This is a genomic window from Corynebacterium suedekumii (assembly GCF_030252185.1).
In the GTDB taxonomy this organism is placed as follows: Bacteria; Actinomycetota; Actinomycetes; order Mycobacteriales; family Mycobacteriaceae; genus Corynebacterium; species Corynebacterium suedekumii.
The window spans coordinates 2,560,255-2,617,741 of record NZ_CP126970.1 but is presented as its reverse complement, the minus strand read 5'-3'; the positions used below and the strand labels follow the sequence as shown (position 1 = coordinate 2,617,741).

Annotated in this window: 52 protein-coding genes and 2 pseudogenes (1 of these 54 cut by a window edge); 38 read left to right on the top strand and 16 right to left on the bottom strand. The window is 69.0% G+C overall.

Annotated features, from left to right (window positions below):
* From murC to QP029_RS13025, 11 genes are all read left to right on the top strand, one after another.
* Positions 1–291 carry the 3' end of a UDP-N-acetylmuramate--L-alanine ligase gene (gene murC, locus QP029_RS13075; protein WP_284876260.1) on the top strand. It extends 1,086 nt beyond the left edge of the window, so 291 of the gene's 1,377 nt are visible here — the last part of the coding sequence; its start codon lies off the left edge, out of view; the stop codon is at positions 289–291.
* A gap of 11 nt (positions 292–302) precedes the next feature.
* Complete coding sequence (locus tag QP029_RS13070) at positions 303–962, top strand: cell division protein FtsQ/DivIB (protein WP_284874690.1); 660 nt, start codon at positions 303–305, stop codon at positions 960–962.
* A gap of 164 nt (positions 963–1,126) precedes the next feature.
* Complete coding sequence (ftsZ, locus tag QP029_RS13065; protein ID WP_284874689.1) at positions 1,127–2,368, top strand: cell division protein FtsZ; 1,242 nt, start codon at positions 1,127–1,129, stop codon at positions 2,366–2,368.
* A 23-nt stretch (positions 2,369–2,391) separates the two neighbouring features.
* On the top strand, positions 2,392–3,135 hold the full coding sequence (pgeF, locus tag QP029_RS13060; RefSeq protein WP_284874688.1) for a peptidoglycan editing factor PgeF: 744 nt from the start codon (positions 2,392–2,394) through the stop codon (positions 3,133–3,135).
* Complete coding sequence (locus QP029_RS13055; RefSeq protein WP_284874687.1) at positions 3,132–3,842, top strand: YggS family pyridoxal phosphate-dependent enzyme; 711 nt, start codon at positions 3,132–3,134, stop codon at positions 3,840–3,842. Before pgeF ends, QP029_RS13055 begins: the two co-directional genes overlap by 4 nt.
* Positions 3,843–3,913: 71 nt before the next feature.
* Positions 3,914–4,393: a cell division protein SepF gene (locus QP029_RS13050; protein ID WP_284874686.1), complete on the top strand. Its 480-nt coding sequence runs from the start codon at positions 3,914–3,916 to the stop codon at positions 4,391–4,393.
* 36 nt (positions 4,394–4,429) lie between these two features.
* A complete protein-coding gene (locus QP029_RS13045) occupies positions 4,430–4,717 on the top strand; it encodes a YggT family protein (protein ID WP_284874685.1) in 288 nt (95 codons plus the stop codon).
* A gap of 194 nt (positions 4,718–4,911) precedes the next feature.
* Complete coding sequence (locus QP029_RS13040; RefSeq protein ID WP_284874684.1) at positions 4,912–5,904, top strand: DivIVA domain-containing protein; 993 nt, start codon at positions 4,912–4,914, stop codon at positions 5,902–5,904.
* Between the two features lie 416 nt (positions 5,905–6,320).
* A complete protein-coding gene (gene ileS, locus QP029_RS13035) occupies positions 6,321–9,491 on the top strand; it encodes an isoleucine--tRNA ligase (RefSeq protein WP_284876259.1) in 3,171 nt (1,056 codons plus the stop codon).
* Between the two features lie 13 nt (positions 9,492–9,504).
* Complete coding sequence (locus tag QP029_RS13030) at positions 9,505–10,368, top strand: EamA family transporter (protein ID WP_284874683.1); 864 nt, start codon at positions 9,505–9,507, stop codon at positions 10,366–10,368.
* Between the two features lie 261 nt (positions 10,369–10,629).
* Complete coding sequence (locus QP029_RS13025; protein WP_284874682.1) at positions 10,630–12,039, top strand: DNA polymerase IV; 1,410 nt, start codon at positions 10,630–10,632, stop codon at positions 12,037–12,039.
* Here QP029_RS13025 and QP029_RS13020 read toward each other — a convergent pair.
* Entirely contained in the window at positions 12,023–12,943 is a 921-nt protein-coding gene (locus QP029_RS13020) for an asparaginase (RefSeq protein ID WP_284874681.1), read from the bottom strand. The two genes, QP029_RS13025 and QP029_RS13020, sit on opposite strands and share 17 nt — an antisense overlap.
* 72 nt (positions 12,944–13,015) lie before the next feature.
* On the opposite strand from QP029_RS13020, the gene QP029_RS13015 reads away from it, so the two are divergent.
* Entirely contained in the window at positions 13,016–13,621 is a 606-nt protein-coding gene (locus QP029_RS13015; RefSeq protein WP_284874680.1) for a WKL family lipoprotein, read from the top strand.
* A 130-nt stretch (positions 13,622–13,751) separates the two neighbouring features.
* Here the strand turns inward: QP029_RS13015 and QP029_RS13010 are convergent.
* Together QP029_RS13010 and QP029_RS13005 are read right to left on the bottom strand one after the other, a co-directional pair.
* Positions 13,752–15,424 (bottom strand): annotated as a pseudogene (locus QP029_RS13010) (ABC-F family ATP-binding cassette domain-containing protein).
* Positions 15,425–15,526: 102 nt separating this feature from the next.
* On the bottom strand, positions 15,527–16,519 hold the full coding sequence (locus tag QP029_RS13005) for a DUF6263 family protein (RefSeq protein WP_284874679.1): 993 nt from the start codon (positions 16,517–16,519) through the stop codon (positions 15,527–15,529).
* Between the two features lie 60 nt (positions 16,520–16,579).
* Here QP029_RS13005 and lspA point away from each other — a divergent pair, with 60 nt between their 5' ends.
* The 3 genes from lspA to QP029_RS12990 are packed head-to-tail and all read left to right on the top strand — an operon-like array spanning position 16,580 to position 18,590.
* Entirely contained in the window at positions 16,580–17,104 is a 525-nt protein-coding gene (gene lspA, locus QP029_RS13000) for a signal peptidase II (RefSeq protein ID WP_432418734.1), read from the top strand.
* Positions 17,101–18,024, top strand: a complete 924-nt coding sequence (locus QP029_RS12995) for an RluA family pseudouridine synthase (protein WP_284874678.1) — start codon at positions 17,101–17,103, stop codon at positions 18,022–18,024. The genes lspA and QP029_RS12995 overlap by 4 nt, the downstream gene beginning before the upstream one ends.
* Positions 18,021–18,590, top strand: coding sequence for a hypothetical protein (locus QP029_RS12990; protein ID WP_284874677.1), 570 nt, complete (start codon positions 18,021–18,023; stop codon positions 18,588–18,590). Before QP029_RS12995 ends, QP029_RS12990 begins: the two co-directional genes overlap by 4 nt.
* On the opposite strand, the gene rarD is transcribed toward QP029_RS12990, so the two are convergent.
* Entirely contained in the window at positions 18,587–19,447 is an 861-nt protein-coding gene (rarD, locus tag QP029_RS12985; protein ID WP_284874676.1) for an EamA family transporter RarD, read from the bottom strand. The genes QP029_RS12990 and rarD overlap by 4 nt on opposite strands.
* Before the next feature lie 257 nt (positions 19,448–19,704).
* Between rarD and dnaE the strand changes: the two genes are divergently transcribed.
* Positions 19,705–23,268, top strand: coding sequence for a DNA polymerase III subunit alpha (dnaE, locus tag QP029_RS12980; RefSeq protein ID WP_284874675.1), 3,564 nt, complete (start codon positions 19,705–19,707; stop codon positions 23,266–23,268).
* 100 nt (positions 23,269–23,368) lie between these two features.
* A complete protein-coding gene (locus QP029_RS12975) occupies positions 23,369–24,574 on the top strand; it encodes a cobalamin-independent methionine synthase II family protein (protein WP_284874674.1) in 1,206 nt (401 codons plus the stop codon).
* A 63-nt stretch (positions 24,575–24,637) separates the two neighbouring features.
* Here the strand turns inward: QP029_RS12975 and QP029_RS12970 are convergent, their stop codons facing one another.
* The gene (locus QP029_RS12970) at positions 24,638–25,039 is read right to left on the bottom strand and encodes a hypothetical protein (protein ID WP_284874673.1); all 402 of its coding nucleotides are present in this window, start codon (positions 25,037–25,039) and stop codon (positions 24,638–24,640) included.
* 52 nt (positions 25,040–25,091) lie between these two features.
* A complete protein-coding gene (locus QP029_RS12965) occupies positions 25,092–26,819 on the bottom strand; it encodes a choice-of-anchor I family protein (RefSeq protein ID WP_284874672.1) in 1,728 nt (575 codons plus the stop codon).
* Positions 26,820–26,977: 158 nt separating this feature from the next.
* Between QP029_RS12965 and ilvA the strand changes: the two genes are divergently transcribed.
* Positions 26,978–28,285 (top strand): threonine ammonia-lyase IlvA, encoded by a 1,308-nt coding sequence (gene ilvA / locus QP029_RS12960; protein WP_284874671.1) that lies wholly within the window; start codon positions 26,978–26,980, stop codon positions 28,283–28,285.
* 365 nt (positions 28,286–28,650) lie between these two features.
* On the opposite strand, the gene treZ is transcribed toward ilvA, so the two are convergent.
* Positions 28,651–30,381 (bottom strand): malto-oligosyltrehalose trehalohydrolase, encoded by a 1,731-nt coding sequence (gene treZ / locus QP029_RS12955; RefSeq protein ID WP_284874670.1) that lies wholly within the window; start codon positions 30,379–30,381, stop codon positions 28,651–28,653.
* A gap of 52 nt (positions 30,382–30,433) precedes the next feature.
* Here treZ and QP029_RS12950 point away from each other — a divergent pair, with 52 nt between their 5' ends.
* The 3 genes from QP029_RS12950 to QP029_RS12940 are packed head-to-tail and all read left to right on the top strand — an operon-like array spanning position 30,434 to position 31,723.
* Positions 30,434–31,069 (top strand): IMPACT family protein, encoded by a 636-nt coding sequence (locus QP029_RS12950; RefSeq protein ID WP_284874669.1) that lies wholly within the window; start codon positions 30,434–30,436, stop codon positions 31,067–31,069.
* Positions 31,070–31,101: 32 nt separating this feature from the next.
* Positions 31,102–31,335, top strand: coding sequence for a hypothetical protein (locus QP029_RS12945; protein ID WP_284874668.1), 234 nt, complete (start codon positions 31,102–31,104; stop codon positions 31,333–31,335).
* 4 nt (positions 31,336–31,339) lie between these two features.
* Positions 31,340–31,723: an RNA-binding S4 domain-containing protein gene (locus QP029_RS12940; RefSeq protein WP_284874667.1), complete on the top strand. Its 384-nt coding sequence runs from the start codon at positions 31,340–31,342 to the stop codon at positions 31,721–31,723.
* Here the strand turns inward: QP029_RS12940 and QP029_RS12935 are convergent.
* From QP029_RS12935 to QP029_RS12895, 8 genes and pseudogenes are all read right to left on the bottom strand, one after another.
* Complete coding sequence (locus QP029_RS12935; RefSeq protein WP_284874666.1) at positions 31,720–32,775, bottom strand: Atu2307/SP_0267 family LLM class monooxygenase; 1,056 nt, start codon at positions 32,773–32,775, stop codon at positions 31,720–31,722. The two genes, QP029_RS12940 and QP029_RS12935, sit on opposite strands and share 4 nt — an antisense overlap.
* A gap of 45 nt (positions 32,776–32,820) precedes the next feature.
* A complete protein-coding gene (locus QP029_RS12930; protein ID WP_284874665.1) occupies positions 32,821–32,949 on the bottom strand; it encodes a hypothetical protein in 129 nt (42 codons plus the stop codon).
* Between the two features lie 45 nt (positions 32,950–32,994).
* On the bottom strand, positions 32,995–34,020 hold the full coding sequence (locus QP029_RS12925; RefSeq protein WP_284874664.1) for a GTP pyrophosphokinase: 1,026 nt from the start codon (positions 34,018–34,020) through the stop codon (positions 32,995–32,997).
* A complete protein-coding gene (treY, locus tag QP029_RS12920; RefSeq protein ID WP_284874663.1) occupies positions 34,013–36,493 on the bottom strand; it encodes a malto-oligosyltrehalose synthase in 2,481 nt (826 codons plus the stop codon). The genes QP029_RS12925 and treY overlap by 8 nt, the downstream gene beginning before the upstream one ends.
* Before the next feature lie 41 nt (positions 36,494–36,534).
* Positions 36,535–37,143: a hypothetical protein gene (locus tag QP029_RS12915; protein ID WP_284874662.1), complete on the bottom strand. Its 609-nt coding sequence runs from the start codon at positions 37,141–37,143 to the stop codon at positions 36,535–36,537.
* 106 nt (positions 37,144–37,249) lie between these two features.
* A pseudogene (locus tag QP029_RS12905) lies at positions 37,250–38,610 on the bottom strand (3'-5' exonuclease).
* A 113-nt stretch (positions 38,611–38,723) separates the two neighbouring features.
* Complete coding sequence (glgX, locus tag QP029_RS12900) at positions 38,724–41,237, bottom strand: glycogen debranching protein GlgX (RefSeq protein ID WP_284874659.1); 2,514 nt, start codon at positions 41,235–41,237, stop codon at positions 38,724–38,726.
* Between the two features lie 79 nt (positions 41,238–41,316).
* Entirely contained in the window at positions 41,317–41,868 is a 552-nt protein-coding gene (locus QP029_RS12895) for a TetR family transcriptional regulator (protein ID WP_284874658.1), read from the bottom strand.
* Between the two features lie 117 nt (positions 41,869–41,985).
* Between QP029_RS12895 and QP029_RS12890 the strand changes: the two genes are divergently transcribed.
* Genes QP029_RS12890 through nadC form a run of 3 tightly spaced genes read left to right on the top strand, consistent with a single transcriptional unit; the run spans position 41,986 to position 44,064 of the window.
* Entirely contained in the window at positions 41,986–42,657 is a 672-nt protein-coding gene (locus QP029_RS12890; protein WP_284874657.1) for a hypothetical protein, read from the top strand.
* Positions 42,658–42,662: 5 nt separating this feature from the next.
* Positions 42,663–43,172 (top strand): hypothetical protein, encoded by a 510-nt coding sequence (locus QP029_RS12885; protein ID WP_284874656.1) that lies wholly within the window; start codon positions 42,663–42,665, stop codon positions 43,170–43,172.
* Positions 43,173–43,176: 4 nt separating this feature from the next.
* Entirely contained in the window at positions 43,177–44,064 is an 888-nt protein-coding gene (nadC, locus tag QP029_RS12880) for a carboxylating nicotinate-nucleotide diphosphorylase (protein ID WP_284874655.1), read from the top strand.
* Positions 44,065–44,079: 15 nt separating this feature from the next.
* On the opposite strand, the gene QP029_RS12875 is transcribed toward nadC, so the two are convergent.
* Entirely contained in the window at positions 44,080–45,186 is a 1,107-nt protein-coding gene (locus QP029_RS12875; RefSeq protein ID WP_284874654.1) for a YbjN domain-containing protein, read from the bottom strand.
* Positions 45,187–45,313: 127 nt separating this feature from the next.
* On the opposite strand from QP029_RS12875, the gene hisD reads away from it, so the two are divergent.
* The 14 genes from hisD (at position 45,314) to pyk (ending at position 57,410) form a co-directional block, all read left to right on the top strand.
* Positions 45,314–46,651: a histidinol dehydrogenase gene (gene hisD / locus QP029_RS12870; protein ID WP_284874653.1), complete on the top strand. Its 1,338-nt coding sequence runs from the start codon at positions 45,314–45,316 to the stop codon at positions 46,649–46,651.
* Positions 46,652–47,749 (top strand): histidinol-phosphate transaminase, encoded by a 1,098-nt coding sequence (locus tag QP029_RS12865; RefSeq protein ID WP_284874652.1) that lies wholly within the window; start codon positions 46,652–46,654, stop codon positions 47,747–47,749.
* Positions 47,750–48,352 (top strand): imidazoleglycerol-phosphate dehydratase HisB, encoded by a 603-nt coding sequence (gene hisB, locus QP029_RS12860; RefSeq protein ID WP_284874651.1) that lies wholly within the window; start codon positions 47,750–47,752, stop codon positions 48,350–48,352. It begins immediately after the preceding gene.
* Between the two features lie 3 nt (positions 48,353–48,355).
* Entirely contained in the window at positions 48,356–48,577 is a 222-nt protein-coding gene (locus QP029_RS12855; RefSeq protein ID WP_284874650.1) for a hypothetical protein, read from the top strand.
* 48 nt (positions 48,578–48,625) lie between these two features.
* Positions 48,626–50,026 (top strand): MFS transporter, encoded by a 1,401-nt coding sequence (locus QP029_RS12850; protein WP_284876257.1) that lies wholly within the window; start codon positions 48,626–48,628, stop codon positions 50,024–50,026.
* A gap of 29 nt (positions 50,027–50,055) precedes the next feature.
* Positions 50,056–50,694 carry an imidazole glycerol phosphate synthase subunit HisH gene (hisH, locus tag QP029_RS12845; protein ID WP_284874649.1) on the top strand — a complete coding sequence of 213 codons (639 nt, stop codon included), beginning with the start codon at positions 50,056–50,058 and terminating at the stop codon, positions 50,692–50,694.
* Positions 50,691–51,440: a bifunctional 1-(5-phosphoribosyl)-5-((5-phosphoribosylamino)methylideneamino)imidazole-4-carboxamide isomerase/phosphoribosylanthranilate isomerase PriA gene (priA, locus tag QP029_RS12840; RefSeq protein ID WP_284874648.1), complete on the top strand. Its 750-nt coding sequence runs from the start codon at positions 50,691–50,693 to the stop codon at positions 51,438–51,440. The genes hisH and priA overlap by 4 nt, the downstream gene beginning before the upstream one ends.
* Positions 51,441–51,501: 61 nt before the next feature.
* Positions 51,502–52,233 (top strand): inositol monophosphatase family protein, encoded by a 732-nt coding sequence (locus tag QP029_RS12835; RefSeq protein ID WP_284876256.1) that lies wholly within the window; start codon positions 51,502–51,504, stop codon positions 52,231–52,233.
* Between the two features lie 18 nt (positions 52,234–52,251).
* Entirely contained in the window at positions 52,252–53,028 is a 777-nt protein-coding gene (gene hisF, locus QP029_RS12830; protein WP_284874647.1) for an imidazole glycerol phosphate synthase subunit HisF, read from the top strand.
* The gene (gene hisI / locus QP029_RS12825) at positions 53,025–53,387 is read left to right on the top strand and encodes a phosphoribosyl-AMP cyclohydrolase (RefSeq protein WP_284874646.1); all 363 of its coding nucleotides are present in this window, start codon (positions 53,025–53,027) and stop codon (positions 53,385–53,387) included. The genes hisF and hisI overlap by 4 nt, the downstream gene beginning before the upstream one ends.
* On the top strand, positions 53,384–54,010 hold the full coding sequence (locus tag QP029_RS12820) for a TIGR02234 family membrane protein (protein WP_284874645.1): 627 nt from the start codon (positions 53,384–53,386) through the stop codon (positions 54,008–54,010). The genes hisI and QP029_RS12820 overlap by 4 nt, the downstream gene beginning before the upstream one ends.
* A 68-nt stretch (positions 54,011–54,078) precedes the next feature.
* Positions 54,079–54,903 (top strand): indole-3-glycerol phosphate synthase TrpC, encoded by an 825-nt coding sequence (locus QP029_RS12815; RefSeq protein ID WP_284874644.1) that lies wholly within the window; start codon positions 54,079–54,081, stop codon positions 54,901–54,903.
* A 30-nt stretch (positions 54,904–54,933) separates the two neighbouring features.
* Positions 54,934–55,917 carry a prolipoprotein diacylglyceryl transferase gene (lgt, locus tag QP029_RS12810; RefSeq protein WP_284874643.1) on the top strand — a complete coding sequence of 328 codons (984 nt, stop codon included), beginning with the start codon at positions 54,934–54,936 and terminating at the stop codon, positions 55,915–55,917.
* 74 nt (positions 55,918–55,991) lie between these two features.
* A complete protein-coding gene (gene pyk / locus QP029_RS12805) occupies positions 55,992–57,410 on the top strand; it encodes a pyruvate kinase (protein ID WP_284874642.1) in 1,419 nt (472 codons plus the stop codon).
* Positions 57,411–57,487 lie beyond the last annotated feature (77 nt).

Below are 57,487 nucleotides of genomic sequence, written 5' to 3'. Positions count from 1 at the left end.
TCGCGCACCATCGAGTTCGCCGAGGAGTTCGCCGCCGCCCTGTCGCTTGCGGACGCCGCCGTGGTCCTCGAGATCTTCGGCGCCCGGGAAAAGCCCGTCGAAGGTGTGACCTCACGCATCATCACCGACTCCATGACCTGCCCGGTCGTCCACCAGCCGGATTTCTCGGCTGCCGTGGACACCCTGCGCACCCAGGTCCGCCCCGGCGACCTCGTGCTCACCATGGGTGCCGGCGACGTCACGCTCCTGGCCGGTGAGATTCTCACCCAGCTCGACGAGAACCCCCTGTAGGTTCAGTGGCCATGTCGAGAAAGCGTTTAGCGGTCGCCGTCGCCGGCGTCCTGGTGGCGGTGCTCGTCGCCGTCGGCGTCCTCTGGGCGTTCCCCGTGCTCACGGTGCGCACCTACGAGGTCACCGGTGCCGGGTACACCTCCCAGGAGGACATCGTCGCGGCGACCGGCGTGCCCGAGGGTGCCAACCTCGTCCGGGTCGACGCCTCGTCGGCGGCCGCGGGTGTGGTGTCGCTGCCGTGGGTGCGGACCGCGACCGTCGACCGCGGCTGGCCGGACACGCTCGAGGTGACCGTCACCGAACGTCAGGCGGTGCTCTACTCCGTCGAGGACGACGGGGACCACCTCATCGACGAGTCCGGCACGCCCTTCCTCATCGACGTCCCGCCGGAGACCGCCGTGGAGGTCACCGGCGACCAGCGGCAGGAGCCCGCGGTCCTGACCTCGGTGGCCGCCGTCGTCGCGTCGCTGCCGGAGGAGCTGCGGGCCCAGGTGGTGCGGGTGGACATCCCGAGCGCCTACGACATCACCTTCCACCTCCACGACGGCCGGACGGTCTACTGGGGAGCGAACGAGAACAACCACGACAAGGCGCTCGCGATGCAGGCCGTGCTCACCCGCGAGGGGCAGCATTGGAACATCGCCAACCCGGCGATGGTCACCGTCCGCTGAGCCTCGGGTGTGGAGACAAAACCCCAGTTCAACAACCCTAAAGTTGAGGTTGAGGGTGCCGACACGCCCCGAAATGTGCGCTGAAACCGAGACCGGTTCACCCATGATGGAGGAAACCTCGTTACCCACGAATCCCCTCACCCCGAAAGGCGAGACCAGAACTCATGACCTCACCTAACAACTACCTCGCCGTCATCAAGGTCGTCGGTGTCGGCGGCGGTGGCGTCAACGCCGTCAACCGCATGATCGAGGAGGGTCTGAAGGGTGTCGAATTCGTCGCGATCAACACCGATTCCCAGGCCCTGCTGTTCTCCGACGCCGACACCAAGCTCGACATCGGCCGCGAGGCCACCCGTGGCCTCGGCGCCGGCGCCAACCCGGAGGTCGGCCGCACCTCCGCCGAGGACCACAAGTCGGAGATCGAGGAGACCCTCAAGGGTGCCGACATGGTCTTCGTCACCGCCGGCGAGGGCGGTGGCACCGGCACCGGTGCCGCCCCGGTCGTCGCCGGGATCGCCAAGAAGCTCGGCGCACTGACCGTCGGTGTGGTGACCAAGCCGTTCAAGTTCGAGGGCCCGGCCCGAAACCGCAAGGCGGAGGCGGGTATCGAGGAACTCCGCGCCGTGTGTGACACCCTCATCGTCATCCCGAACGACCGCCTCCTGCAGCTCGGCGACGCCTCCCTGTCCATGATGGAGGCCTTCCGCGCCGCCGATGAGGTCCTGCACAACGGTGTCCAGGGCATCACCAACCTCATCGTCACCCCGGGTGTGATCAACGTCGACTTCGCCGACGTCCGCTCCGTCATGACCGACGCCGGCTCCGCCCTCATGGGTGTGGGCTCCGCGCGTGGCGACGACCGCGTCATGTCCGCCACCCTGCAGGCCATCAACTCCCCGCTGCTCGAATCCACCATGGAAGGCGCGAAGGGCCTGCTGCTCTCCGTCGCCGGCGCCTCCGACCTCGGCCTCCTCGAGGTCAACGAGGCCATGTCCACCGTCCAGGAGCAGGCCGACGAGGACGCGAACATCATCTTCGGCACCATCATCGACGACAACCTCGGCGACGAGGTGCGCGTCACCATCGTGGCCACCGGTTTCGACGCCGCGAACAACAACCCGCCGGCCGCCGCCACCCCGGCACCGGCCTCGAGCGCCACCCCGGCGCCGGCCCAGGACGAGCAGCGCGGCCGCCTCTTCGACGACCGTGACTCAGTGTCTGTCACCCCGACCCGCTCCTCCGAGGACGGCGGCCGTCACCACTACCGAGGTTCCTCCTCCGGCAACGGTGGCCTGTTCACCTCCCGCGACGAGCGTCCGGCCGTCGACCGTCGCGAGTCGGATCGCCGGGACTCCCGGGACACCCGGGACAGTGATGATCTGGATGTGCCGGACTTCCTCCGCTGACACAACGGGCTACCCTCTAAGGCATGTCCCAGAGTGCACCGCCCGTCACCACCCGCCCCGTCCGCATGGTGTTCACCACCCGTGCCGGCGGGGCGTCGTCGTCCCCCTACGACTCCTTCAACCTCGGCGACCACGTCGGCGATGACCCGGCCGATGTCGCCGCGAACCGTGCCCGGCTGGCGGACACGGTGGGGCTGGCGCCGGCCGAGATCGTGTGGATGGAGCAGGTCCACTCCAACACCGTCACCGTGGTCGACAGGCCGCAGTCCGGGCCCGTCGAGACCACCGACGCCCTGGTGACCACCACCCCGGGCCTGGCGCTCGCGGTGCTCGTCGCCGACTGCGTGCCGGTCCTGCTCGCCGACCACACCGCCGGGGTCGTCGCGGCGGCCCACGCCGGGCGGATGGGGGCGCGCAACGGCATCATCACCCGCACCGTCGAGAGGATGGTCGAGCTCGGTGCCACCCCGGCCGGCATCCAGGTTCTGCTCGGTCCGGCAGCCTCCGGCCGTCACTATGAGGTACCGGCGGCGATGGCCGCGGACGTCGAGAAGCATCTGCCCGGGTCCCGTACCCGCACCACGCAGGGAACGTGGGGGATCGACGTGCGGGCGGGCCTGATCCGCCAGCTCATGGGCCTCGGCGTCACCGCCATCGAGGCGGACCCGCGCTGCACCATCGAGGACGAGGACTTCTTCTCCTACCGCCGCGAGGGCACCACCGGCCGCCAGGCGGGCCTGGTCTGGCTGACGGGGGCGCGACGATGAGCGACACCCGCACCGACGAGCTCCGCGCCAACCTCGCCGCCGTCCGGGAGCGTATCGACGCCGCCGCACGCGCCGCCCGCCGCGAGGAGAACCAGGTCCGGCTCCTGCCGGTGACCAAGTTCCACCCGGCAGAAGACCTCGCCCACCTCCTCGAGCTCGGCGTGACCGACGTGGCGGAGAACCGCGAGCAGGAGGCGAGGGGTAAGGCCGCCGTGGTGCCCGGCATCCGCATCCACATGATCGGCCAGATCCAGTCGAAGAAGGCCAACTCCGTCGCCCGCTGGGCCGCCGGCGTGCAATCCCTCGATTCCGTCGCGCTCGCGCACGGCCTCGACCGGGGTATGGCGCTGGCCCTCGAACGCGGGGACCGCACCTCCGAGGTGCTGCCGTGCCACCTCCAGCTCTCCGCCGACGGTGACCCGGAGCGTGGGGGAGTGATTGAGAAGGACCTCGACGAGCTCGCCGACGTCGTCGAGGCGGCCGAGCACCTCCACCTCGCGGGCCTCATGGTCGTGCCGCCGCTGGACTCCCGACCGGCCGACATCTTCGCCCGGGCGCGGGAGCTGTGCGAGCACCTGGAGGAGCGTTTCGGGCGCCGGATGGAGCTGTCCGCGGGCATGTCCGGAGACCTCGAACACGCCGTTGCCGCGGGCTCGGACATCGTGCGTGTCGGAACCGGTGTGCTGGGTTCGCGCCCAGTAGCGTAACGGTCAGATTACTGAAGCGAAAAGCACGTGCCAGCTGCATGAACGGTAGACAATCCGGGAGGAACAACGATATGTCCATCATCAAGAACGCCAAGGAGTTCTTCGGCCTTGCTCCGGTCGACATGGAGCACGACGACGCCTACTACGACGACGAGCCGCGCTACGCCTCACACGGCTCCGCCGCCTACGCTCCGGCACGGGACTACGGCTACGAGTACGACCGCTACACCCCGGCCCCGGTGACCCCCGTCCGCGAGGACCGCTCCTACGCGCCGACCATCGTCGCCGTCGAGGTCAGCTCCTACAGCGAGGCCACCGAGATCGGTGAGCCCTTCCGCGACGGCGACGCCGTCGTCTTCGACCTCACCCGCATGGAGGCCGGCGAGAACAAGCGCATCGTCGATTTCGCCGCGGGCCTGTGCTTCGCCCTGCGTGGTCGGATGGTCAACGTCTCCAAGGGCCTGGACACCCCGCGCCGCGTGTTCGCCATCATCCCGGAGTCCGCCGACATCTCGCAGTCCGAGCTGGAGCGCGCCGCCTCCCTGCGATGAGCGCCATGAACCAGGCATGAACTAGGCTCGGTAACCGTGAGTCTGCTTGGTACCGTCCTCTTCCTCATCCTCCGACTGTTCGTGCTGGTCCTCATCGCACGGATAGTCATCGAGATGATTCAGTCCTTCTCCCGGAACTTCCAGCCCCCGCGCTGGTTCTACTACATCGCGGAGCCTCTGTTCGTGATCACGGACCCGCCGGTGAAGGCGCTGCGCCGGGTCATCCCGCCGCTCAAACTGGGCGGTGTGTCCCTGGATGTGTCCGTCATCGTTCTCTTCATCATCGTCATGATCCTGCAGGTCATCGTGCAGGTCGTGTTCTGATCGCCGACCTCCGGCGGGGTGACCCGGCTGGCTCCGGGAGTCAACCTGCGGTAAAGATTTAAGGTGTCTGGTGGTCCGGTCACCCCCGTGGGGCGCTACACTTGGGCCAGCACACAATACAATTGATGAAAATGGATGTGTGGGTCTCCCCGCACCCGCCCCACGGGGCACACTGACACTCGAAGGGAACGCCAATGCCGCTGACACCAGCTGACGTGCACAATGTCGCTTTCAGTAAGCCGCCGATCGGCAAGCGGGGCTACAACGAGGACGAGGTCGACCAGTTCCTGGATCTGGTCGAGGACACCCTGTCCCAGCTGCAGGACGACAATGACGAGCTCCGCGCTGAGGTCGAGGAGCTGCGTTCCGGCAAGGGTGCCGCTGCTCCGGCCGCTGGGGCTGCCGGCACCAGCACCGTCGACGAGTCCGCGATCCGCAAGGAACTCGAGGCGAAGCTGCGCAGCGAGTACGAGACCAAGCTGAGCGACGCCCGCAAGGCCACCGAGAAGGCCGAGGCCGAGGTCAAGACCGCCAAGGCCGACGCCGAGAAGGCCCGCTCCGAGGCCGCCGAGGCGAAGCGCACCCGCCCGGCAGCCGCAGCCGCCCCGGCAGCCGCCGCCGCTCCGGTTGCCGCCGGTGAGTCCGCCTCCGCGGACACCCACATGCAGGCCGCCAAGGTCCTGGGCCTGGCCCAGGAGATGGCCGACCGCCTCACCTCCGAGGCCCAGGCCGAGTCCCGCTCCATGCTCGACGAGGCCCGCGCCGCCGCCGAGAAGCAGCTCGCCGACGCCGACGACCGCTCCAAGAACCAGCTGGCCGACGCCTCCAAGCGCGCCGAGACCCAGCTGACCGAGGCCGACGCCCGCGCCAAGACCCTCGTCTACGACGCGGAGAAGAAGGCCCAGGAGACCACCAACCAGGCCAACTCCCGCGCCGAGGCCCAGATCCGCCAGGCCGAGGAGAAGGCGAACGCCCTCCAGGCTGACGCCGAGCGCAAGCACACCGAGATCATGGCCACCGTCAAGCAGCAGCAGACCGCCCTGGAGACCCGCATCTCCGAGCTGCGCACCTTCGAGCGCGAGTACCGCACCCGCCTGAAGACCCTGCTGCAGTCCCAGCTCGAGGACCTGGAGGCCCGCGGCTCCGCCGCCCCGACCACCGGTCCGAACGACGTCAAGGGCAACTAGCCTCCCGACGTCACCGCAGCACCCGCACTCCCCGCCAGTCACCCGGCGGGGAGTGTTCTGTTGTCAGGTTGGCTCCTGGTTAGCTGTGGTGCCGGGGACGGGGGTATACTTCCCGGCGTACGACAACTTTGAGAGTCACCGCGAGGATCCGGCCATCACCGGGGAGCGTCTCCGGAAGAACAGTCCGCGCACGCGGGCCCAGTAGAACCGGACGGGTGGGACCGTGACAGACCTTCTCCACGGAATGAAGCGGGGCGTCGACAAGCGCCCAAGCAGGGTGGTACCGCGCAGCGAGGCTGCGTCCCTGTGACAGCAGATGTCATTTCGTGAGGAAGGAAACCGCAGTGAGCGCTGCCGAGAACGCCGAGAACACGTCAGGGAAGACCGGGGTCGGAGGGGTCTACCCCCGGGTCGACATGACCGGCGGATCCACCCGCTTCCCCGACATGGAGGAGGTGGTGCTGGACTACTGGAAGCAGGACGGCACCTTCCAGGCCTCCCTGGAGCAGCGTGAGGGGGCCAAGGAGTACGTCTTCTACGACGGGCCGCCCTTCGCCAACGGCCTGCCCCACTACGGGCACCTGCTCACCGGCTACGTCAAGGACATCATCCCGCGTTTCCGCACCATGACCGGCCACCACGTGCCCCGCGTCTTCGGCTGGGACACCCACGGCCTGCCCGCCGAACTGGAGGCGGAGAAGCAGCTCGGCATCACCGACAAAGGCCAGATCGAGGACATGGGCCTGGCCAAGTTCAACGAGTACTGCGCCGAATCCGTCCTGCGCTACACCAGGGAGTGGGAGGAGTACGTCACCCGCCAGGCGCGCTGGGTCGACTTCGACAACGGCTACAAGACCATGGACCCCAGCTACATGGAGTCCGTCATCTGGGCGTTCAAGCAGCTCTACGACAAGGGCCTGATCTACCAGGGCTTCCGCGTCCTGCCGTACTCCTGGGCCGAGCACACCCCGCTGTCGAACCAGGAGACCCGCCTCGACGACTCCTACAAGATGCGCCAGGACCCCACCCTGACCGTCACCTTCCCCGTCAACGGTGCCTTGCCGGGCTCCGCCGGCGAGGGCACCCTCGGCCAGCATCCCGAGCTTGGCGACGCCGCCGCCCTCGCCTGGACCACCACCCCCTGGACCCTGCCGTCCAACCTCGCCCTGGCCGTCCACCCGGACGTCACCTACGTCCTGGTCAAGGTGGGGGAGTCCGGCGCCGCCGATTTCGTCGGCCGCTCCTTCCTGCTGGCCGAGAACCTTGTCGGATCCTTCACCAAGGAACTGGGCAAGGATCACGAGGTGCTGGCCACCTTCACCGGCGACCGCCTCGAGGGCCTGACCTACGAGCCGATCTTCGACTTCTTCGCCGACAACCCCAACTCCTTCCAGATCCTGACCGCCGACTACGTCACCACCGAGGACGGCACCGGCATCGTCCACCAGGCACCCGCCTTCGGTGAGGACGATATGGAGACCTGTAAGCGCTACGGCATCGACCTGGTCATCCCGGTCGACATGGACGGCAAGTTCACCTCCCAGACCCCGCCCTACGAGGGCCAGCTGGTCTTCGACGCCAACAAGGACATCATCCGCGACCTCAAGGCCGCTGGCCGGGTCCTGCGCCACCAGACCATCGAGCACTCCTACCCGCACTCCTGGCGCTCCGGCGAGCCGTTGATCTACATGGCGCTGCCGTCCTGGTTCGTCCGGGTCACCGAGATCCGCGACCGCATGGTCGAGATCAACCACGACGAGACCGAGTGGCTGCCGGAGCACGTGCGCGACGGCCAGTTCGGCAAGTGGCTGGAGAACGCCCGCGACTGGAACATCTCCCGCTCCCGCTACTGGGGATCCCCGATCCCGGTGTGGGTCTCCGACAACGACGAGTACCCGCGTGTCGACGTCTACGGCTCCCTCGATGAGCTCGAGGCCGACTTCGGCGTGCGCCCGACCTCCCTGCACCGCCCCTACATCGACGAGCTGACCCGCCCGAACCCGGATGATCCGACCGGTCAGTCGACCATGCGCCGCGTCCCGGACGTCCTCGACGTGTGGTTCGACTCCGGCTCCATGCCGTTCGCCCAGTTCCACTACCCCTTCGAGAACAAGGAGTTCTTCGAGGAGCACAACCCGGCCGACTTCATCGTCGAGTACATCGGCCAGACCCGCGGCTGGTTCTACCTGCTGCACGTGCTCTCCGTCGGCCTGTTCGACCGCCCCGCGTTCAAGAAGGTCGTCGCCCACGGCATCGTCCTCGGCGACGACGGCCAGAAGATGTCCAAGTCCAAGGGCAACTACCCCAACGTCAACGAGGTCTTCGACCGCGACGGCTCCGACGCCATGCGCTGGTTCCTCATGTCCTCGCCGATCCTGCGCGGCGGTAACCTCATCGTCACCGAGCAGGGCATCCGCGACGGCGTGCGCCAGGCACTCTTGCCGATCTGGAACGCCTACTCCTTCCTGCAGCTGTACTCCTCGACGCCGGCCGAATGGTCCGTCGACTCCACCGACGTGCTCGACCGCTACATCCTGGCCAAGCTGCACGACCTGGTGGCCACCGTCCGCACCGCCCTGGACGACACCGACATCGCCGACGCCACCGACGCCGTCCGCCAGTTCGCCGACGCCCTGACCAACTGGTACGTGCGCCGCTCCCGCGACCGCTTCTGGGCCGGCGACGACGCCCACCCGGAGGCCTTCAACACCCTCTACACCGTCCTCGAGGTGCTCACCCGCGTCACCGCCCCGCTGCTGCCGATGACCTCGGAGGTCATCTGGCGGGGCCTGACCGGTGAACGCTCCGTCCACCTGGCCGACTTCCCGGTGGCCGAGGACTTCCCGGCCGACGCCGACCTGGTCGCCGCCATGGACGCCACCCGTGGCGTCTGCTCCGCGGCCTCCTCGGTGCGCAAGGCCCACAAGCTGCGCAACCGCCTGCCGCTGCCGGCCCTGACGGTCGCGCTGCCCGACGCGGAGCAGCTCGCCCCCTTCGCCGGCATCATCCGCGACGAGGTCAACGTCAAGGATGTGGAGCTGACCAGCGACGTCGACTCCGTCGGCACCTTCGACGTGGTGGTCAACGCCAAGGTCGCCGGACCCCGCCTGGGCAGGGACGTCCAGCGCGTGATCAAGGCCGTCAAGGCCGGCAACTACGAGCGCGTCGGCGACACGGTCGTCGCCGATGGCATCGAGCTGAACGCCGAGGAGTACACCGAGCGTCTCGTCGCCGCCGACCCGGACTCCACCGCACGCATCGACGGCCTCGACGGGCTCGTCGTCCTCGACATGACCCTGACCGAGGAACTCGAGGCCGAGGGCTGGGCGGCGGACGTCATCCGCGGCCTGCAGGACGCCCGCAAGGCCACCGGCCTGGAAGTCTCCGACCGGATCACCGTCGAGCTCTCCGTGCCGGCGGACAAGGAGGAGTGGGCGAAGCGCCACCGCGACCTCATCGCCGGTGAGGTCCTCGCCGTCGCCCTCGAGGTGACCACCGAGCCGCTCGCCGGCTCCGGGGCCACCGCGGTCACCGTCCATGACGTCGTCGCGGGTGTCACCGCCACCGTGGAGAAGGCCACCCAGTAGCCTGACCGGTGTGATGAGGATCCCCAGCCCCGGGACGGGCATCGCGGCACCCGCCGTGATGCTCGCCTCGGGGCTGAGCCTGTATGCGGGGGCCGCGGTGGCCGTCGGGCTGTTCGATGCGCTCCCACCGGTCATCGTCGCCTGGTTCCGCATCTCCGCCGCCGCGGTCATCCTGCTCGTGCTCGTCAGACCCGGCGTGCAGGAGTTCCTCGGGCGCAGCGGGGCACAGGCGGCGGTGTACGGCATCGCCACCATGGGCATGAACATGAGCTTCTACGAGGCCATCGCCCGCCTGCCCCTGGGCACGGCCGTGGCAGTGGAGTTCCTCGGCCCCGTGCTCGTCGCCGCCCTGGGATCCCGCAACGTCCGCGACTGGGTGGCGCTCGTCCTGGCGCTGGCCGGAGTGGTGGTCATCTCCGGGGCGGTGTGGTCGACCTCGGCCGACGGCCTGTTCTTCGCGCTGCTGGCCGGTGGCCTGTGGGCGGTCTACATCGTCGTGGGCACCCGGATCGTCGGCGGATCCACCAGTCCGCGCAAGTCCATGACCGTCGGGTTCAGCATTGCGGCGCTCCTCGCCCTGCCCGTCATGGTCGCCCTGTGGCCGGACGCCGTGGTCACCGCGGAGGGTGTCACCCTGCCGGCCACCCAGCTGCTGGCCCTGGCGCTCGGCCTGGGCGTGCTGTCCGCAGTCATCCCGTACTCCCTCGACCAGGTGGTCATGCGGATGGCCGGGGCCAGCTACTTCGCCCTGCTCCAGGCCCTGCTGCCGGTGACCGCCGCCCTCCTGGGCGCGGTGGCGCTGGGGCAGTGGCTGTCGGTGCCGGAGATCATCGGCATCGTCCTCGTCGTCGCGGCAGTGGCGCTGCGCCGTCCATGACGGTGTTAGCCTAAATTCGGGCCCATGACCCCAGGAGACGACCTGTCCGGGCGCATCCGCCCGCTGCTGCCGTCCGACCGGACGGTGACCGAGAAGAACATGTTCGGCGGGCGGGTGTCCTCGTCGAGGGCCACATCGCGGTGAGCGCGGGCCGGCCGAGGGGGCCCGGGTGGCTCACCGTCGACGGAGGGCATGGCGACGACGCGGCGCTGAGGGAGTGGGTGGGCATCGGTGTGGAGGCCGCCGGTTAACCTGGAGGGCATGCAACGCTGGGTCCTCCACATCGACATGGACGCGTTCTACGCCTCCGTCGAGCAGCTGACCCGGCCGACCCTGCGGGGCCGTCCTGTCCTGGTGGCGGGGGTGTCGGGTAGGGGAGTGGTCGCCGGGGCGAGCTATGAGGCCCGGAAGTTCGGGGCCCGCTCGGCGATGCCCACCCAGCGCGCGGCCCGCCTCGTCGGGTACTCGGCGGTGCTGGTGTCGCCGCGGCGGTCGGTGTATGTGGCGGCGTCGCAACGCGTGTTCGAGCTCATCGCCACGAAGGTGGATGTGGTGGAGCAGCTGTCCATCGATGAGGCGTTCATGGAGCCGGCGGAGCTCGTCGGCGCCGGTCCCGACGAGGTCCGCGCGTGGGCCGATGATCTGCGTCGGCTGATCCGGGAGGAGACCGGCCTGCCCAGTTCGATCGGGGCGGGCGCGGGCAAGCAGTTCGCCAAGATCGGTTCCGGCCAGGCGAAACCTGACGGCACGTGGGTCATCCCGCAGGACAGGCAGCTGGCGATGCTGCATCCGCTCGACGTCGGCGAACTGTGGGGCGTCGGCCCGGTGACGCAGCAGAAGCTCTCCCAGATCGGCATCGAGACGATCGGGGATCTCGCCGCCATGAGCGAGAAGGAGGTGACCATCTCCCTCGGTGGCACCATCGGGCCGATGCTGTGGCAGCTGGCCCGCGGCATCGACGACCGCCCCGTCGCCCCGCGCGCCGAGGCGAAACAGATCTCCGCCGAATACACCTACCCGCGTGACCTCACCACGCGCGCCGAGGTCGACGCCGCGATCAACCGCGCCGTCGATGCCGCGCACCGTCGCCTGCTTGTCGACGGCCGCGGCTCCCGCACCATCAGCGTCAAACTCAAGATGGCGGACTTCCACACCGAATCCCGCTCCACCACCCTCAGCTACGCCACCGACGACATCGAGACCCTGCGTGCGGCCGCCTTCCGGCTGGTCCGCTACCCGGATTCCGTCGGCCCGATCCGGCTGGTCGGCGTCGGCTTCTCCGGCCTGGCGGAGGCCCGGCAGGACGTGCTCTTCCCCGAACTGGACCGGCAGATCATCACCACCAACCGGGCGGTGGACGACGACTTCGAGACCGGTGTCAGCGACCACGCCGGCCAGCCCACCGTCACCGAGGTCGTCGCCTCCGCCGAGGACCGTGGCCCCGACGGGTGGCGGGCCACCCAGGACGTCGAGCACCCCGAGTACGGGCACGGCTGGATCCAGGGCACCGGCCACGGCATCGTCTCCGTGCGCTTTGAGACCCGCGCCACCGGCCCCGGAAAGACCCGCACCTTCACCGTCGACGACCCCGACCTCACCCCGGCGGACCCGCTTCGGAGCCTCGCCTGGGACGACTGGCTCGCCCGCCGGGACGCTACAGAAGATCCGTGACCGGAGTCTCCGTGGCCAGGGCGACCGTCAGCGCGATCCGCGCCTGCCCCGGGCGCAGGTAGCCGGCGCCCACAGCACCACGTTCCGCGAGCGTCGCCCCACCGCCGGTGCCGCCGTACGCCAGGGTCACCGGGCCCGAGGGCACCCGCGTGCTCACCACCACCGGAATCCCGGCGGCCAGGGCATCGGCCACGCCCTCACCCATGCCGGGGCCGATGTTGCCCGAGCCCAGGGCCTCGACGACGATGCCGGCGGCGCCGGCGGCAACGGCGGCGTCGACAAGCTCCCGGCCCGCCCCCGGCCACGCCGCGATGACGGGGACGAGGCGGCCCGCGAGCGGCGCGACCGCCACCGCCGGCGGGCGGACAACCTCGCGCGGGGTGATGGAGATGAACCCGTCCAGCTCCGAGGTGTGCCGCTTGACCGCACCCCGGGCCGGGATGGTCCAGCCACCGAACGCGATGAGCACCCCCTGCCGGCGCGCCAACGGATCAGCGGCCAGCCGGACCGCCTCACTGAGGTTGCCCGGGCCGTCCGAGGACGGATGGTCGAAGGCCCGCTGCGCGCCGGTGAGCACCACCGGGCGGTCGTCGCCGTGGAAGCAGTCCAACGCCAGGGCCGTGTCCTCCATGGAGTCCGTGCCGTGGGTGATCACCACCCCGTCGACATCCTCGCTGGCCAGCTCCTCGTGCACGGCGGCGACCAGCTCATCCAGATCCGACAGGGTGATCGCCGAGGAGTCGAGCCGCGTCAGGTCACGGACCGTGACGGTGACATGGTCCGGCAGCGTGTCCTGCACGGCCGCAACCAGGTCCGGGCCGGTGACCGTGGGTCGCAGGACCCCGTTGTCGTCCGTGGTGCAGGCGATCGTGCCGCCGGTGGTGAGCAGGGTGATGCGGGTCATGGGCACCAGACTGCCACAGCACCCGTGTACGATGTGTCCGGATACCGTCTGAAGATCAGAGGAGATGTTCCCGTGAAGCTGACCAAGATCACCGCGCTGACCGCCACCCTGGGTGCCGCGCTGGCTCTGACCGCCTGCTCCGGCGGTGACGAGGGCACCGACGGGACCACCGCCGCCACCGAGACCGCGGCCACCGGCGCCGAGGACACCTCCGCCGCGGCCGCGCCTGCCCTACCGACCGCCGACGAGCTCAACGCCGTCCTCGCCCGCGCCACCGACCCCAACGTCCCGGTGGAGGAGAAGGTCAACACCGTCCAGGGCGGCGAGACCGCGCCGGAACTGTTCGAGACCATGACCGCCTCCCAGGCTGAGTCGGGTGCCGAGTTCCAGGTGGTCAACCCGGTCCTCCCGGGCTACACCCCCGACTCCGTCCTGGCGTCCGTCAACTTCACCCTCCCGGACCAGCCAGCCCAGCCGGCGGAGAACGTCGAGTTCGTCTACGAGGACGACACCTGGAAGCTGTCCCAGTCCTGGGCCTGCACCCTGATCACCAACACCGTCTCGCCGGAGCAGGTCCCGGAGATGTGCATGGAGTTCGCCCCGGCACCGGCACCCGCAGAGGGTGAGGCCCCGGCTCCGGCCCCGGCCGAGGCGCCCGCTGAAGCTCCGGCCCAGTAGTTTTCCGCCCCTGCCCGGAAACCCCAATTCGACATCACCAATCAATCGAGAGCCCGCCGGCTGTCACCCGATTGATTGGGGAAGCGGAATTGGGGTTTCTTGCGCGTGTGGGGGCCGTGACCCCGTTGCCCTAGTCGTCCCGGCGCCCCGGCAGAGTGAGGACCTTGCCGCGGCCGTCGGTGCGCACCGCCCACCGGCGGCGGATCCACCGGTCGTGGGTGGCCATGAGCACCGTGCCCGGGAAGTGGACGAGCGCCTCCTCCAGTTCCTCGGCGAGGGCGAGGGAGAGGTGGTTGGTGGGCTCGTCGAGCAGCAGGATGTCCGGCGGGGACGCCAGGATGATGCCCAGGGAGACGCGTCGCCGCTGCCCCAGGGAGAGTTCACCCAGGGGACGGGCGGCGGTCTCCTCGTTCATCAGGCCCATGTCGGTGAGGGAGGGGGAGCCGGCGGGGACCTGTGCCTCGTAGATGTCGATGGCGGGGGTGTCCAGGTCGATCCATTCGTCGTCCTGGCTCAGGCGGGTGATGCGGACCTCCTCGGGGATGCGCAGCAGCCCCTCGGTGACCTCACGCTGGCCGGTGATGGCGGCGAGCAGGGTGGACTTGCCGGCACCGTTGGGGCCCTCGATGAGCCAGTGGTCGCCGGGTTGGACGGTGAGGGTGAGGGGCCCGAGGCGGTCGGCGACCTCCATGTCGCGGGCGACCACGGCCGGCTCGCCGAGGGAGGCCAGCGTGGTGTGCTCGGGGATGCCGTGGAAGCGCAGGCGGGCCGGGGAGCGGGGATCTCGTCGCGTTCGAGCGCCTCCAGCCGGTTGCGGGCGGAGCGCAGGCGGTTGCCCAGGGTCTTGGCGGCCCGGTCGGCGGAGTATTTCGCGGCGATCCGGGACTCGGACTTGGCCGTGTCGCTGTGGAAGATGTCGGTCTCGCCGACCGCGGTGGCCTTCTCCAGGCGGATGCGTTCGTGTTCCTGGGCGGCGTAGAGCTCCTCCCAGCGGCGGCGGATGTCCTCGCGGGACTCCAGGTAGTCGGTGAAGGAGCCGGTGAACTGGGTGCCCTGGCGGGTGTCCTCGCCGGAGCCGCCCTCGGCACCGAGGCCGGGGTCGAGGTCGACGAGGGAGTCGGCGACCTTGTCCAGGAAGTAGCGGTCGTGGCTGGCCACGAGGACCGGACCGCGGAAGGAGGTGAGTTCGGCGATGAGGAAGTCGACGCCGTCGTCGTCGAGGTGGTTGGTCGGCTCATCGAGGACGAGGCCGTCGACGGGGCGCAGCAGCAGGGCGGCGAGGGCGAAGCGGCGGCGTTGTCCGCCGGACATCTCCCCGAGGGTGGTGTCCAGGGGGACGTTCGCCAGGCCGAGGCCGGCGAGCACCGTGGCGATCCGGGAATCCAGTTCCCACACGCCTGACTGTTCGGCCTGGGCGAGGGCGGTGTCGAACTGCTCGGCCAGGCGCGGGTTGTCCGGTTCGGTGGCCATGCGGGCGGAGACGTCCTCGATGGTCTGTTCCACGGCGCGCAGTTCCGCCACCGCGATGTCGATGAGTGCGGAGGCGGGTTCAGTGAACGCGAGGTCGGTCTCCTGGGTGATGAACCCGGTGGTCGGCGGGGTGGTGACGAATCCGACGTCGGGTTCCAGGTCGCCGGCGATGAGCCCCAGGAGGGTGGATTTGCCGGAGCCGTTCTCACCGATGAGGCCGGTGACGTGCTCGGCGGGGACGGCGAAGGTGATGTCGGTGAGGACCCGGCGGGCGGTGCCCGGGTAGGTGAAACTGACACCGTCAATCTTGAGGTGGTGGGGTGAGGGGGTCATGGTGATCCTTCGGTGCGAACTGGCGTCGGGGCAGGCGGGGCGGCGTCATCCGAGAGGTGGCAGCCGCGGGCATCAACGAAGAATCATGCTGAGCAGTATATATCAGTCGGCGGTGGGGCTGAAGGTGAGTCCGGTGGTGGAGTCCTGGACGACGCGGACGTCGGAATCGGGGCCGCCGTAGATCACGCGGGTGGTGTAGGCGACCTCGCCGTCGACGGGCAGCGGCTGGGTGAGGTCGACGGTGAGGGTGCCCTGGCTGGTGGTGTTGGCGTTGAGCACGGAGAGGGACTGGCCGTCCTCCATCTCCAGGGCGCCGAGGGCGGGGCGCTGCTGGACCTCGACGTCGAGTTCGACGGTGTCGCCGTCGTGGGAGACCAGCGTGTAGGTGGTGGTCTGCAGGAGGGTGGATTCGCCGGTGACGCGGGAGTCGACGGACCAGGTGGCGCCGGGGCCCACGGCCTCCTCGGGGAAGACGACCGGCAGGGACAGCAGTTTCATCAGGGACTGCTCCACGGTGGCGCGGCCGGCGTCGGTGGCGTCGACGGGGGCGGCCAGGCGGACGGTGGAGACCTCGCCGTTGTCCTCGCCGCGCCAGCCGACCAGGAAGCCCTCGGCGGAGCGGATGTCGTCGGTCTGTTCGAGGTTGGTGCTCGACGGCTGCCCGACGCGCAGTTCGACGTCGCGGGTGGCGGGGCGTTCCTCGTTCTCCGGGTCGGCCTCCGCGGCCGGGGAGGTGGAGCCGGTCAACGGGAGGGTGAGGGTGTCCACGTCGCCGCCGGCGGGGGCGGCGACGTCGACGGCGTCGGCACGCATGACCTCCTGGGTGAAGCCCTCGGCGACCTCGACGGACACGTCCTGCATGGTGCGGGCCTCCGGGTCGTCCGGCTCCTCCTGGATGTCCCGGTAGGCGATCACCTCGCGGTCACCCTCGCCGATGGAGTCGACGGTGATCCGCGGGGCGTCGACGGTCAGGCCGACGGCGGCCTCGGTGGCGGGGCCGGTCTCCTCGGGCGTGCAGGCGGCCAGCGTGAGCGAGGAGGCGACGGCGGCGGCGAGGAGGGCGCGATTCAGGCGGGAGGCGGAGGAGAAAATCACCCCGTCAACGCTACTCGATGCACCAGGTCGGGTGGACCGCGACCGCGCCGGTGGGGAATGATGGGGTCCGTGAGTCAGAGAGTAGCCCGGCCCCGGACCCGACACGTCGCGATGATGGCGGTGATCATCCTCGCGGTGGCCGCGGTGGACCAGGTGGTCAAGGCGATCATGCTCTCCTGGCTGGAACCCGGCGTCCCGGTGCCGGTCATCGGGGACTGGTTCCGCTTCTTCCTGCTGTTCAACCCGGGTGCCGCGTTCTCCATGGGGGCGGACTCGACGTGGTTGTTCACCACCATCCAGCTGACGTTCGTGGTGGTCATCGCGATCCTGGCGCCGAAGATCCGGGACCGCTGGCAGGCCGTGGGCCTGGCGATGATCGCCGGCGGCGCCCTGGGCAACCTCATCGACCGGCTGTTCCGTGACCCGGGCTTCTGGTTCGGGCACGTCGTCGACTACATCTCCGTCGGCGGGTTCGCGGTGTTCAACATCGCGGACGCGTCCATCACCTGCGGCGTCGTCGTGTTCGTCATCGCGATTCTCACCGAGGAACGCCGCGAGAAGAACCGCGAGGAGGTGGCCGCATGACCCGTGAGACCCGCACCCTCCCCGTCCCCGAGGGCCTGGCCGGCATGCGTGTCGACGCCGCCCTCTCCCGCCTCCTCGGCCTCTCCCGCACCGTCGCCGCCGACCTGGCCACCGACGGTGACGTGCTTGTCGACGGCCGCCCGGTCGGCAAGTCCGACCGCCTCACCGCCGACACGTGGCTGGAGGTCACCCTCCCCGAGGTCCCCGACCTCACCCCGCGGGAGGAGCTCATCGAGGGCATGGACATCCTCTACTCCGACGACGACCTCATCGCGGTCCACAAACCGGTCGGCGTCGCCGCGCACCCCACCGTCGGCTGGGACGGACCCACGGTCGTCGGCGGGCTCGCCGCCGCGGGTTTCCGCATCTCCACCTCCGGCCCGCCGGAGCGCAAGGGCATCGTCCAGCGTCTCGACGTCGGCACCTCCGGCGTCATGGTCGTCGCCGCCTCCGAGCGCGGCTACACCGTGCTCAAGAACGCCTTCCGTCACCGCACCGTGGACAAGACCTACCACGCCCTGGTCCAGGGACATCCCGACCCGTTCACCGGCACCATCGACGCCCCCATCGGCCGTCACCCCTCCGCCGGCTGGCGCTTCGCCGTCACCTCCGAGGGCAAACACGCCATCACGCACTACGACACCATCGAGGCCTTCCGCGACGCCACCCTCCTCGAGGTGAAACTGGAGACCGGCCGCACCCACCAGATCCGCGTGCACATGTCCGCCATCGGCCACCCGTGCGTCGGCGACCCGATGTACGGATCCAACCCGGAACTCTCCGAACGCCTCGGGCTCATCCGCCAGTGGCTGCACGCGGTGAAGCTCGGTTTCCACCACCCGGCCGACGGCCGCTGGATGGAGATCGAGGCCCCGTACCCCGATGACCTGGCGCACGCCCTGGACGTGGTGCGAGGATGACCGAGGGGCAGTGGGAGCTGATCCGTCGGATCGTCGCCGTGCTCGCGGCCGTCGCGTTCGCCGGCGTCCTCGTGCTCGCCTTCCTCGACGACGCGACGTCCGAGCCGGCCGCACCGAACGGGGACATGCTCGGCACCGAGGCGGGGGAGTCCTTCGAGGACTACCAGGCCCGCGCGGCGGAGTCCCTCGCCGTGGCCACCGACCCGGCCTACGCCCTGATCACCTTAGACGAGCCACTGACCCCGGCCGAGGCCGCCGAGGTGCTGGAGCCCCTTGACCGGGTCAACGCCCTCGTCGTCGCACTCGCCCCACCCTTCGCTCTGCCGGAACCTGTGGACGGGGAGACCCGGGCGGACGTCTTCGACCGCGAACTCAGCCGCATCGGCGATTCCCTGGCCGGCATCGGCGATGTCCCGGTGCCCGAGCGTATCGACGCCGTCGTCGCCCACGACGCCGGCGACCCCCTCCGCGCGATCGCCACCGACGACGCGGTGGCCACCGTCGAGGTCCTCCCGTCTGATGCGGCCTGGGGACGCTTCGGCGTCCGGCCGGTCCAGGTCCCCTAACGCACCTGGTGGTGGCGACGCCGGCGGACGATGTCGGCCAGATAGATCGCCACCGCGACCCAGATGATGATGAACCCGACCCAGCGCGCCGGGGACAGATACTCCTGGGTGACGAACAACGCCCACAGCATCTGCATCGTCGGCGTCAGATACTGGATCATGCCGATCGTCGCCAAGGGCAGACGCTTCGCCGCCATCCCGAACAACAACAGCGGCGCCGTGGTCACCAGACCCGAGACGACCAGCAACGTGGTGTGCACCGGCCCCTCCGAGAAGAACGTCCCCTGCCCGGTGCTCTCCAGCCACACCAGGTAGACGATGCCCAACGGCGCGATGACCAGGGTCTCCGCCGTCAACGACGCCCGCGGAGACACCTGCACCCGCTTCTTCACCAGACCGTAGAACCCGAACGTGATAGCCATGCCCAACGCCATCACCGGCGCCTGCCCCGACAGGAACGTCAACTGGAGCACACCGAGCGTGGCGATGCCCACCGCCACCAACTGCATCCGGTTGAGCCGCTCACCCAGGAACACCACCGCCAGCAGCACCGACAGCAGCGGATTGATGAAGTAGCCCAACGCCGCATCCGCCACATGCCCCGAATTCACCGCCAGGACGTAGATGCCCCAGTTCGCCGAGATGAGCACACCCGCCGTCACCAACAGCAGCCACGTGCGTCTCGACGCCCTCCTCAACTCACCCCACCCCTTGAGCGCCGTGAGCACCAGCACCATGAGCACCGCGGTCCACACGATCCGGTGCGCCAGGATCTCCACCGGCCCCGCCGGCAACAACAGGGGGAAGAACGCCGGGAACAGACCCCACAGCAGATAGGCGAGCAGACCGAAGACCATGGAGGGGATGCTACCCCTTGGTGTGATGATTACCGTCGTGGGTGGTTGTAGGCTGTGGCCGATGCTGCTGCACAGATTCTGCCGTTCCGGAGCGAGGCTGAACGGATCTGCATCACCCGGCAGGGGCACGGTCAGGTAGCTCGAGGGCGGGGAGACTCACGTGCAGCGAGCTCACCCTCGACGCCTCGAACCTGCTGGTCACCGACTAGACATCCGTGTAATTTTCTCGGCTTGACGCACTGGCTAGACTCACTGCCATGGCCAAGAACTCCTCCTTCGTCCACCTGCACAACCACACCGAATTCTCGATGCTCGACGGAATGGCCAAGGTGGACCTGCTGTCGGAGGAGGTCGCGCGGCAGGGGATGCCCGCGGTCGGCATGACCGATCACGGCAACATGTACGGCTCCGATGCCTTCTACAAGCGGATGACGGCCGCGGGTGTGAAGCCGATCATCGGTATCGAGGCGTACCTGGCGCCGGAGAGCCGTTTCAACAAGACGCGAGTGCGCTGGGGTGAGCCGCACCAGAAGTCCGACGACGTCTCGGCCTCGGGTGCCTACCTCCACCAGACGATGCTGGCGGAGAATGCCACGGGTCTGAAGAACCTCTTCTATCTCTCGTCAATGGCCTCCTATGAGGGCCAGCTGGGTAAGTGGCCTCGTATGGACGCGGAGCTCATCGCGGAGCGTGCCGACGGCATCATCGCCACCACCGGTTGCCCCTCGGGTGATGTGCAGACCCGTCTGCGCCTGGGGCAGTTCGACAAAGCCCTCGAGGCGGCCGCGATGTGGCAGGACATCTACGGCAAGGAGAACTACTTCCTCGAGCTCATGGATCACGGCCTGCACATCGAGCAGCGCGTGCGTTCGGAGCTCCTGGAGATCGGCCGCAAGCTCGAACTTCCCCCGCTGGTGACCAACGACTGCCACTATGTCCTCGAGTCCCAGGCCCAGGCGCATGAGGCCATGCTCTGCGTGCAGACCGGCAAGACCCTCAACGATCCGGACCGGTTCAAGTTCGACGGCACCGGCTACTACATCAAGCCGGCGTCCGAGATGCGGAAGCTTTTCGACGACATCGTCCCCGACGGATGCGACAACACCCTGCTCATCGCGGAACGCGTCCAGGACTACGGCGAGATCTGGGAGTCCCACCCGCACGACCGCATGCCCATCGCCGACGTACCGGAGGGCTACACCCCGACCACCTGGCTCCACCACGAGGTCATGGCCGGTCTGCGGGAGCGTTTCGACGGTGCCGAAGTCCCCGCCGAATACATCGAACGCGCCGAATTCGAGATCAACGTCATCGACATGAAGGGCTACCCGTCCTACTTCCTCATCGTCGCCGAGATCATCAAACACGCCCGTTCCATCGGCATCCGCGTCGGCCCGGGCCGTGGTTCGGCCGCCGGCGCCCTCGTCGCCTACGCCCTGACCATCACCAACATCGACCCGATGGAACACGGTCTGCTCTTCGAGCGATTCCTCAACCCGGAACGCCCCTCCGCACCGGATATCGACATCGACTTCGATGACCGCCGTCGCGGTGAGATGATCCGCTACGCCGCCGAGCGCTGGGGCGAGGACAAGATCGCCCAGGTGATCACCTTCGGCACGGTGAAGACGAAGCAGGCGCTCAAGGACTCCGCCCGCGTGAAGTTCGGTCAGCCCGGCTACCAGATGGCCGACCGGATCACGAAGGTCCTCCCGCCGGCGATCATGGCGAAAGACATTCCGCTGTCCGGTATCACCGACCCGAGCCACGAACGCTACAACGAGGCCGGTGAGGTCCGTCAGCTCATCGAGACCGACCCCGACATCCGGGACATCTACGAGACCGCCCGCGGCCTGGAGGGCGTGGTCCGCCAGGCCGGCGTCCACGCCTGTGCGGTGATCATGGCGTCCGTCCCGCTGCTCGACCACATCCCGATGTGGAAGCGCGCCAATGACGGAGCCCTCATCACCGGCTGGGACTATCCGGCGTGCGAGGCCATCGGCCTGCTGAAGATGGACTTCCTGGGTCTGCGCAACCTCACCGTCATCGGTGACGCCCTGGAGAACATCAAGAAGAACCGCGGAGAGGATCTTGACCTGGAGAACCTGGCCGTCGAGGACCGGGAGACCTACGAACTGCTCGGCCGGGGCGAGACCCTCGGTGTGTTCCAGCTCGACGGCGGTGGTATGCAGGAGCTGCTCAAGCGGATGAAGCCCACCGGCTTCAATGACATCGTGGCCTCGCTGGCGCTGTACCGGCCGGGCCCGATGGGTGTCAACGCCCACTGGGACTACGCGGACCGCAAGAACGGCCGCAAGCCGATCGTGCCGATCCACCCCGAGCTGGAGGAACCCCTCCGGGAGATCCTGGATGAGACCTACGGTCTCATCGTCTACCAGGAGCAGATCATGAGTATCTCCCGCAAGGTGGCCAACTACACCGCGGGTGAAGCAGACGGCTTCCGTAAGGCCATGGGCAAGAAGAAGCCCGAGGTGCTGGAGAAGGAGTACGCCAAGTTCGAGGCCGGCATGAAGTCCAACGGCTTCTCCGCCGAGGCGATCAAGGCGCTGTGGGACACGATCCTGCCGTTCGCCTCCTACGCGTTCAACAAGTCCCACGCCGCCGGCTACGGCCTGGTGTCCTTCTGGACGGCCTACCTCAAGGCCCATTACGCGCCCGAGTACATGGCGGCGCTGCTGACCTCGGTGGCGGACAAGAAGGACAAGTCCGCCATCTACCTCTCCGACTGCCGTCACCTCGGCCTCAAGGTCCTGCCGCCGGACATCAACGAGTCGGAGAATGACTTCCTCGCCGTCGGCGAGGACATCCGCTTCGGCCTGGGGGCCATCCGCAACGTCGGTGAGGAAGTGGTCGCCTCCATCGTGGCCACGCGCAAGGAGAAGGGGGCGTACGCCTCCTTCAGCGACTACCTGGACAAGATCGACCTGGTGCCCTGCAACAAGCGGATCACCGAGTCCCTGATCAAGGGTGGCGCCTTCGACTCCCTCGAGCATCCCCGCAAGGGCCTCATGCTCGTCCACGAGGACGCGGTCGACTCGGTGCTGGCCACGAAGAAGGCCGCCGACAAGGGGCAGTTCGACCTCTTCGCCGGCTTCGGCGGCGACGACGATGACAGCGGTGTGAGCGTCTTCGCCATCGAGGTGCCGGAGGAGAACTGGGACCGCAAGCACGAGCTCGCCCTCGAACGCGAGATGCTCGGCCTCTACGTCTCCGGGCACCCGCTCGACGGTTTCGAGGAGGCGCTCGACGCCCAGACGGACACCGCTCTGACCACCATCCTCGGTGGCGAGATGCGGCACGGGGCGGAAGTCACGATCGGCGGCATCATCTCGGCGGTGGACCGGCGGTTCTCCAAGAAGGACGGCTCGCCGTGGGCGATCGTCACGGTGGAGGACCATCACGGTGCGCAGGTGGAACTGCTGGTGTTCAACAAGGTCTACGCTCTGGTGAGTTCGCAGATCGTCGAGGACAACATCATCCTGGCGAAGGCACACGTGTCCATCCGGGACGACCGTATGTCGCTGTTCTGCGACGACCTCAAGGTCCCGGAGCTCGGGCCCGGCAACGGCGCCGGCCTGCCACTGCGGCTGACCATGCGGACGGACCAGTGCACGATGGAGAACATCGCCAAGCTCAAGCAGGTGCTGGTCTCCAACAAGGGCGAGTCCGATGTCTATCTCAAGCTGGTCAACGGCGACGAGTCCACCATGATGATTCTCGGCGAGCACCTGCGGGTGGAACGCTCGGGATCCCTCATGGGTGATCTCAAGGCGACGATGGGGCAGGGGATCCTCGGCTAGGTCTGAATATAAATCGGGCAATTCCGCCGACGGAATCCTGCCCCGACGCTCCATCGGTTAGGGTAGACCGCACAGTCTATTTTTCGTATTGGAGTTGTGAATGTCCGTCAACAAGATCCGCACCACCCACGTGGGTTCCCTCCCGCGCACCCCGGAACTGCTCGACGCCAACACCCGCCGTGCCAACGGTGAGCTGGGCGACGAGCAGTTCCTCGAGATCCTCCAGGGTGCCGTCGACCAGGTCGTGCAGCGCCAGGTGGACCTGGGCATCGACATCATCAACGAGGGCGAGTACGGCCACATCACCTCCGGCGCCATCGACTACGGCGCCTGGTGGAACTACTCCTTCACCCGCCTCGGCGGCCTCACCATGACCGATGAGGACCGCTGGGCCTCCCAGGAGGTCGCCCGCTCGACCCCGGGCAACATCAAGCTCACCTCCTTCCCGGACCGCCGGGACCGCGCCCTGTTCGACGAGGCCTACTCCGACCCGGACTCCGGCATCTTCGCCGGCCGCGCCAAGGTGGGCAACCCGAAGTTCACCGGCCCGATCACCTACATCGGTCAGGACGAGGTAGAGGCGGACGTCAAGCTCCTCCGCGGCGCCATGGACAAGTCCGGTGCCACCGACGCCTTCGTGGCCGCGCTGTCCCCGGGTTCCGCGGCCCGTCTGAAGAACGAGCACTACAGCACCGACGACGAGGTCGTGTGGGCCTGCGCCGACGCGATGGCCCAGGAGTACAAGGCCATCACCGACGCCGGCTTCACCGTCCAGCTCGACGCCCCGGATCTCGCCGAGTCCTGGGACCAGATCAACCCGGAGCCGTCCCTGGACGACTACCGCGACTGGCTGCGCACCCGCGTCGACGCCATCAACCACGCCGTCAAGGGCCTGCCCCGCGAGCTGACCCGCCTGCACATCTGCTGGGGCTCCTGGCACGGGCCGCACGCCACCGACGTCCCCTTCGGTGACATCGCCGAGGAGATCCTCCGCGCCGAGGTCGGCGGCTTCTCCTTCGAGGGTGCCTCTCCGCGGCACGCCCACGAGTGGCGGGTCTGGCAGGACCACAAGCTGCCGGAGGGTGCGGTCATCTACCCGGGTGTCATCTCCCACAGCACCAACGCCATCGAGCACCCGCGCCTGGTGGCCGACCGCATCATCCAGTTCGCGGAGGTCGTCGGCCCGGAGAACGTCGTCGCCTCCACCGACTGTGGTCTGGGCGGCCGCCTCAACCAGCAGATCGCCTGGGCGAAGCTGGAGTCGCTCGTCGAGGGCGCACGCATCGCCACGGAGGAACTGTTCTAGCAGTTCATGAGTGAGGGCCCGCAGTCATGGTGACTGCGGGCCCTCAGCTGATTCGGGATCGGATCAGACGAGACCGATTCCGCGCAGGGTCTGCTCCAGCTGCTCCTGGGCGCCCGGGATGATCGGGATGGCGAAGACGGCGACCTTGGTGGCGAAGGAACCGACGGCGAAGACGGCGCCGACGATGGCGAGGGCGAGCTCAGCCTGGGGGGAGATCTCCAGGGATCCGGCCCAACCGGGCAGCTCCGGCTCCGGCTCGGGGGCGGGGGCGGGCTCCTGCTCGCTCTCCGGGACCCCGGAGCTGCCGTTGCCGCTGGAGATTGAGTTGGCGAGCTCGCCCGGGCCCATGAAGCTGGACTGGGACTGCTCGGTGTCGGTGGTGGTCTGGGCATGGACAGGGCTGACCAGGGCCAGGGTGGTGCTGGCTGCGGCGATGAGGGCCACGGACAGGCGACGTCGGTTCACGGGTGTCTCCAGATGATGAGGGGGAGGGATGAATAAGAACTTAGCAGGCTCGTCAGCGGCTGGAGCCGGAAGAAAGCCCGGAGGAAAGCGAAGGGCCGGAAGAACCGCCGCTGAGCAGGCTCGTGACCCCGAAGATCGTCGTGGTGCCGGAGACCTCGTTGCCCACGACGAGCAGATCCTGGCCTGTCGGGGAGTCGCCGGCGGAAATGAAGGCCAGACCCTCGGGGCCGAGGTCACCGGCCTGAGACAGAACCGCGTCGCCGTCGTCCTCGACGGAGTGGGAGAAGTCGCGGTTGTTGACGTAGGTGACAAAGGATGCCGCCTGCGGCACGGTGACGTCGTAGACCATGACACCGCCGACGCGCTCGAGGCCGATGAAGGCGTAGGTGCGACCGTCGATCTCGCCGAGGGCGACCCCCTCCGGCTCGGGGCCCTTGTCGTCGGAGCGGCCGTCGAAACCCGACTCGGAGTGGTTGGAGTTGAAGTACTCGGGCACGGCCTCGGCGATGATCTGCTCGAACTCGTCGTCGGAGTTGAACACGCGGTTGCCGGCGGCGTCGACAATGGAGAATCCGCGGCCGCCGTAGCCGTGGATCTGCTCGTAGCAGCTCCCGTCGGCGGTGAGGCCGTCGACGGTGGTGATGGTGAGGCGGCCGGCGTTCGCGTCCTCGCGGAAGGTCTCGATCTCCCCGGCGGTCATCCCGGCGTAGCCCTCACAGATGGGGGCGAGACCATCCGAGCCGAGGTCCTTGACGCGGGCCTCCTCGGAGTAGGCCTCCCAGTCGCGGGCGTCACCCTCGTTGGCGGTGACGATGTAGGTGTTCCCGCCGGCGGAGTAGGACTCGATCGCGTCGGGCATGAGGAAGGACCTGATGGGCCAGTTCCTGATGTCGATGGCGTCGTCGCGGTTGGAGATGTCCATCGGCACCTCGGTGAGGTCGACGGTGCCCAGCGGGTGGACCGCCTCGACGGTGGCGGAGGCGATGTCCACCACCGCCAGGGCGTTGTTCTCCTGCAGGGACACGTAGGCCTTACCACCGGAGGTGGTGATGTACTCGGGCTCGAGATTCTGGGCGACGGTGGTGGAGGCGCCCACCTGGCCGAAGACACGCACCCCCTCCGGCAGTGCGCCCTCGGCGTTGAAGGCACGGAAGTCGGCGGTGCGGACCTCCACGGCGGCGAGACCGGACAGATCGGCGGGCAGGGTGATCACGGAGACGGAGCCCTCCGGGTCGACCGAGTAGTCCTCGGCCGGCTCAGCCTCGTTGGCCACGAGGGCGTGGGTGCCGTCCTCGGTGATGGTGACCATGTCGGGGAGGGAACCGACCCCCGCGCGGCCGAGCACCTCGCCGTCACCGGCGGCGTCGAAGAAGATGACCTCGCCGGGGGCGGTCTTGTCGGCGGGCTCGACGGTGGCGACGGCGAGGCCGTCGGCACGCACCGCGACCGAGTTGATGGTCGTGTCCGCACCGGCGTCGACCGAGTGGAGCAGGGTCGGGGCGGTGGGGTCGGAGATGTCCAGGACGTCGATCTCACCGGAGTTCGCGTTGACCACCATCACCCGCTGGGAGTCGGCATGGTGGGCGACGATCTCGGCGGCGGACTGGTCGAAGATGCCGGTCTCGTAGGTGCCGATGGGTTCCACCGCCAACGCCGCACCCGGTGCGGAGTGGGTGACGGGGGCGTCGACAAGCGCGGCGTGAGCCGGGGTGACGAGGGAGAAACCGGTGACGGAGGCCGCGCACAGGGCGACGGCGGAACGACGGAGGGACAAGGACATGCTCCTGAACAAAGACTGGCGGACGGATAAAAACCGCCTGTCAGCGTGCCCCACCGAAGTGAACGCCAGGCGGTACACCGAGTGACCCGCGGGTGAACAGTCCGTGAACCGGCCAGCCCAGGTGGGCGCGCGATGAGCGGGGACTACACTGTCTCGACATGAGCGAGAACCAGTCCGGCACCATCACCGCCCCGTCCACCTACACGCCCGTACGCGCGTCGGACATTCAGCTGGCGCAGGCGCGGATCTCCTCGGTGATCGCCCCCACCCCGCTGCAGTACTGCCCCCGACTGTCCGAGGACACCGGCGTCGAGGTCTACCTCAAGCGCGAGGACCTCCAGGACGTGCGCTCCTACAAGATCCGCGGCGCCTACTTCGCCATCGCCAACCTCGACGCCGAACAGCGCGCCGCCGGCATCGTCGCCGCCTCCGCCGGCAACCACGCCCAGGGTGTCGCGTACGCCTGCCGCACCATGGGCATCCAGGGCCGCATCTTCGTCCCCAGCCAGACACCGAAGCAGAAACGCGACCGCATCCAGGTCCACGGCGGCGACATGGTCGACCTCGTGGTCACCGGCAACAACTTCGACGAAGCCGCCGCCGCCGCGCGTGCCGACGCCGCCGAACGCGGCGCCACCATCATCGAGCCCTTCGACGCCCGCGACACCGTCATCGGCCAGGGCACCGTCGCCGCCGAGATCCTCAGCCAGCTCACCACCATCGGCAAGTCCCTGGACACCGTCTTCGTCCCCGTCGGCGGCGCCGGCCTGCTCGCCGGAGTCACCAGCTACCTCGCCGACATGGCACCACGCACCGCCATCGTCGGCGTCGAACCCGCCGGCGCCGCCTCCCTCCAGGCCGCCCTCGACGCCGGTGAACCCGTCACCCTGGACAAAGTCGACTCCTTCGTCGACGGCGCCGCCGTCAGACGCATCGGCGAACTGCCGTACCACACCGTCGAAGCCAACCAGGGCCGCATCCACGTCATCAACGTGTCCGAAGGCGCCGTCTGCACCGAGATGCTCGAGCTCTACCAGAACGAGGGCATCATCGCCGAGCCCGCCGGCGCCCTCTCCGTCACCGGCCTGCGCGAAATGAACCTCGCCCCCGGCTCCGTCGTCGTGTGCATCATCTCCGGCGGCAACAACGACGTCCTCCGCTACGCCGAGATCATGGAACGCTCCCTCGTCCACCGCGGCCTCAAGCACTACTTCCTGGTCAACTTCCCCCAGGAACCCGGCCAGCTCCGCCACTTCCTCACCGACATCCTCGGCCCCGACGACGACATCACCCTCTTCGAGTACCTCAAGCGCAACAACCGCGAAACCGGTGCGGCCCTGGTCGGCCTCGAACTCGGCCGCGCCAGCGACCTCGACCCACTGCTCGACCGCATGACGGCCTCCCGCATCAACTGCGAGCACCTGCAGCCGAACACCCCCGAGTACGAGTACCTGGTGAGCACGTAGCAGTGGTGTGAGGTGGGCCGAGGCGCCGGGTACTGCCGTCGGATGGCGGGATTGCGCCCGGTGCACCTGCAACAGGTGACCGCCCGATTTTCCTGAGCAGGGACGATGACGTCGGGCGGCCTTGACTGTGTCATCGGTTGCAGGCGGCTCAGGCGCAGATGTTGCCGCAGCCCCGGCCGCTGTGTGACTGGTGATCTTTAGCCCCGGCTGTGGTCGCCGCGGGCAGGGGTTCCTGCAACAGGTGACCGCCCGATTTTCCTGAGCAGGGACGATGACGTCGGGCCGGGTGGAAACTGTCATCTGTTGCAGGCCGACCCGGACCCGCCCCGGACTCAACCCCGCCACAACCCCGCCACGCCGGCCACTTACCGCCTGATCAACGCAAACTCCCAGGCCTCCAGCTCGGTGGCGTCGAGCCCGACGGTGGGTGAGCCGAAGGAGTACACCAACTCGCCGCCGAAGGGCACCGCCACCGGTGCGGAGGAGAGGTTGGCCACGAGCATGACGTCGTCGTAGCCCATGGCGAGCCAGCGGTCGTCCTCGGTGCCGGTCTCGACGATGAGCTGGGTGAGGTCGGCGCGGGCGAGTCCGAGTTCGGTGCGCAGGCGCAGCAGGGTCCGGTAGGCGTCGACGATCGTCTCCTGCTCGTCGCTGAAGTTCCAGTCCAGCTTGGAGGATTCGTAGGTGGTGGGGGAGGCGGGGTCGGGGACTTCGTCGTGGTTCCAGCCGGCGCGGGCGAATTCGCGTTTGCGGCCCTCGGTGGTCAGCTGGTTGAGCTTTTCGTCGGTGTGGGAGCAGAAGAAGGCGAAGGGGGTCTGTGCGCCGTATTCCTCGCCCATGAAGACCATGGGGGTGTAGGGGGAGGAGAGGATGACGGCGGCCTTGAGTACCTGCTGGGCGGGGGTGAGGTTCATGGAGGGCCGGTCGCCGGTGGCGCGGTTGCCCACCTGGTCGTGGGTGGTGGTGTAGGTGACGAAGCGGTGGGCCGGCATGGTGGCCCGGTTGATGGGGCGGCCGTGGTGGCGGCCCCGGAAGCTGGAGTAGGTGCCGGTGAAGAAGTAGGCCTCGCGCAGGGTCTTGTCCAGGGCATCGAGGGAGCCGTAGTCCTCGTAGTAGGCGTGGGTTTCGCCGGAGACCATGGTGTGGAGGGCGTGGTGGATGTCGTCGAGCCACTGGCCGGCGAGGCCGTAGCCGCCGGCTTCGCGGGAGGTGACCAGGCGGGGGTCGTTGAGGTCGGATTCCGCGATGACGTAGCGGGGGACGCCGGTGCGGACGGTGGCGTCGTCGGCGACGGCCTGGATCTGTTCCATGATGGAGTAGGCGCCGACGTCGTCGAGGGCGTGGACGGCGTCGAGTCGTAGGCCGTCGATGCGGTATTCCACGAACCACTGGCGGACGGTGTCGAGGATGAAGGCGCGGACCTCGTCGGAGTGGGGGCCGGAGATGTTGACCACCTCGCCCCAGCCGGTGGTGCCGCCGGAGGTGTAGGGGCCGTACATGCCGTTGTAGTTGCCGTCGGGGCCGAAGTGGTTGTACACGACGTCGAGGATGACGCCGATGCCGGCGTTGTGGGCGGCGTCGACAAGCTTCTTCAGGCCGTCGGGGCCGCCGTAGGTGTGGTGGACGGCCATCCAGTCGACGCCGTCATAGCCCCAGTTGCGGTCGCCGCCGAAGGGTTGGACGGGCATGAGTTCGATGGCGGTGACGCCGAGGTCGCGCAGGTAGCCGAGCTTCTCGATGACGCCCTCGAACGTCCCTTCCGGGGTGAAGGTTCCCACGTGGAGTTCGTAGATGACCTGGCCGGCCAGGTCGCGGCCGGTCCAGTTGTCGGAGGTCCAGTCGTATGCGGGGTCGGTGACCTCGGAGAGACCGTGGATGCCGTCGGGCTGGGAGGTGGTGCGCGGGTCGGGGAAGGGGCCGGCCCAGTTGTTCCCGTCGTGGAGTTCGAAGCCGTAGCGCATGCCGGGTTCGGCGATCTGGTCGGCGACCCACCAGTCGGCTGAGATCCGCCGCATGGGGAGGGTGTCGTCCCCGAGTCGGAGGCGGACGTCCTGGGGATACGGTGCCCAGACGGCAAACGGCTCATACGCACTCATGCATCCGAGGGTAGGGGTTTCGGGATTCGCCCGCCAGGTAGCATTCATCACCATGCAGACCTCCTACGCGTTGCCCGCCGCCGGCCGCACGTGGACGCACCGATGGGAGGTCAAGCGGTCGAAGTTCCTCACTTTCGCCCGCCGGGTGATGTCGGAGGAGGCGGCCCGTGACTTCATCGCCGAGGTCAGGCGGGAGTACCCGGACGCCCGCCACCACTGCAGCGCCTACCTGCTGCACGTCGACGGGGCGAATCCCGTCGAGCGTTCCTCCGATGACGGTGAGCCCTCGGGGACCGCGGGGACACCGATGCTGGACATGCTCCGCGGGTCCGGGCTTATCGACGTCGCCGTGGTCGTCGTCCGCTACTTCGGCGGCGTCAAGCTCGGCGCCGGCGGCCTGGTCCACGCCTACTCGCAGTCGGTCCAGCAGGTGCTGCCGCTGGTGGACCGGGTCACCCGCAGCCGACGGGAGCTGTACACCGTCACCGCGCCCCATGCCGAGGCCGGGCGGCTCGAGGCGGAGCTGCGGGCACGCGATCTCGTGGTCGACGTGGCCTACGGTGCGGAGGTGACGATGACCCTCGCCGTGGCCCCGGGTGGGAGAACGGAGCTGGCGTCGACCCTGGCGTCCCTGACCGCCGGGGTGGCGGAGCCGGCGGAGGCGGGCACGGCCTGGGTGGAGTCGTGATCACGGGGGCGTCGGGCGATAGGATAGGGGCCATGACAATGCAGCGTCGCCCCAACAACCCCATCGAGCAGCGCAAGCAGGCCGTGCGCAGGTACACCCGCAACGCCGCCCTCAGCGTCGGCGGTGGCGTGGTCGGCGGTGCCGCCCTGGCATTGCTGTTCACCAGCTGGGCGTGGCTGGTCATCGGCCTCGTCGTCGCCGTGGTCGGCGGGTACATGAACTGGTCGAAGATCCAGAAGATCGTCAACCACCGGGACAACTACTGATCCGATGACCCAGCCCGACGGACTTCCCGTCCGCATCGACGTGTGGGTGTGGGCGGTACGGATCTTCAAGACCCGCTCTGATGCGGCCACCGCCGTGCGCGCCGGGCACGTCAAACTCAACGGCTCGGCGACGAAACCCGCCCAGCAGGTCGTCCCCGGTGACCGGATCCGCGTGTGGGTCAACCACCGGGAACTGGACCTGGAGGTGCTGGCCACCGTGCGCAAGCGGGTCGGTGCCCCCGTCGCCCGGACCTGCTACGTCGACCATTCCCCGCCCCCGCCGCCGAAGGAGATCCTCGCCTCCCAGCCGCGCCGCGACCGGGGTGCCGGCCGCCCGACGAAGCGGGAGCGCCGCGAGCTCGACCGCCTGCGGGGCCGGAACTCCTAGCTGCGCTGGTCGAGGATCCGGCGCACCCGCGGGATGACCTCCTCGCCGTAGAGGCGGATGGTCTCCAGGTTGTGTTCGTGGGCGACCGGACCGTTGGCGTACTTGAGCACGAATCGGTCGAGGTCGAGCGCGGTGATCGTGTCGGCGATCTTGGCGGCCACGGTGTCGGGGGAGCCGACGTAGAGGGCGCCGTGGGTGATCTCCCGGGTGAACTGCTCCATCGTGGGGGCGGGCCAGCCACGTTCGGCGCCGATGCGACGCTGTCCGGCCATCCACTCCTCGAACAGGCGCTCCTGGGCCGCATCGTCGGTGGGGGCGATCAGGCCCGGGGAGTGGATGCCCACGGGCAGCTGGGGCTGACCGAACTCGTCGTTGGCCCGGCGGTAGAGGTCGACGAAGGGGCGGAAACGGCGGGCGGCGCCACCGATGACGGCGAGCATGAGGGGGAAGCGGTGGCGGGCGGCGCGGACGACCGATTCCGGGGATCCGCCGACGGCGACCCACACGGGCAGCGGGGTGGCCAGGGTGGGGTAGAGGCGCTGGTTGTCCAGGCCCGGGCGCAGTGAGCCGCGGTGCCAGGTGACGGGTTCGTCGGCGGCGTCGGCGTCAAGGATGGTCCGCATGAGGTCGAGCTTCTCCTCGAAGAGCTGCTCATAGTTCTGCAGGTCGTAGCCGAACAGGGGGAAGGACTCGGTGAAGGAGCCCCGGCCGAGGGTCATCTCGGCGCGGCCGTCCGAGATGGCCTGGAGGGTGGAGAAGCGTTCGAAGACGCGGACCGGGTCATCCGAGGACAGCACGATGACGGAGGTGGTGAGGTGGATGTTCCGGGTCGTAGCTGCGATGGCGGTGAGGACGACGTCCGGGGCGGAGACCGCGAAGTCGTCGCGGTGGTGTTCGCCGATGCCGAAGACGTCGATGCCGACCTCGTCGGCGAGGACACCCTCGGCGACGATGTTGCGGATGACCTGGTCGTAGGGGAGGAGATCGCCACCGTCGGGGGAGCGGGTGACGTCGCCGAAGGTGTCGAGGCCGAAGGTGATGCGCTGAGTCATGAAGTTAATGATACGTCAACAAAAGACGTAGCGCGAGATCCCCGGTTAAAACAGACCCCAGTCCGCCGGCGGGAAGTCGATGCCGAAGTCACGGAAGAAATCGGCGATGGACAGGGCCCAGACGTGGATGGCGTCGGCGGCCAGCGGGAAATCTTCGCGGATGGACGAGATCATGGATTAACTCTCCTGTTGATTCCTGGGGGTGCGGACCAGTCCATGCTACTGCGGAGACCGCCGGGTGTCCGGCACAATCCGCGCGGCACGCATTCTTTTCAACCGGCCCGCCAACTGGTGGGGCCGCTGGGACGGACGGGAACCGGTGGAACCGGTCCGGTTGATGTGCTCCTGCCCGAAACGGCGCAGCAGCAGGTCGTCGATGAGGCGGATCTGGCCGGGGTGGAACCGGTACTGCACCGCCTGGTGCACGGCCTCGATGTCGTTCGGGTTGAGCAGCTTCTCCAGCTCGGCGACGGTGGTGATGCCGTTGGCGTTGAGCAGCCGCTCCAGCCACCGGTAGTTCTCCGACCGGGAGCCGGGGAAGCGGTTGCCCAGCAGCATGGCGAGCACACCGGGCAGCGTCTCCGCGGTGAGGTCGACGTCGTCGGCGGGCGAGCCCTCGGCGTCCTGGAGGGCGGCGATCTGGTCGAACTGCTGGTCCGCCAGCTCGATGAGGCCGGCGGCGAGGGTGAACGCCCGGTCCACCCGCGGGTCGAGGTCCTCGCCACCGCGCTTGTAGCGGATGTCGTGCTCGAACTCGGCCCAGGCGTGCTGCAGCACGGTGCGCACCTGCACCTCGAAGGACACACCCTGGTACGGGGTGAGTTCCTCGATGTCGGAGGAGTTCTCGTCGACGGTGAGGATGAGGTGATGGGAGCCGTAGCCGAATCCGCCCGCGACGCGGGTCTCGGCGGTCTTGTCCACGGAACGTTCCACGGTGAAGGACTGCTGGAGCACCCCGATGGCCACCGGGATCTCGGTCGAGTGGAAGGTGGTCACCCGCACGCCGATGAGATCGTGGATGTCGGTCCACGGCTCCGGGTAGAGGAACTCCCCGTCGGGGCCCTTCTTCCGGGCCTTGGCCTTGAGCGAGGGCCAGTCCTTCAGCCGGGCGGTCACCCGGTCGTAGGTGACGCCGGCATCGGCCAGCAGGTCCTCGATCGAGCCGCCGAAGTCATCGGCGACGTCCGGGTGGGTGCGGCGCCACTCATGGTAGCGGCTGCCCAGGCGGGCGATACGGTCAGACATCACGCTCCACCGGCTGGGCGACGAGCAGGGCGGTGGGGAACAGGGCCAGGACCTCGGCGACAGGGGCGGTCGACTCGAAGGTGCGGCCGGTGAGCTGGTCCAGCCAGCGGCCCTCCGGCAGGGTGACGGTGGTGTCGGCCCAGCCGCCACGCTGTTCCAGCAGCAGCGGTCGGCGGGTGGCGAGGGTGATGACGCCGATGCCGCCGGCGTCGCCACGCGCGGAACCGATGAGGTGCGACTCGGCGGGGCCGACGGCGAAGACGGCCTGCATGTCGCCGCCGACGAAGTACTCGGGGTGCGCGGCGCGCAGCTTGAGGCCCTCGTGGACGACGTGGAGCTTGATGCGGTCGCCGTAGAGATCGAGCTGCGGGTAGGCGCCGGTGGTGCCCTCCTGGGCGGCGGCCTCGGCGGCGAGGTCCTCCCAGTCCACGCCCTCGTCGATGATGTCGAGGACCTGGCGGCGGGCGATGTAGTCGACGAAACGCCGGTTGTCCGGGTCGACGAGGGAGTCATCGAGGAACTCGGTGCCCTGGTAGATGTCCGGGATGCCGGGGCCGGTGATCTGCAGGAGCTTGCGGCCCACGGAGATCTGGGCGGCACCGCGGGCCAGCGGGCCGACGAACTCGGTGATCAGGGAGGTGACGGGGCCGTCGAGAAGCACGTCGACCCAGTCGGCGACGGCGGACTCGAAGCTGTCGTTGGGGTCGACCCACGTGGTGTGGACACCGGCCTCGCGGATCGCCTTGAGCGCGTAGCCCTGGAACCGCTCCCGCAGGGTCTCGGTGATCTGGCCGTCGACGGGCCAGATGCCCAGCAGATTCTGGATGAGGAAGTGCCCGGTGCCGGCGTCGGGGGCCGGGACGATGGCGGTGATGCGGTGGATGAACTCGGCAAAGTCGCTGGGATTCTCCGTCAGCTCGATGATCCGGGCACGGACGTCCTCACCGCGCTTGGTGTCGTGGGTGGTCAGCGTCGTCATCGCCTTCGGCCACAGGCGGGCGCGTTCCTGCTGGAGGAGGTGGAACTCGGCCGCGGAGACGCCGAAGCGGCCCGGGGCGCCGCCGACTTCCTGGAGGGCGACGAGGCGGGCGGCACGGTAGAAGGTGGTGTCCTCCACACCCTTGGCCATGACGGCACCACAGACCTGGGCGAAGCGGATCTTGGCCTCCGCATTGGCGTTGAGGGCCGCGGCGATGAGGTCCAGGGCGTCGCGACGCGAGGGGAAACGACGCGACATCTCCGCGATGACCGTGGCGGTCACCCGCGACAGGGAGAGGTAGTCGGCGCGGTAGACCGGCATCGCGGCCACCAGCTCGACGATGGTGGTGGTCAGGTCCTCCTCGGCGACGGCGGAACCGGCGGTGGAGAAGTTGTCGCGGCGCATGGCGCGGGCCAGGCGGCGGATCTCGGCGCTGAGCTCCTCGCGGGCGACCTCACGCTTGAGTTCCTGCTGCGCGGCGGTGACAGCGGCCTCGTCCCAGGTGGAGCCGGAATGCTGGAGGGCGAGCATGGACATGGAGTCCTCGGCCTCCCGGGAGACGAACACGCCGTCAAGTTCCCGCAGCGCGTCGTAGCCGGTGGTGCCGTCGACGGACAGACGGGGGTCGAGGGCCTCGTCGACCTCGAGGATCTTCTCCACCACCAGCCACCGGTCCTCGCCGACGACCTCACGCAGGCGGGTGAGGTAGCCGAAGGGGTCGGACAGGCCGTCCGGATGGTCGACGCGGACGCCGTCGATGAGATCCTCACCGATGAGCTGCCGGATGATGCGGTGGGTGTGCTCGAAGACCATGGGGTCCTCCTGGCGGATACCCGCCAGCCCGTTGACGGAGAAGAAACGGCGGTAGGAGATGACCCCGTCGCGCCAGTACATCAGGCGGTAGCTCTGCCGGTCGTAGACCTCGCGGGGGTCATCGTCGAGGGACTCCCACGTGCCGTCCGCGACGGGGAAGTGGTTGTCGTAGTAGGCGATGACGGTCTCGCCGTCGAGCTCGGTGAGCTCCAGCTTGTCCTCGTCACCCGGCTGGCCCAGCACGGGCAGACCGAGCTTGCCGTCGGCGCCGTTGTCGGAGTGCCAGTCGATGTCGAAGTAGTGCTCGTAGTCCGAGTCCTGCCCGTTCTTGAGCACGTCCCACCACCACTTGTTCAGTCGCGGATCCTGCACCCCGAGGTGGTTGGGCACGATGTCGATGATGATGCCCAGGCCCGCGGCATGCGCGGTGGCCGCCAGCTCCCGCAACCCCTCCAGGCCACCGAGCTCCGGGTTGACCTCGGTGGGGTCGGTGACGTCGTAGTTGTGGGTCGACGTCGGGTCGGCGGTGAAGATGGGGGAGAGGTAGAGGTGGCTGACCCCCAGATCACGCAGGTACGGCACCTGGGCGGCGGCCTCGGCGAAACCAAAGGACCGGCCAGCTGGATCCGCCTGCGGGCCCCGCAGCTGCAGACGGTAGGTGGCGGTGATGGGACGACGCATGAGACTCCTCGGACGTTATGCAGAAATGTGCACCCACCACCCTAGGCGGACGCGGTCATCAGTGCGGCACGGGACACCGCCGTGGGGAACCCGTGCGCCCACCGCACCGCGACCTCGAGCAGTGCGGGGCCGGGCACGAGGCGCGCCGCCACGTCCACCCACGTATCGACGTCCGCGATCGGCAACGCCAGCAGCATCGACGGGGTGGGCGCGAGGTACCCGACCTCGCCACCGACCAGGTCGGTGAGGTGGGTGTCGAGGATGGTGAAGGTGTGCGGGTGAGCCAGCCACGCGGACACCTGGTGGCCGGGGGTGGCCACCTGCAGACCCGGGGCGCCGTCCCCGAGAACCAGGGGCGCCGGGCGGGTGAGGAACCGGACGCCCCGCCGGGTGCGGGTGCGTTCCACCAGGTTGTCCGCCGCCACGTCCCAGGCCCGGTGTGCCGAGAGATCGAGTTCCCCGAGGCCCCGGTAACTGACGTCCCGCCCGGCACTGGTGAACCCCGTGCACAGTTCGTGCGACAGCGCGATGTAGGCCAGTGAGTCGCTGAACCCGTCGTCGCTGAGGCTGCGGCGGCGGGACCAGTCGAGCGGATGCAGGGCGGGCAGCAGGGTCGTGGGGCTCAGGGGCACGGTCGGGGTGGTCGGCATGGTCGGGGTCCTCTCGGCGGTGACGCGTGCTGGCACGCGCTGTCACTACTGTCACTACTGTCAGACTCCGGAAATGCGCCGCCGGTTCCCGTACCGGGGGAAAACTCTAGAACGGGGGATGCTCGTCCTCCGGGACCGTGCCCCCGGTGTCGGCCGATGCGGGGTCGATGCCGAGGACGGCGTAGAGCTGCTCGGCGGACCAGATGTCGATCTCCTGGCCCTTCGCGATCAGCTCCTCCGCCCGCTTCTGCTTCGACGTCTTGGTCGCCCAGCTGCCGGCGACGAGGATCGTCGTCTTCTTTGTCACGTTCTTGCCGATGTCCGCCCCCAGCTGTGCCATGTCCTGCCACAGCTGGCCCTTGTCGAAGGGCTCGAAATCACCGGAGAGGGTGACGTTCTGCCCGTACAAGGGGTTGGCGGAATCGGCGTCCTCGTTGGCCTCGGGGATGGTGTCCGGGGTGGCCACCGACTGCCAGGGCGCGCGCCGCCGACCTCCCCGGACTCCTCTGGATACTGCTTCTCCGGGGCGGGCTCAGTGTGTCGCTCCTGCACAGCCACCGTGGCTCCGGAGCGGATCTTCAGCACCGGCCACGCCCTGTCACCCTCCAGTCCGCCGAGGGTGAATCCCTGTGCCTGGTGGAAGGAGACGAAGTCGCCGCGGTGGCCGGCGCGCCGGGCCAGCTCGACGATGATCATCGCCGCCGCCCGGGCGTCCGAGGCGGCGTCGTGGTGGTGGACCAGATCGACGCCGAGGGCCTGCGCCACCACGGGGAGCCGGTGGCTGCTCAGGCCGAGCCGGGCGGCCCGGGACAGGGCGAGGGAGCAGCCGTAGGTCAACGGCGGCACCGCCAGGTCGGAGGCCAGGCAGGCCCGCAGCGTGGCGATGGCGTCGAACTGCGCGTTGTGTGCCACCACCGGCAGGTCCCCGATGAACTCCAGCAGCTGGGGGAGACGCTCGGCGAAGGTGGGCTGGTCGGCGACGTCATCCGGGGTGATGCCGTGGACGGCGACATTGCCGGGCTGGAAGTGGTCGATGCCCGCCGGCGGGCGGCAGAGCCAGGACCCGGCGGCGACCTCCACGCCGTCGACGATGCGGACCACGCCGATCTGGCAGATGGAGCCGATGTCGGCGTTGGCGGTCTCCACGTCGAAGCCGATGAGGTTGAGCCCCGGGACCGCCCCGGTGGAGGCGACCGGGGCCTCGCCGCGGCGGGCGGCGTCGAGGTCGCCGAGGAAGTCCTCGAGCTCCCGGGCCTGGTTCGGGGCGAAGCCGATGGTGAGGTCGACGCCGTCGAGGTGGACCCACCCGGCGTCGAGAAGCGTCGGGGCCTGGGACGTGACCCCGGTGACCTCGGCGAGCTCCACGGTGACCTCCGCCTGCCCCAGCAGGGCGGCCGCCAGGGGCGTGCGGTGGATGCTGATGCCGGTGGCATGGACGGTCAGGTGGGCTCCGTTGGCCGGGATCACGTGGTCGACTCCGTTTCAGTCCCCGATGGGCGGGGGCGGGAATGGGAATGGTCCGCCAGTCTACCCCTGGGGGCTGGCGGACCATGGACGTCGTGGGTCAGAGAGTGGGTCAGTTATTCGACGTCGGTGTACTCGTCGGCGATCGCGGCCTGGCGCTTCGCCCTGAGTTCCTCCGCGGACAGGTCGGCGCGGCCGGTGTCCTCGTAGGGTGAGTCGTCGTCGGAGTCGCCGGAGTCATCCCCGGACGGGATGGCACCGTGCTCGTCCTCGACCTCGAAGTCGGGTTCGTGTGCGGCGTCCTCGACCACGTCGTCGGCCGCGGCGTCAGCTCCGTCTCCGGCCTTCTCACCCTCCTGTTCAGCCACGGCCTCGGCGGTGGCGGAGGAGGCGGCGGTCACCTTGTCACCGACCTGACCCAGGTCCGCCTTGCGGTCCTCGGCGGTGACGACCTCGGTCTCCTCGTTCTCGTCCCACTCCGGGCCCTCGATCTGCTTGAGCAGCATCGTGGAACGGGCGGGGACGGTGATGGTGCCCTTCGCCTCGACGATGGCCGCCTCGATCGGGTAACCGATGTCCTCGGTGGTGTCCACCAGCAGCTGCCAGCGCACACCGAGGGAACGCGGCGGGAGGGTGAACTCGATCTCCTCGTAGTGCGCGTTGAACATGAGGATGAAGGAGTCGTCGGTGATCTTCTGGCCACGCTCGTCCGGCTCGGTGATGGCGTCACCGTTGAGGTAGACCTGCAGGGCCTTACCGAAGGCGAAGTCCCAGTCGTCCTGAGTCATGAGCTTTCCGGAGGGAACGAGCCAGGCGATGTCACGGTCGCGGACGTCGGCACCCAGGGGGCCGCCGGCGAGGAAGCGACGGCGACGGAACACCGGGTGGCGGCGACGGATGTTGAGCAGCCGCTTGGTGAACGCGTGGAGGGTGGAGTTCTCCTCCAACTGGTCCCAGTCCATCCACGCCAGCTCATTGTCCTGGCAGTAGACGTTGTTGTTGCCGTTCTGGGTCCGCGCCATCTCATCACCGTGCGAGATCATCGGCGTGCCCAGCGACAGGATGAGGGTGGTGAGGAAGTTACGGCGCTGGCGAGCGCGCAGGGAACGTACGTCCTCGTCGTCGGTCGGGCCCTCGACGCCGTGGTTCCACGACCGGTTGTGGGACTCGCCGTCCCGGTTGTCCTCGCCGTTGGCCGCGTTGTGCTTCTCGTTGTAGCTGACCAGGTCATTGAGGGTGAAACCGTCGTGGGCGGTGATGAAGTTGATCGACGCGGTGGGGCGACGGTCGTTGTTGGCGTAGAGGTCCGAGGAACCGGTGAGGCGGGACGCGAACTCGCCCAGGGTGGCGGGCTCGCCGCGCCAGAAGTCACGGACGGTGTCGCGGTACTTGCCGTTCCACTCGGTCCACAGCGGCGGGAAGTTGCCCACCTGGTAGCCGTTGTGGCCGACATCCCACGGCTCGGCGATGAGCTTGACCTGGGAGACGACCGGGTCCTGCTGGACCAGGTCGAAGAAGGTGGCCAGGCGGTCGACGTCGTGGAGCTCACGCGCGAGGGTGGAGGCGAGGTCGAAACGGAAGCCGTCGACGTGCATCTCGGTGACCCAGTAGCGCAGCGAGTCCATGATCAGCTGCAGGGAGTGCGGGTCGCGGACGTTGAGGGAGTTACCGGTGCCGGTGTAGTCCATGTAGTGGAACTTGTCGCCGTCGACCAGCCGGTAGTACGCCTCGTTGTCGATGCCGCGGAACGCGATCGTCGGGCCCAGGTGGTTGCCCTCGGCGGTGTGGTTGTACACCACGTCGAGGATGACCTCCATGCCGGCCTCGTGGTACGCGCGGACCATGCCCTTGAACTCGGACACGGCACCGCCGGGCTTGCGGGCGGCGGCGTAGTCCTGCTGCGGCGCGAAGAAGCCGAAGGTGTTGTAACCCCAGTAGTTGCGCAGGCCGATGTCGCGGAGGCGGTCGTCCTGGAGGAACTGGTGGACCGGCATGAGCTCGACGGCGGTGACGCCGAGGTCCTTGAGGTAGGAGATGATCGCCGGGTGGGCCAGACCGGCGTAGGTGCCGCGCAGGTTCGCCGGGACATCCGGGTGCGTCATCGTCATGCCCTTGACGTGGGTCTCGTAGATGACGGTGTCGTTGTAGGGGATGCGCGGCGCGCGGTCGGAGCCCCAGTCGAAGAAGGGGTTGATGACCACGGACTTCATCGTGTGACCGAGGCTGTCCTCTTCATTGCGGCCGGATCCCGGGGGCTCGGCGTGGATGTCGTAGGAGAACAGGGACGGGTCGCCGTCGAACTCGCCGTCGAAGGCGCGGGCGTACGGGTCGACGAGGAGCTTGTTCGGGTCGCAGCGCTTGCCGTTGTGGGGGTCGTACGGGCCGTGCACGCGGTAGCCGTAGCGCTGACCGGGCTGGACGCCGGGAAGGTAGCAGTGCCAGACGTGGGCGTCGACCTCCTCGAGCGGGATGCGGACCTCGTTGTCCTCGCGGTCGATGAGACAGAGCTCGACCTTCTCCGCCACGTCAGAGAAGAGGGCGAAGTTGGTGCCTGCTCCGTCGTAGGTGGACCCGAGGGGGTAGGGGTCTCCCGGCCAGACCGTGTAATTATGCGCGGACTCTTGTGTCATGGGGTCCGATCATAGTGGGTGCAGGGTCGATTCACCGTCTGCGCACCCCGCCTGTGGCCCGATTGTGTGGTGTTTGCCGTCACCCTCGTCCGAGACCGTGGAGCAGGTAACTCACCCCGCGCCGGAAATCCTCGGCCGGGGTGCCCGTCGGCGGGGCGGGAGTGCCGGTGTCCGCCGCGTACTGGCGGTGGGACTGCTCCAGCGTCGTCGCGCCGAGCACCAGGTGCAGCAGGGCGGCGGCACCGACCCGGGAGACGTCCGCGTCGTCGAGGGCAAGGGCGTCGGAGAGCTGCTTCTCGACGTCCCCCCGCGTCTCCGAATCCGGCTGCGACAGGGCCGCACTCACCAGCTCCGCGCCGTCGCGGTGCGCCAGCAGGGCCGTCCGGAGGCGGTCGGCGAGCTCCTCGGGTGAGGCGGGATCGGTCGTGTCGAGTGCGGGCGCGAGGATCCGGTCGGCGATGGCGGCGATGAGCTGCTGCTTGTTGGCCAGGTGCCAGTAGAGTGCGCCGGGGGCCACTCCGAGGTGGGTGGCCACGCGGCGCATGGTCATGTCGGCCAGCCCGTAGGAATCGAGAATCTCCATGGCGGCCGTGACGATGGTGTCCCGGGACAACTGCACGTCGACGAGCATACCGGCTGACCTGCGGCGGGTAACAGACCGGGACAATCCGGATATAAGTCACACATTAGTTCAGTCGCCTTGCTAAGGTGGCGCTTTGACGAGCGAAACATCCAACAGGAGTACACCGTGACGATCTCGCTGACCATGAAGAAGACCATTACCGCACTCGCACTGGCGGCCCCGCTCGCCCTCGTGGCGTGCGGTTCTGACGATGGTGCAGACGAGACCACGAGCTCTGCCCCGAGCACGGTCACCAGCACCCGCACCTCGGAGACCACCACCACGGAGACCTCGGAGGAGGAGACCACCTCCTCCTCCGCTGCCCCGTCCGAGACCAGCGCGGAGCCGACCGAGGGGGACACCGAGGACCCGCAGGCCGCCCCGCAGATCAACGACCCCTTCGCCGCCGGCCAGCTCGCCTACGAGGAGGCCACCCCGGTCGAGGGTGGCGGCCCGGCCAGCGAGGCCGACCGCGCGGAGATCGAGGGCCTGGTGGGCGGCATCTACCAGTCGCAGACCTTCCACCAGTTCCTCCGTTACGTGCCGGAGAACGCCTGCAGCGCGGTCATCGAGGCCAACGGCGGTCCCGCCGCCCTCGACCTGGGGGACATCCCGGACATGCCGCTGAGCCAGCTGCCCGGTTACGCCGAGTCCAACGCCCACATCCAGTCCATCGACGATGTCCGGGTCGAGGGCGACCAGGCCTCCGCCGTGGTCACCGCGGTGAGCAACGGTCAGGCCGAGACCCAGACCCAGCGTTTCCTCAAGGAAGACGGTCGCTGGAAGTTCTGCAACTGACCCGGATGACCAGACGATCACTGGGAAGCGGCGCCGGAGTTCTCGCGGCGTCGCTTCTGGCGTTCATCGGCGTCGGCGCCCTGTGGGGTCTGCTCCGGCCCACCTACGAAGGCCGCCTCGTCGGCGGCGGGCAGGTGGCGATCGAGCCCGCGTTCAACGTCGAGTTCACCTCCTACATCACCTTCGCGGCGGCTACGGGCCTGCTCGCGGCGGTGGTCGCCCTGTGCGTGTACACCGCCTCCCCGGCCTCCCGTGGCCCGGGAATGTTGTGGTGGCTGATTGTCGTGGCGGCGGTCTCCACCTTCGCCTTCTGGCAGGTCGGCCTGGTCACCAGCTCCCTGCTGCACCCCCTGCCGGAGCCCGACAGCCTCGACGAGGGGGCGTTCGTGGAGTTCGCCCCCGGCTTCCGGCCCGGGGTCGCCCTCGTCGCGGCCCCGCTCATGGCGGCGCTGAGTTACTGGTGCGCGGCGCTGGTGACCCCGGAAGAGCGGGAACTTTCGGCGCCGATACAGTAGGTGCATGAGCGCACCTGAGCCGAATCGTCCCCACTTCCCGGCGGCCGAGGTCGACCCGGAGGACGTGGACCGCCTCATCGCCACCGCACTGGATGAGGACCTCACCTACGGGCCGGACATCACCAGCCGCGCCACCGTCGCCGCCGACCAGCGGTCCACGGCCCGCATCGTCTCCCGCCAGCCCGGCGTCATCGCCGGGCTGTTCGTCGTGGACCGGGTCCTGCGCCAGGTGGCCACCACCGATTTCAAGGTGACGGAGGTCAGCCCGGACGGCACCCGCGTGGCGCCGGGCACCGTGGTCGCCCACGTCGAGGCGGGCACCCGGGACCTGCTCACCGGCGAACGCACCCTGCTCAACCTGCTCACCCACCTCTCCGGCATCGCCTCCGCGACCGGCCGCTGGGTGGACGCGGTCGAGGGCACCGGGGCGAAGATCCGGGACTCCCGCAAGACCCTGCCCGGCCTGCGGTCCCTGCAGAAGTACGCCGTGACCGTCGGCGGGGGAGTCAACCACCGCCTCGGCCTCGGCGACCGGGCCCTGATCAAGGACAATCACGTCGTCGCCGCCGGCGGGGTGCTGGCTGCCTACCGGGCGGTCCGGGAGGCCTACCCGGACGCGTGGTGTGAGATCGAGGTGGACTCCCTCGCCCAGCTCGACGAGCTGCTGCCGGAACACCCCCACGAGATCCTGCTGGACAACTTCGAGCCGTGGGCGGTGCAGACGGCGGTGCAGCGTCGCGACGCCGTCTCCCCGGGCACCCTGCTGGAGGCCTCCGGTGGGCTCACCCTCGAGGTCGCCGCCGACTATGCCCGCACCGGGGTCGACTACCTCGCCGTCGGTTCGCTCACGCACTCGGCCCCGGCGCTGGATCTGGGCCTCGACTTCGACTGATCTCCTACCCGGAGATCAGGGCCAGCCGACCGCCGACTGTCCGGTCGCGTCCGAGCTGATCGAGTCGATGGCGTGGAGCACCTGGTTGATCGCCACGGCCGTGTTGTGCTCCAGCTGCGCGTCGTTGAGGCCCTCGCGGACGGGGGCGGTGAACTCGACGCGGACCTGCAGGCCGTCGTCGTCGGAGTGGCAGAACGCCTTGGTGGTCACGGACGCCTCGTTCCAGTCGTTGCACAGCAGGAACATCCGCAGGAAGTCCGCGTCGGGGTCGAGGTTGGGGTCCCAGTGCCCCTTGACCAGGTAACTGGGCCCGTTGTCCAGGAAGAAGCCGAAGAGGATGTCGTTGATCCAGGCGATGATGACGTCATCGCCGCCCTGGGTCTTCTCTATGCCCAGGCCCTCGAGTGTCGCGCGGACCCGGTCGATGGTCACCGGCTCCGGGGTGCCGGTGCGGGCGGCCTCGTCCCAGTCGCCGCCGGTGGAATCGTCGTGGGTGCTCATGTGGCTGGCGTACTCCTCGTCGGGTTCGGCGTCCCCGCCCAGGTCGGCGAGGACGTCCTCGTCGTCCTGGCTGCGGCGCTGGTCGAGCTCGCGGAGGCGCACCGCGTCGTCGTCAAGCTCGTTGACGCCGATGTGGCGGTCGCGGGGCAGGGGACCGGACAGGGCGTTGGTGTCCTGGTCCTTGCGGAAGGAGTCGTCGTCCGCCAGGTCGGCGGTGGTCAGCCACGGCAGTTCGGCGATGATGTGGTCGACGGCCAGGCGGGAGGTCTCCATGGACATGCGCACCACGTCGGCCAGTTGCTGCTCCGTCAGGCCCGGTCCGGTGAGGGTGGCGGAGCGGGCGTGGATGCTCACCTGGGATTCATCGCCGACGCGCATGGACACCGTCGGGCCGAGGCGTTCGCGGTTCCAGTTGTTGATCACCCGCGCGAGCTCCGTGATGTCCTCCATGCCGGCGTCGAGGCGCAGGTTGGTGTCGAAGACCAGCGCACCCGGTTGCCGCTCGTCGAGGTAGGCGATGACCTGGTGGTCGCGCCACGGGAACACGAGCCGGTCCGCGCCGACGTAGGCGTGGAAGTCGAACGACTCGGCCGCGACGTAGACCTGGGTCAGGGTGACCATGGTGTCGGCACCTCCTCCAGATCGTGTGTCGGGCAACGAGACAACAGTCTAGTGCGCCGACGTGGACCCCGGGGGACATACAATGAGCGCACAGTAGCCAGCAGACCCTCAAAGGAGAAGCGTCCCGATGCTCAACGTCATCGACCTGCGCGGTCGTACCCCGTCCACCAGTGAACTGCGCCGTGCGCTGCCGCGCGGCGGGACGGACGTCAACGCCGTGCTGCCGACTGTTGCCCCCATCGTCGACGCCGTCCGCGACCGCGGTGCCGCCGCCGCCCTCGAGTACGGGCAGCAGTTCGATGCGGTGACCCCCGCGTCGGTGCGGGTGCCGGCGGAGGTGATCCAGGGGGCCGTCGACACGCTCGACCCGGAGGTGCGGACCGCGCTGGAGGAGGCCATCGCCCGGGTGCGGTCGGTGCACGCCGAGCAGAAACCGGCGTCGCACACCACGACGCTTGCCGACGGCGCGACCGTCACCGAGGTGTTCCTCCCCATCGACCGCGTCGGGCTCTACGTCCCCGGCGGCAAGGCCGTGTACCCCTCGTCGGTGATCATGAACGTCGTCCCCGCCCAGGAGGCCGGCTGCACCTCCCTGGTGGTCGCCTCCCCGCCGCAGGCCGACCACGACGGCTGGCCGCACCCGACGATCCTCGCCGCCTGCGCCCTGCTCGGCGTGGACGAGGTGTGGGCCGTCGGCGGCGCGCAGGCCGTCGCGCTGCTCGCCTACGGCGATGACGAGGCCGGGCTGGACCCCGTGGACATCGTCACCGGCCCCGGCAACATCTTCGTCACCGCCGCCAAGCGCCTGGTCCAGGGTGTGGTGGGCATCGACGCGGAGGCCGGGCCCTCCGAGATCGCCATCCTCGCCGACGCCACCGCCGACCCCGTCTACCTCGCCTACGACCTCATCTCCCAGGCCGAGCACGATGACCTGGCCGCCTCGGTGCTCATCACCGACTCGCCGGAGCTGGCGGAGACCGTCGACCGGGAGATCGACGCCCGCTACACCGTCACCCGCAACGCCGACCGCGTCGCCGGTGCCCTGTCCGGCCGCCAGTCCGGCATCGTCCTCGTCGACGATCTCGAGCAGGGCATCGCCACCGCCGACGCCTACGCCGCGGAGCACCTGGAGATCCACACCGACAACGCCCGGGAGGTCGCCGAACGCATCCGGCACGCCGGCGCCATCTTCGTCGGCGCGTACTCGCCGGTCCCGCTCGGTGACTACGCCGCCGGCTCCAACCATGTCCTGCCGACCTCCGGCACCGCGCGATTCTCCGCCGGCCTGTCCACCCACACCTTCCTGCGTCCGGTCAACCTCATCGAATACGACCGCGTCGCCCTCAAGGAGATCGGCCGCCACGTCATCGCGCTCGCTGACGCCGAGGACCTGCCCGCCCACGGCGAATCCATCCGGGCCCGCTTCGAGTCCATGCCCACCGACGATGCTTCCCGGGAGGCCTAGATGACCGACCTCACGCTCAACCAGCTTCCCCTGCGCGAGGAACTGCGCGGCCAGTCGCCCTACGGTGCCCCCCAGCTCACCGTCCCGGTGCAGCTCAACACCAACGAGAACCCGTACCCGCCGTCACAGGCGCTCATCGACGATCTCGTGGAGACCGTCACCAAGGTCGCGACCGAACTCAACCGCTACCCGGACCGCGACGCCGTCGAGCTGCGCACCCGGCTGGCCGACTACGTCAGCGAGCAGACCGGGGTGGCCGTCACCGTGGACAATCTGTGGGCCGCCAACGGCTCCAACGAGGTGCTCCAGCAGCTGCTGCAGGCCTTCGGTGGCCCGGGTCGTAGCGCGCTCGGGTTCCAGCCGTCCTACTCCATGCACCCGATCCTCTCCGCGGGCACGCAGACCCGATTCCTCGACTGCCCGCGCGGGGCAGATTTCCGCATCGACATCGCCGCCGCCCTGGCCGCGATCGAGGAGCACCGGCCGGACATCATCTTCATCACCACCCCGAACAACCCGACCGGTGACATCACCTCGCTCGAGGACATCCGCACGCTTGTCGACGCCGCCCCCGGCATCGTCATCGTCGACGAGGCCTACGGCGAGTTCTCCCCGTCGCCCTCGGCGGTGACCCTGCTCGCCGAATATCCGGCGAAGCTCGTCGTGTCCCGCACGATGTCGAAGGCCTTCGACTTCGCCGGCGGCCGGCTCGGCTACTTCGTCGCCCACCCGGCGTTCATCGAGGCCGTCATGCTCGTGCGCCTGCCGTACCACCTGTCGGTGCTCTCCCAGGCGGCGGCGACCGTGGCGCTGCGGCACCGCGGTGACACGCTCGCGACCGTCGAGAAGCTCGCGCAGGAGCGGGTGCGGGTCGTCGCCGGCCTCGAGGAACTGGGCTACCAGGTCGTACCCAGCGAGTCGAACTTCGTGTTCTTCGGCCCCTTCGACGACCAGCACGCCGCCTGGCAGCGCTTCCTCGACGCCGGGGTCCTCATCCGCGACGTCGGCGTGACCGGCCACCTGCGCACCACCATCGGGCTGCCGGGCGAGAACGACGCCTTCCTCGCCGCCGCAGCCGACATCAGCAAGGAGATCTAAGTGACTGACCGCATCGGACGCGCCACCCGCACCACCTCCGAATCCGACATCACCGTCGAGATCAACCTCGACGGCACCGGCCGCGTCGACGTCGACACCGGCCTGCCCTTCTTCGACCACATGCTCACCGCCTTCGGCGTCCACGGGTCCTTCGACCTCACGGTCCACGCGAAGGGCGACATCGAGATCGACGCGCATCACACCGTCGAGGACACCGCCATCGTCCTCGGGCAGGCGCTTCTCGACGCCGTCGGTGACAAGGCCGGCATCCGCCGTTTCGGCTCCCGCCAGCTGCCCATGGACGAGACCCTGGTGGAAGCGGTCGTGGACATCTCCGGTCGGCCCTACTTCGTCATGAAGGGCGAACCGGATCACATGATCACCTCCGTCATCGGCGGGCACTACGCCACGGTGATCAACGAGCACTTCTTCGAGACCCTGGCACTGAACTCCCGGATCACCCTCCACGTCATCTGCCACCACGGCCGCGACCCGCACCACATCACCGAGGCCGAGTACAAGGCCGTCGCCCGCGCCCTGCGCGAAGCCGTCGAACCCGACCCGCGCGTCAGCGGCGTGCCGTCGACCAAGGGGGCCCTGTAACCCGTGCCCGCCTCCGAGAACCTCATTGCTACAGTGGCCCAGGCGAACCAGTCGGGTGGCAGCACCTGGCTGGTCTACCTGCTGTTCATCGTCGCCGGCCTCCTGGTCGGCGGCACCTGGTCCGCGTACCAGAACGGCAGCAGGCCTCTGACAATTTTCCTGGCACTGTGCGCCGCCGTGGCGTTCGCCGGTGCCGTCTTCTGGCTGATGGGAGCGATGAACTAAGTGGCACAGCACGGCCTTTCCCGCGCGGAGATCGAACAGCTCGACAGCATGTGGAAGGCTCCCGGGTTCATCCCCACACTCGTCGCCGTCGCCGCCGCGTTCGGATCCTGGTCGCTGCTGCTGCCCGTCATCCCGCTCGCCGCCCTCGACGCCGGACACGACACCGCCATGGCCGGTGCCTCCACCGGCGTGTTCATGGCCGCCACCGTGGCCACCCAGATCTTCACCCCGGCCGCCCTACGCCGGCTGGGCTACAACCCGGTCATGGTGTTCTCCGCCTTCATGCTCGGCGTCCCCGCACTGGGCCACCTCCTCGGCCTGGAGGCGTGGAACCTGCTGCTGTTCTCCGCCCTGCGCGGCGTCGGCTTCGGCGCGCTCACCGTCGCCGAATCGGCCCTGATCGCCGAGCTCGTGCCCGTCCGCTTCCTGGGCAAGGCCACCGGCATGCTCGGTGTGTTCATCGGCGTGTCCCAGATGATCGGGCTTCCCCTCGGCCTGGCCGTCGCCGACGCCGCCGGTTTCGGACCCGTCTACGTCATCGCCGCCGGCACCGCCCTCATCGCCGCGGTGATGTGCCTGCGGATCCCGCGGATCAAGGCCGCCCCGAAGGTCGAGCCCTCCGCCTACGAGTACCCCGAGGAACGCGCCACCGCACAGGTGGCCACGTGGAAACTCGTCCTCGTCCCCGCCCTCGCCGTGACCAGCCTGTCCATGAGCTTCGGCGCCGTCTCCTCCTTCCTGCCGGCCGCCGTCCTCGACCTCGACCCCGCCACCGGCGCGGTCATCGGCGGCCTCATGCTGTCCATCACCGGCGGCTCATCGATGGTGTGGCGCTACGTCGCCGGCATGATCGCCGACCGCCGCGGTGCCCCCGGCACGACCATGATCCCCGGGCAGGTCGTCGGCTTCCTCGGCGTCGCCCTCATGGCGCTGGTCATCGCCAACGAATGGTCCGTGTGGTGGCTCGTCGTCGCCGGCATCCTCTTCGGCGGCGGCTTCGGCATGGTGCAGAACGAGGCCCTGCTGGTCATGTTCTTCCGCCTGCCACGCTCGAAGGTCTCCGAGGCCTCCGCCGTGTGGAACATCTTCTACGACGCCGGCACCGGACTGGGTTCCTTCGTCCTCGGTGCCGTCGCCGCGCAGGCCGCCTACTCCGGGGCGTTCGGGGTGGGTGCGATCCTCGTCGTCGGCGGCATCCTGGGCACCCTCGCCGACCGCTGGGTCGGGGCCCACCGCATCGCCGAACGCGACAACACCCGGGCCCGCCTGCGTCAGGTGCCCGTCGCCCGCCGCGCCGTCGCCGGTGCCCGCCGGGTCCGCCGCGTGGCCGCCCGCCCGGTCGAGCTGGAACGCCTGATCACCCGCCGCGCCCCGCGCCAGGGCTGGAAGCCGCCGGTGGAGGAACCGTCGGTTTCCCCGGAGGAGGGGCCGGACACCCCGACACGGTGATGTCGGGGGTGTGTCCTAGACTCTGAGCCATGGCAAAAACCGTCGCTCTCCTCGACTACGGGTCGGGAAATCTCCGCTCCGCGCAGCGCGCCGTCGAACGCGTCGGCGCCGACGTCACCGTCACCTCCGACCCGAAGGTGGCGGTGGACGCCGACGGGCTGCTGGTCCCCGGTGTCGGCGCCTTCGCCGCCTGCATGGCCGGGCTGGAGAAGGTCCAGGGTGGGCGCATCATCGGCCAGCGCCTCGCCGGCGGCCGACCCGTGCTGGGCATCTGCGTGGGCATGCAGATCCTCTTCGAGCACGGCCAGGAGCACGGCGTGCACACCCGTGGCTGCGGCGAATGGCCCGGCACCGTCGAGCGGCTGCAGGCGGAGATCCTCCCGCACATGGGCTGGAACACCGTGCAGCGTCACCCGGATTCGGTGATGTTCGCCGGCCTGCCGGACGACGAGCGCTACTACTTCGTCCACTCCTACGGGGTGCGCGACTGGACCCTGGAGACCGATGGCCTGACCACCCCGCCGACCGTGACATGGGCGGAGCACGGCGGGGACCGCTTCGTCGCCGCCGTGGAGAACGGCCCGCTGTGGGCCACGCAGTTCCACCCGGAGAAGTCCGGCGATGCCGGCGCGGTGCTGCTGGAGAACTGGATAGGATCACTGCCATGAGCGATTTCACCCTTCTTCCCGCCGTCGACGTGGTCGACGGCCAGGCCGTCCGACTCGATCAGGGGGAGGCCGGCACCGAGAAGTCCTACGGCTCACCGCTGGAAGCCGCCCTGCAGTGGCAGGAGCAGGGTGCGCAGTGGCTGCACTTCGTCGACCTGGACGCGGCCTTCAACCGGGGCTCCAACCATGAGCTCATGGCGGAGATCACCGCGCAGCTGGACATCAGGGTGGAGCTGACCGGTGGAATCCGGGATGACGCTTCCCTGGAGCGGGCACTGGCCACCGGGGCCACCCGCGTCAACATCGGCACCGCCGCGCTGGAGAAGCCGGAGTGGATCGCCGACGTCCTGGCCTCCCACGGGGACCGGGTCGCCGTCGACATCGCCGTGCGCGAGATCGACGGGGAGTGGCGCACGCGCGGCAACGGCTGGGTCTCCGACGGCGGTGACCTCTGGGAGGTGCTCGAACGGCTCGACGCCGCCGGCTGCACCCGTTTCGTGGTCACCGACGTGTCCAAGGACGGCACCCTGGCAGGGCCGAACGTGGAGCTGCTGCGGGAGGTCGCCGCGGCCACCGACGCGAGGATCGTCGCCTCCGGCGGTATCTCCACCCTCGATGACGTGGTGGAGCTGTCCCGCTACGTGGACGAGGGGATCGATTCGGCGATCATCGGCAAGGCCCTCTACGAGGGACGTTTCAGCCTGCGTGAGGCCCTCGCCGCGGTCGGCGACCCGGCGAAGCGGTAGCGCCGTGGACGCCCGGGAGCTGCTGGCCGTCGCCGAGGCCGTCACCGATGACGCCGAGGCGATGTTCCTCGCCGGCGTCGGTGCGGACCCGGCCGAGCTCAAGCAGCCCGGGGACTTCGCCACCGAGGTCGACCTGACTATCGAGGCGCACCTGCGGCAGATGCTCACCCAGTTCACCGGCATCCCGGTGCTCGGGGAGGAGGCCGGCGGCAGCTACAACCATGAGGCGGTGTGGATCGTCGACCCGATCGACGGCACCGCCAATTACGCGGCCGGTAACCCGATGTGCTCCATCCTCATCTCCCTGGTGGTCGATGACCGGCCCGTCGCCGCCGTCACCAGCATGCCCCTGCTGCACCGCCGGGTCACCGCCTTCGAGGGCTCCCCGGTGATGGTCAACGGCCGGGCCATGAAGCCGCTGAGCGAGGTGGACCAGCTCGTCGCCCAGGTCGGGTTCTCCTCGGTGGCGTCCCAGCAGCGTTCCCAGTTCCCGTCGCTGCTGCGGCAGGGCCTGCTCTCCGAACTTGCGGAGACCTACCTGCGGCCACGCATCACCGGGTCCGTGGGCGTGGACCTGGCGTTCGCGGCGCAGGGGATCTTCGGCGGGGCGGTGAGTTTCTCGCCGCACGTGTGGGACAACGCCGCCGGCGTCATGCTCGTGCGCGCCGCCGGTGGAGTGGTCACCGACATCGAGGGCAATGACTGGACGCCGTCGTCGGTGGGTGTGGTGGCGGGTACCGCGCGGGCGCACGCCGCCATCATGAGTACGATGGATGCGATTCTGAACTCTTAAACCTGAAAGGGGCGGTTCATGGCCGTCGCCATCCGTGTCATCCCCTGCCTGGACGTCGACAACGGGCGGGTGGTCAAGGGCGTCAACTTCGAGAACCTCCGTGACGCCGGGGACCCCGTCGAGCTGGCCGCCCGCTACAACGTCGAGGGTGCCGACGAGCTCACCTTCCTCGACGTCTCCGCCTCGAAGGACGGCCGCGGCACCATGCTGGAGGTGGTCCGCCGCACCGCTGAACAGGTGTTCATCCCGCTCACCGTCGGTGGCGGCGTCCGCAGCGCCGAGGACGTGGACCAGCTGCTGCGCGCGGGTGCGGACAAGGTCTCCGTCAACACCTCCGCCATCGCCCGCCCGGAACTCCTGCGTGAACTGGCGGACCGCTTCGGCTCCCAGTGCATCGTCCTGTCCGTCGACGCCCGCCGCGTCCCGGCCGGCGGCACCCCGCAGCCCTCGGGTTTCGAGGTGACCACCCACGGTGGTTCCACCTCGGCCGGCATCGACGCGATCGAGTGGGCGAAGAAGGGCGAGGAGCTGGGTGTGGGGGAGATCCTGCTCAACTCCATGGACGGTGACGGCACGAAGGACGGCTTCGACCTGGAGCTGCTGCGCCTGGTCCGGGAGGCCGTGTCCGTGCCCGTCATCGCCTCCGGTGGCGCCGGTTCGGCCGAGCACTTCCCGCCGGCCGTGGCGGCCGGGGCAGACGCCGTGCTCGCCGCCACCATCTTCCACTTCGGCGAGGTCACCATCGGCGAGGTCAAGGACGCCCTGGCCGATGCTGGCTGCGAGGTGCGCCGATGAGCTCATCCGACAACCCCGCCGACTACGAGCTCGATCCGGCCATCGCCGCCCGCCTCACGGTCAACGATGCCGGTCTCGTGCCCGCGGTCGTGCAGGCCGAGGGCACCGGTGAGGTGCTCATGATGGCGTGGATGGACTCCCATGCGCTCGCGTACACGCTGGCGACCCGGCGGGGAACCTACTACTCCCGTTCGCGTGGTGAGTACTGGATCAAGGGCCTGACCTCCGGCCACACCCAGGAGGTCACCGGCGTGCGCCTCGACTGCGACGGCGACACCCTCCTGGTCACCGTCCGCCAGGTCGGCGGCGCCTGCCACACCGGGGACCGCACCTGCTTCGACGCGGACGTGCTGCTGTGAGGTCGCGCATCGCCACCCTGCTCATCGGCCTCGGCGCGCTGGTCCTGTGGATCGGTTCCCGCTTCACCTGGCTGACGGTGGACACCTTCGACGACAAGTCGGGGGCCGCCACCCTCGGCATCCCGGGTGCGACGTGGTCGACGGAGGCCACCGCCGTGGTCCTGCTGCTGCTTGCGGCGTGCGTCGCCGGTTTCGCTTTACGACGCACCGGACGCCGCATCGTCGGCGCCGTGGCAGCCCTGGCCGCGGTGGGTGCGTCCTGGCAGCCGCTGGTGCTGCTCGCCGGCCAGCCCGATCCTGAACGGGCCCGCACCCTCCTCACCTCCGGGGCCGCCAGCCAGCGGGCCGACGCCGAGGTGCTCATCTCCGAGTGGGCCGAGGTGACCAACCTCAGCGTCGGTGTCACCGGCCCGGTCCTCGCCCTGCTCGGGTGCGCCATCGCCCTGTTCGGCGGCGTCCTGCTCGCCGTGCGGCCGGGCGTGGACTCCGCGCAGCGCAACAAGTACGAGCGCAAGCAGGACCGGGAGGCGAGGATCGCCGAGGACCTGGAGGAGACCCCCGACTCGGGCCGGGTCATGTGGGACGCGCTGGACGCGGACATCGATCCGACGGACCACCGCTGATTTCGTTGTGAAGCCGGTCACGGGTTAGCCTTGATCTGTTCCCAGCGCAGACGGAGTGGAGGTGCCGCATGAGTGGGCCGACACCCGTGGACCGGATCGTCGCCGAGGTCCTCGCGGACGTCGCCGCCCGCGAATCGGTGATCCCCTTCAAGGAGATCAAGGCCCGCTCCCGCGAGATCTCCGACAACACCCGCGACGGGGTCGCCGCCCTCCTGCGCTCCGGCTGCAGTGTCATCGCCGAGATCAAACGGGCGATGCCCGGCCGCGACCCCTTCCTCCCGGACGACGAGCTCGACGCGGTCGTCCGCCTGGCCACCGAGTTCGAGGACGGCGGCGCCCACCTCATCGCCTGCCAGACCGAGCGGCTGCGCTTCCACGGTTCGCTCACCGACATGCAGGCCGCCCGCGAGGCGGTGTCCGTGCCGATGTTCTGCCGTGACCTCATCATCGACCCGTACCAGATCCACGAGGCCCGTTGTTACGGCGCCGACCTCATCCCCCTGCAGGTCGAACTGCTCGACCAGGCCCGGCTGGAGTCGCTGCTCGACCGCATCGAGTCGCTCGGCATGACCGCCGTCGCCGAGGTCCGGACCCCGGCGGAGGCGGACCGGGCGATGGCCGCGGGGGCACGGGTCGTGGCGGTGAACGCGCGGCCGTTGACGGGCGGGGGCGTCGATAAGCAGCTGTTCTCCGAGATCGTGCCGGGACTTCCCGAGTCCACCGTCCGGATCGCCATGTCCGGGGTGCACACCCCGCGCGACCTGCTCAGCTACGCCGGAGCGGGGGCGGACGCCGTCGTCGTCGGCGAGGAGCTGATGAGCGCCGAGGACCCTGCCCGGCTGACGCGCACGCTCGTCGCCGCCGGCCAGCATCCTGCCTGCCCGTCCCGGTAGGGGACATGGCACACTGTGGGGGTGCAGACGATGATCCTCGCCAATATCCCGTCCCCGCCGCAGGGCGTGTGGCAGCTCGGGCCCGTGCCCGTCCGCGCCTACGCGCTGTGCATCATGGCCGGCATCCTCGCCGGACTGTGGCTGACCCACCGCCGCTACGTCGCCCGCGGCGGTCACCCGGACATGGTGTGGGACGCCGCTCTCGTGGCCATCCCCGCCGGCATCATCGGCGCCCGGATCTACCACGTCATCACCGACGCCGACAAGTACTTCTGCGAGGGCTGCAACCCGGCGGACGCGTTCAACTTCTTCGCCGGTGGCCTGGGCATCTGGGGTGGTGTCATCCTCGGCTCCCTCGCCGTGTGGGCCCTGTTCCGCTGGCGCAAGGTCCCGCTCGGCCCCTTCGCCGACGCCGTGGCACCGGGCATCATCCTCGGCCAGGCCATCGGCCGGCTGGGCAACTGGTTCAACCAGGAGATCTACGGGCGTCCCACCGACGTGCCCTGGGCGCTCGACATCTACTACCGCGTCGACGACAACGGCGAGTTCGCCCCGCTCAGCGGGCGCTCCACCGGGGAGATCATCGCCTCCGTCCACCCGACGTTCCTCTACGAGCTGCTGTGGAATCTGCTCATCTGCGCCCTGCTCATCTGGGCGGACCGTCGCTTCCGGCTCGGCCACGGGCGCGTGTTCGCCCTCTACGTCGCCGGCTACACCCTCGGCCGCTTCTGGATCGAGCTCATGCGTGACGACGCCGCGACGATGATCCTCGGCCAGCGCGTCAACACCTGGGTCTCCCTCGTCCTCTTCGCCGGCGCCGTCATCGTCTTCTTCCTCCTGCGCAAGGGGCGCGAGACACCGGAGGAGGTCGACCCGCACCGCGCCGAACGCGAATCCGACAATGATGTGACATCAGACATTCATGGTCCGGACCATGGGACAGCCCACGGTGCCCCCAGAAACACCGCAGGTCAGAAAGGCGGCTCCGGCTCCAGCCGCGCCCCGCACGCCTAGCAGCCGGCCCCGGGCACGGGTACGTTGGTTCCTGCAAGGTCAGTCCTTCCGCGAATCGGAGTAGGTTGTAACTCGTGTCTAGAAGAACCAAGATTGTCTGTACCCTCGGCCCCGCCGTCGGAAACAAGGACGCCATCGAGCGTCTCGTCCGGGACGGCATGGATGTCGCCCGCCTCAACTTCTCCCACGGCGACCACGCCGATCACGAGCAGAACTACCGCTGGGTCCGGGAGGCGACCGACGCCACCGGACGCGCCGTCGGCATCCTCGCCGACCTGCAGGGCCCCAAGATCCGCCTCGGCCGTTTCATCGACGGCGCCACCGTGTGGGAGACCGGTGAGATCGTCCGCATCACCGTCGACGACGTCGAGGGCACCCACGACCGCGTGTCCACCACCTACAAGAACCTCGCACAGGACGCCAAGCCCGGCGACCGCCTGCTCGTCGACGACGGCAAGGTCGGCCTCGTGTGCGTCGAGGTCGACGGCAACGACGTCGTCTGCGAGGTCACCGAGGGTGGCCCCGTCTCCAACAACAAGGGCGTCTCCCTGCCCGGCATGGACATCTCCGTCCCCGCCCTGTCCGAGAAGGACATCGCCGACCTGAAGTTCGCCCTCAACCTCGGCGTCGACTTCATCGCCCTGTCCTTCGTCCGTTCCCCGGCGGACGTGGACCTGGTCCACGACGTCATGGACGAGGTCGGCCGCCGCGTGCCCGTCATCGCCAAGCTGGAGAAGCCCGAGGCCGTCGACGCCCTCGAGTCCATCGTCCTCGCCTTCGACGCCATCATGGTCGCCCGCGGTGACCTCGGCGTCGAGGTCCCCCTCGAGCAGGTCCCGCTGGTGCAGAAGCGTGCCATCCAGATTGCCCGCGAGAACGCCAAGCCGGTCATCGTGGCCACCCAGATGCTCGACTCCATGATCGAGAACTCCCGCCCGACCCGCGCCGAGGCCTCCGACGTGGCCAACGCCGTCCTCGACGGAGCCGACGCCGTCATGCTCTCCGGTGAGACCTCCATCGGCGTGGACCCGCACAACGTCGTGCGCACCATGGCACGCATCGTCTCCCAGGCCGAGACCGACGGGTACGTCCCGCCGCTGAGCCACGTTCCGCGTACCAAGCGCGGCGTCATCTCCTACTCGGCCCGGGACATCGCCGAGCGACTCAACGCCCGCGCCCTCGTGTGCTTCACCACCTCCGGTGACACCGCCCGCCGCGTCGCCCGCCTGCACTCGCACCTGCCGCTGCTCGTGTTCACCCCGCACGCGGCCGTCCGTTCCCAGCTGGCACTGACCTGGGGTGCGGAGACCTTCCTCTGCCCGCCGGCCCACTCCACCGACGACATGATGGAGGAGCTGGACTCCGCCCTGCTGGCCATGGACGACTACGACCGCGACGACATGATGGTCGTCGTCGCCGGCACCCCGCCCGGGGTCTCCGGCAACACCAACATGATCCACGTCCATCTGCTGGGCGAGGACACCACGGCCTAGTCTGACCGACAGTGCGCACCGCCCGCCGCCCCCTCGGGGTCGGCGGGCGTCGTCGTGTCCGCGGAAATCCGCTACAA

Coding starts and splice junctions, on each gene's coding strand:
- QP029_RS12885 (WP_284874656.1), top strand. CDS start 42,663: ATGACCAGACGATCACTGGGAAGCGGCGCCGGAGTTCTCGCGGCGTCG.
- QP029_RS13070 (WP_284874690.1), top strand. CDS start 303: ATGTCGAGAAAGCGTTTAGCGGTCGCCGTCGCCGGCGTCCTGGTGGCG.
- QP029_RS13055 (WP_284874687.1), top strand. CDS start 3,132: ATGAGCGACACCCGCACCGACGAGCTCCGCGCCAACCTCGCCGCCGTC.
- pgeF (WP_284874688.1), top strand. CDS start 2,392: ATGTCCCAGAGTGCACCGCCCGTCACCACCCGCCCCGTCCGCATGGTG.
- QP029_RS12975 (WP_284874674.1), top strand. CDS start 23,369: ATGTCCGTCAACAAGATCCGCACCACCCACGTGGGTTCCCTCCCGCGC.
- treY (WP_284874663.1), bottom strand. CDS start 36,493: ATGCGTCGTCCCATCACCGCCACCTACCGTCTGCAGCTGCGGGGCCCG.
- lgt (WP_284874643.1), top strand. CDS start 54,934: ATGATCCTCGCCAATATCCCGTCCCCGCCGCAGGGCGTGTGGCAGCTC.
- glgX (WP_284874659.1), bottom strand. CDS start 41,237: ATGACACAAGAGTCCGCGCATAATTACACGGTCTGGCCGGGAGACCCC.
- rarD (WP_284874676.1), bottom strand. CDS start 19,447: ATGGTCTTCGGTCTGCTCGCCTATCTGCTGTGGGGTCTGTTCCCGGCG.
- QP029_RS12945 (WP_284874668.1), top strand. CDS start 31,102: ATGACAATGCAGCGTCGCCCCAACAACCCCATCGAGCAGCGCAAGCAG.
- QP029_RS12925 (WP_284874664.1), bottom strand. CDS start 34,020: ATGTCTGACCGTATCGCCCGCCTGGGCAGCCGCTACCATGAGTGGCGC.
- QP029_RS12915 (WP_284874662.1), bottom strand. CDS start 37,143: ATGCCGACCACCCCGACCGTGCCCCTGAGCCCCACGACCCTGCTGCCC.
- QP029_RS13020 (WP_284874681.1), bottom strand. CDS start 12,943: ATGACCCGCATCACCCTGCTCACCACCGGCGGCACGATCGCCTGCACC.
- treZ (WP_284874670.1), bottom strand. CDS start 30,381: ATGAGTGCGTATGAGCCGTTTGCCGTCTGGGCACCGTATCCCCAGGAC.
- nadC (WP_284874655.1), top strand. CDS start 43,177: ATGAGCGCACCTGAGCCGAATCGTCCCCACTTCCCGGCGGCCGAGGTC.
- QP029_RS12865 (WP_284874652.1), top strand. CDS start 46,652: ATGACCGACCTCACGCTCAACCAGCTTCCCCTGCGCGAGGAACTGCGC.
- QP029_RS12875 (WP_284874654.1), bottom strand. CDS start 45,186: ATGGTCACCCTGACCCAGGTCTACGTCGCGGCCGAGTCGTTCGACTTC.
- lspA (WP_432418734.1), top strand. CDS start 16,580: ATGGGGTCCGTGAGTCAGAGAGTAGCCCGGCCCCGGACCCGACACGTC.
- QP029_RS12940 (WP_284874667.1), top strand. CDS start 31,340: ATGACCCAGCCCGACGGACTTCCCGTCCGCATCGACGTGTGGGTGTGG.
- ilvA (WP_284874671.1), top strand. CDS start 26,978: ATGAGCGAGAACCAGTCCGGCACCATCACCGCCCCGTCCACCTACACG.
- priA (WP_284874648.1), top strand. CDS start 50,691: ATGAGCGATTTCACCCTTCTTCCCGCCGTCGACGTGGTCGACGGCCAG.
- ftsZ (WP_284874689.1), top strand. CDS start 1,127: ATGACCTCACCTAACAACTACCTCGCCGTCATCAAGGTCGTCGGTGTC.
- QP029_RS12950 (WP_284874669.1), top strand. CDS start 30,434: ATGCAGACCTCCTACGCGTTGCCCGCCGCCGGCCGCACGTGGACGCAC.
- QP029_RS12995 (WP_284874678.1), top strand. CDS start 17,101: ATGACCCGTGAGACCCGCACCCTCCCCGTCCCCGAGGGCCTGGCCGGC.
- dnaE (WP_284874675.1), top strand. CDS start 19,705: ATGGCCAAGAACTCCTCCTTCGTCCACCTGCACAACCACACCGAATTC.
- QP029_RS12965 (WP_284874672.1), bottom strand. CDS start 26,819: ATGTCCTTGTCCCTCCGTCGTTCCGCCGTCGCCCTGTGCGCGGCCTCC.
- hisF (WP_284874647.1), top strand. CDS start 52,252: ATGGCCGTCGCCATCCGTGTCATCCCCTGCCTGGACGTCGACAACGGG.
- hisD (WP_284874653.1), top strand. CDS start 45,314: ATGCTCAACGTCATCGACCTGCGCGGTCGTACCCCGTCCACCAGTGAA.
- QP029_RS12930 (WP_284874665.1), bottom strand. CDS start 32,949: ATGATCTCGTCCATCCGCGAAGATTTCCCGCTGGCCGCCGACGCCATC.
- hisH (WP_284874649.1), top strand. CDS start 50,056: ATGGCAAAAACCGTCGCTCTCCTCGACTACGGGTCGGGAAATCTCCGC.
- QP029_RS12990 (WP_284874677.1), top strand. CDS start 18,021: ATGACCGAGGGGCAGTGGGAGCTGATCCGTCGGATCGTCGCCGTGCTC.
- QP029_RS13030 (WP_284874683.1), top strand. CDS start 9,505: ATGAGGATCCCCAGCCCCGGGACGGGCATCGCGGCACCCGCCGTGATG.
- QP029_RS12895 (WP_284874658.1), bottom strand. CDS start 41,868: ATGCTCGTCGACGTGCAGTTGTCCCGGGACACCATCGTCACGGCCGCC.
- QP029_RS13040 (WP_284874684.1), top strand. CDS start 4,912: ATGCCGCTGACACCAGCTGACGTGCACAATGTCGCTTTCAGTAAGCCG.
- ileS (WP_284876259.1), top strand. CDS start 6,321: ATGACCGGCGGATCCACCCGCTTCCCCGACATGGAGGAGGTGGTGCTG.
- QP029_RS12815 (WP_284874644.1), top strand. CDS start 54,079: ATGAGTGGGCCGACACCCGTGGACCGGATCGTCGCCGAGGTCCTCGCG.
- QP029_RS13050 (WP_284874686.1), top strand. CDS start 3,914: ATGTCCATCATCAAGAACGCCAAGGAGTTCTTCGGCCTTGCTCCGGTC.
- QP029_RS12835 (WP_284876256.1), top strand. CDS start 51,502: ATGTTCCTCGCCGGCGTCGGTGCGGACCCGGCCGAGCTCAAGCAGCCC.
- hisI (WP_284874646.1), top strand. CDS start 53,025: ATGAGCTCATCCGACAACCCCGCCGACTACGAGCTCGATCCGGCCATC.
- QP029_RS12935 (WP_284874666.1), bottom strand. CDS start 32,775: ATGACTCAGCGCATCACCTTCGGCCTCGACACCTTCGGCGACGTCACC.
- QP029_RS12850 (WP_284876257.1), top strand. CDS start 48,626: ATGTGGAAGGCTCCCGGGTTCATCCCCACACTCGTCGCCGTCGCCGCC.
- QP029_RS13025 (WP_284874682.1), top strand. CDS start 10,630: ATGCAACGCTGGGTCCTCCACATCGACATGGACGCGTTCTACGCCTCC.